Origin of the sequence: Lelliottia wanjuensis (genome assembly GCF_030238365.1) — a bacterium.
Taxonomy (GTDB): domain Bacteria; phylum Pseudomonadota; class Gammaproteobacteria; order Enterobacterales; family Enterobacteriaceae; genus Enterobacter; species Enterobacter wanjuensis.
The window spans coordinates 115,344-160,050 of the sequence record NZ_JASSOT010000067.1 but is presented as its reverse complement, the minus strand read 5'-3'; the positions used below and the strand labels follow the sequence as shown (position 1 = coordinate 160,050).

Genomic DNA, 44,707 nt, shown 5'->3' with positions numbered 1-44,707 from the left:
AGGATGCACCGTTGCTGCACACGGATCAGGGCTGGCAATATCGAATGGCAGGTTATCAGGCAAAGTTAAAGGCGAAGGGTATGACACAAAGCATGTCGCGCAAGGGAAACTGCCTGGATAACGCGGTAATGGAGAACTTCTTCGGCACACTGAAATCGGAGTGTTTTTACCTGAACAGGTTCAGCAATCTGAATGAACTGAGGAAGGCGATAGAGGACTATATCCATTACTATAACAACGAGCGGATCAGTCTGAAATTAAAAGGTCTGAGTCCGGTAGAATACCGAACCCAGACCCCGATAGCCGCTTAACATGAACTGTCCAACTTTATGGGGTCAGTCCACGGCCGGGCATTTTAATTAACGTCGCCACCCATATAAAAATCTCTGAATTCTCCAACCGAACTCCTCAATAAAATAAGTCTGGCTAATCTATAAAATAAACGGAAGTCTCTTCAGAATAAAAATGCTCTGGCTTGAATGTCTTTAATGAATGTGATTTATTCGCCATCGATGTGAACTAATCTTAAATTCTGTATCAAAACGTTAAATTCCACGGTTGATACACATTCATGGAAGATATGTGTGCTCGTAAATTACAGGCTTATTATAAATATCACGCTACTTAATCTGGCAAGCGTTGCGCTGTCTTTAAGCGCAGCTCCGCTTAACCCTGCCGATCGGGATCTGATAAGGCAGAGTCAGGAAGAGCTATTGAAACAAAATCAGCAGCAGCGCGACGAGTTACAACGCACTCTTTCCCCCGTCCCGCGCGCTGAACCTGATGCCGTCAATCTGGCGGGCCCCTGTTTTACGATTCATAAAATATATCTTAATCATGCCACGCTCCTTTCTGAAAGAAAGCAGGCTGAATTCACGCAGCGTTATGCTAATCAGTGCATGAACATGGATAAAATCGCAAAATTAGTTCGCGAGATATCCGACTGGTATATTCAGAAAGGCTATATTACAAGTCGCGCTTTTATTACTGAACAAGATTTGTCTGGAGGAGAATTACGCATCTCTGTGTTAGAGGGGCGTCTGGAGAAAATTCTCCTGGAGGGGGCACCCGTACGGCAGTTGCTTATGGCTTTCCCTGGACTAAAAGGCGAGATCCTTAACCTGCGTGATATTGAACAGGGGATGGAGCAGATTAACCGGTTACGCAGCAATCCGGTGCAAATTGAAATATTACCCAGCGATAAACCCGGTTATTCAATCGTCAACCTGACGGCCACGCCAGAATTTCCGCTGAATGCATCGCTCAGTTTTGACAACAGCGGCCAGAAAAGTACCGGAACCGGGCAAATCAGCGGCTCGCTAACCGGCAACAACCTGCTGGGTATTGCCGATAAATGGTTTGCCAGCGGCGGTCGTAGCAGCGATTTTTCTTCTTCTCACGATGCGCAAAACGTCCAGGCAGGGTTGAGTATTCCCTATGGCTACACGCTGCTGGATTACAGCTATAGCTGGAGCAATTACCTCAGCACCATCAACAACAACGGTTTTAACTGGGCATCTACCGGAGACAGTGTGACCCACCGGCTGAACTTTTCCCACGTGCTGTTTCGCAACGGGGATATAAAAACCGGCGCTTCGCTCGGCTTATCCCATCAAATCAGCAACAACTTCCTGAATGACGCAAAACTCGACAGCAGCAGCCGCAAGCTGACCAGCCTGTTGTTTGGTCTGAATCACACGCAAAAAATCCTCGGCGGGGTGGCGACGTTTAACCCGACGTTCAGTCACGGCGTGTCGTGGCTGGGCGCGGAAAGTGACCATGGCAAAAACGACGATCTGCCGAAGGCCGGTTTTAAAAAATGGAGCGCGAACGCCAGCTTCCAGTTTCCGGTGACTGACGATGTGTGGTGGCTGAGTAGCGTATACGGGCAATGGTCGCCAGACAGACTTTACGGCAGTGAAAGATTGACGATCGGGGGAGAAAGCTCGGTGCGAGGCTACAAAGAGCAGTATCTCTCAGGGGATAACGGCGGCTACTGGCGCAACGAGCTCAGCTATAACTTGTTCACTTTACCCTTTATCGGACAGGTCAGCAGCGTGGCGGCAATCGACGGCGGCTGGCTGCAGAAAGATAAAAAGGATCCGTGGGCCTCCGGCACGTTATGGGGCGCCGCCGTTGGGTTTTCCACGGCGCATCGTTATTACTCCAGCCAGTTTACAGCTGGTCTGCCGGTGAAATACCCGGGCTGGCTGGCACCCGATCGCTTCAGCGTTTATTACCGCATCACATTTGCACTTTAAGGGAACACGATTATGGATAATCACACAAAGCTCGTTCCAGTTTCCCAGCGCCTGCTGAGTTATCTGATTTGCGCCCTGATTGCCGGGCAGCCAGTTTTCCCTGCTATTGCGGCAAGTGTGCCCGCCAGTAACGCCACGCAAATGGATAAAGCTGGAAATGGTGTTCCTGTCGTGAATATTGCGACACCCAATGGTGCGGGGATTTCCCATAACACGTTCATTGATTACCACGTCGGGAAAGAGGGCATCATCCTCAATAACGCCACCGGACAGCTCAATCCGACCCAACTTGGCGGGCTCATCCAGAACAACCCGAACCTGAAAGCAGGGAAAGAAGCGCGCGGAATTATCAACGAAGTCACCGGCGCTAATCGTTCACAACTGCAGGGGTATACGGAAGTCGCAGGCAAAGCCGCGAATGTCATCGTAGCCAACCCGTACGGCATCACCTGTAACGGCTGCGGATTTATCAACACGCCGAATGTCACGCTGACCACCGGCAAACCGTCTTTTGATGTCAACGGCAACCTGCAACAGCTGAATGTCACCAAAGGCACGATCACAATTGAAGGCCAGGGGCTGGATGCCAGCCAGACGGATGCGCTCTCTGTCATCACGCGCGCTACGGAGATCAACGCCGGAATTCATGCAAAAGATCTGAAAGTGGTGGTGGGTGCTAATCGTGTAGCGGCGAACGGCAGTGCAACACCTCTGCAAGGAGAAGGTCAGGCTCCTGTGATTGCGGTTGATACAGGGGCACTTGGCGGAATGTACGCCAACCGTATTCACCTGGTGTCCAGTGAAAAAGGAGTTGGGGTAAACCTCGGAAATCTCAATGCGAAACAGGGTGATATTACCCTCGATACCCAAGGGAAACTGACGGTCAAAAACAGCCTGGCAGGTGGCAGCCTGATGGCGAAAGGGGAAAGCGTGACGCTGAGCGGCGAGCATAAAGCCAGCGGCGCAGTGTCGGTCACCAGCCAGAACAGCCTCGCCATTCATGACGTTCAGCTGGCCAGTGATGGCGATATCTCACTGTCCGGTAAAGGAAAACTGATAGTTACAAACAGCCGCATCACAACGGCGAAAAATCTCAATCTGACCGGAAAAGATCTCTCCGTGGATGCCACCAGCCGTGGCGATGCGGGGCAGGATATCCATGCGGCCATCAGTGGAGCGGCAAATTCTCAAGGTCAGTTCATCGCCGGACGGGACCTGAATGTCAGTGGTGGGGATTTACTCAACGGCGGAACCCTTTCGGCGAAAGGCGACGCCAATGTGATGACCAAAGGGTCATTTAAAAACCAGGGCAGCCTGCTCGGTGAGCGCGATGTGGCGATCAAATCTGGGGAGTTGATACAGAACGGTATTATCTCCGGGAAAAAAAACCTGGCACTGGAGAGCGGTACATTATCGACAGGGACACATTCGCTGACGACCAGCAGCGGAACGCTGGCGATCAAGGCCGATGACGCAGCGCTGGAGGGTAACATTGATGCCTCAGGCAACCTGAGCATCGAGGCTAATAAGCTCACCACGAAGTCCGGAGCTCAGTTACAGACCCAAAGCCAACTGGCGATTACAGGCAAGCAAGTTGCGTTGAACGGCACCCTGGCGGCCAAAGGGGCATTGAAGGTTTCGTCTGATTCGCTCACGCACAGCGGTAAAAGTAACGCGGCATCGATCCTGTTGGACGCTCGCGACATCACGAACTCGGGAACGCTGGTTTCGCCGTCCCTGACTCTCAATACCTCCCGCCTTGTGAACAGCGGGCTGCTTGAAGGCAATCAGGCGCTTAACCTCAACGCCCGTGAGCTGGAAAACGGTGAAAGCGGCACGATCTACAGCGAGCATAACCTGACCCTGGACCTGCCAACGTTCAAAAACGCCGGGCTGGTCACTGTCGATGGTGAGCTGCTTCTCTCAGGCGACTCGCTGCTCAACAACGGTGAAATAAACGCCGCCCGCCTGGTCGCCAGCACTGCTCAAATTGCCAATCAGAAAAACGGGAAACTGTTTGCTGATGGGCTGATGACCTTCACCAGCAACGTCCTTGATAACAGCGGGCAGATTGCTGCGCGCAGCGTGCGAATTAACAGTCATGACGTAACCAATAGCGGAGATATACAGGGGGACGACGCGCTTTCGCTGACGGCCAATTCCATTATCAATAACGGGAAACTGCTCACCGTCGGGCCACTGAACCTGGAGAGCGCGACGTTCAACAACCTGAGCAGCGGTGTGCTGCTCAGCGCCCAAGATCTGACACTCAACGCCGACACACTAACAAATGCCGGGCTGCTGCAAGGCAAAACGCTGAACCTCGCCACCGGGGAGTGGGTCAACACCGGTAACGCGCTGAGCGAAGAAAACGCCACGTTAGCCGTCAGCCACACTCTGGTTAATCAGGGCAAAATTATAGGCCAGCAAGGGCTCTATCTTATCGCGGACGAGCTGGATAACAGCGGCTGGCTGGCGGCGACCGCCGTGACGTTCTACGGTGATTTAGTCAATAGCGGGCTGATTCAGGGCGATGAGAGTCTGTTCATTGATGCCGCCAGCCTGCAAAACCAGGATTCTGGGCAGTTGCTTACCGGGGGCGCGCTGACGCTCGACAGCCAGACGTTGGTAAACCGGGGGGTAATCCAGGGGAACAGGGTAGCGCTCAGTGCTCAGGACTGGATAAACCAGGGCTCGACCCAGGCGATGGATGCGCTGACCGCGCGTATCACCGCTTCTGCGAATAACAGCGGAACCCTGCAAAGCCTGCATAAACTCGACCTGAATGCGGCTGATATCCTTAACTCTGGCAGCCTGGCGGCGGAAGATCTCAGGCTGGTCTCTGCTTCGCTCAACAATGCCGGGCTGCTCCAGGGCAACAACGCCCTCGTGCTGGATGCGGGTAATATCAGCAACCTCAGCACCGGGAAAATCATCAGCGGTGGGGCGCTCAATCTGGTGCCTGGTAGCTTCGATAATGCTGGTTTACTTCAGGTCAACGACGACTTTACGCTGACAGGTAAGAACTTCAATAACGAGGGTATTATCGCTGCCAACAACCTGCTGTTCACACTCAGCGGGGTGCTGACGAACGAGGCGCAGGGGCAACTGCTGGCCCGTGATACGGCCCGTTTCCACACGGAAAGTCTGTTCAACCGGGGCGTTCTGGCAGCCAATTCGCTTGAGCTTACCAACACCCGGTTCACCAATAGCGGTGTGGTGCAGGGCAATTCTGCTTTTCAACTGGAAACTCAGACGCTGGATAACCAGACCAGCGGCCAGCTTTTGAGCGACGGTGAACTAGTGTTACACAGTACCGCGAGCCAAAACGCGGGCGTATGGCAGGGCAAAGCAATCCATTTTGATCTGGCTTCGCTGACCAATACGGGCACCATCAATGGTGCAGACGGTGTTTATGGCCAGGTGAAGGGCGAACTGATTAATGTCGGGCAAATTTATAGCCTGAAAAATAGCGTGCTGAACGCGGATCGCCTGAGCAACAGTGGAAAAATCATCGCGGATAGCCTGTCCCTCAACGCAGGGTCACTCAGCAATAGCGGTCTGTGGCAGGGAACGAGCCGACTGGATGCGACCGCCGGTTCCTTGAGTCTCTCTCAGTCAGGCCGGGTGCTGAGCAACGGCATACTGACTCTGAACGCCAGCGATCTGAACACGGCTGGCACCGTGCAGGGCGCACAAATAAGCGCGCAGGCCAATAGCTGGCAAAACAGCGGCTCATGGCTGGGCATCGACAGCGTGCAGGCAAATATTGCGGGTACGCTTGCCAATACAGGGGATGTACTAAGTCAGGGTAATACGCAGCTCAATGCAAAAACGCTGACTAACTCGGGAGCGATCCTCGGCGAAGGTGACATGCAGTTAAAGAGCGACACGCTCGATAACTATGGCGCCGTTCAGGGGAAAAACCTGTCCCTCAACCAGGGAAAAATCACCAACAAAGGAACGTTGATTGGCCTGAACTCCCTGAGTCTTGAGGCAATGCCAGGGCTGGCGTTGAATAATGCCGGGCAGATGCTGGCGGGCGGCACGCTGGCGATCAATGGTGGGACTGTCACCAACACCGGAACCTGGCAGGGTCAGCGCATTGTATTAAATGCACAGCGTCTGCAAAACGAGGGGGCAATTCAGAGCGCCGATGCACTCAGCCTGGTGCTCTCAGATAAATTAGCCGCGGGCAAGGGGAGTAAAATCACCGCTAACGGCAATGCTGCGATTCAGGCACTGAGCCTGACCAATAGCGGGCAGTGGCTGGCAAAAAATCTCACTCTGCGCGGCAATAATCTGACGAATGAGGGGGATATCAGCGGCGTTGAAGGGCTGACTGTTGCGCTCAACGGCACTTTCGCCCAGCAGCAAGACAAAACGCTGCTGAGCGCGGGCAAGCTCACGCTGAACGCTGTCTCTGTGGAAAATGCCGGGCGCATTCAGGCCACGGATCTGGATATTCACAGCGGCACGCTCACCAATAGCGGACGTCTGCAGGGCGACAATACCCTCGCTTTGAACCTGACGGGGCAGCTGAACAATAGCGCCGCAGGCAGTATTCTTAGCCGTAAAAACCTGACTCTCGCTACTCCAGATTTACTCAACTATGGCCTTATTCAGGGCGGCACCACTACGCGCGTGGATGCACTGCAAACTGCGCGCAACGACGGCACGCTTATTTCAGGAACTCTACTGACCTTTAACGGCGCATCGCTTGTCAACAACGGCTGGCTGCAGGCCAGCGAGCTGGTGCTGAACGCTACCGCGACCACCAATAAAGGTACATTGTTTGCTGAACAGCAGGGCACCTTTAACGGTACCAGCCTGCTAAACAACGGCACCGTGCAGGGGAACAAGCTTGCGCTGAACACCCAGCAGCTCACCAACGGCGGCACCGTTCTTGGTACTTCCGCCCTGAATGTCACGGCAGATCAGGTCAATCTGCAAACAGCAGGGAAGCTCTACAGCGGCGGTAATCTGCTGCTAACCAGCGTCGGGTTTGATCAACTGGGTCAGGTCGTGGCGCTGGGGAATTTGACCCTGAAATTGACCAACGCCTTTACCAGCAAAAATGTGCTGGCGGCGGGAAACTCGCTGGATATCACCAGCAATGGCGCCATCACCAACCAGAAAGTCATGCAGGGCCAGGCCGTCAACCTGAATGCGGGTGGCGTCCTGACCAACAACGGGCAACTGACCACCGGTAATGGGGCGAGCACGCTTTCAGGCAGCAATATTGTGCTGAATGCAGCGGGCTCTTTGCAGGCGGGCGGAGACGTCGCGCTGACCAGCCGAAGCAATATTACGGTAAACGGCTTTACGGGCACTAACGGAACGCTGACGCTGAACGCCGCCGGAAATATTGTGAATACCGCGCTGCTATATGCCGGAAACAATATGTATCTGCTGGCAAAAAGCATCAAAAATAATCGCGGCGATATTCTGGCGGGCAATAGCCTGTGGATGCAGCGCGATATGGCAGGGAATGCCAATAGTGAGGTGGTGAATACGTCGGGGAATATTGAGACGCTGCGCGGGGATATTTCCATTAAGACCGGGCATTTGTTGAATGAACGGGATGGATTCTCGGCGAAGACCTTAAGCATAACTGAGAATCCTGACGGCATTAATGGCCTGGGAAATGCAACCATTGATGTACCGGTAACATTGTTACCGGACAACAGTTATGGTGTTTACAGCAGGATATCATCCATATGGAACGGTGGATCGCCGGGACGCGGTGGCGGGAGCTACGATACAACGGAATCCTGGTACTATGCGCCATGGAAAAATTCCGCTCCGGTTGAATTTATCGCTCGTCAGATCGTAATCCAGGTCACCAGCGACGGACAGGCATCGCGCATAGCTTCAGGTGCCAGTCTGAGTATTAATGCCAGTACACTGGATAACCATGCCAGTAACATTCTGGCAAACGACGACATCCTCCTTTCAGGCACAACACTTAATAACCAGAGCGCACAGGCTGGCACATTTACTGACTATGATATTTACGCCTGGTCGCCAAGTTATCTTGGTTATGCCACTTACACTGTGGATAAAATGCCAGCCAAAGATAGCGATGGCGTCAGTGTGCCGGATGCGGACTCAACACTTGCATTCGAATTAAGCGGCCATCGCTCGGAGGAAGCGGACGGCGAAATATTACGTTCCGTCATCCAGGCGGGCGGCAACGTATTAGCCAATTTCACCAACGACATCAGCAACACCTCCACCACGGCGCATATTGGCGGTAACAGCCCGACTATCCACGCCCCAACGCTCAACACCCTGAGCAACCAGACCATTGGCGACGCCACGCAGAAGCAAAATCTGGCGGGCGCCGGTTCGGTAGAAATCAACTCCCCGCAGTGGAACGACCAGCTGCAGAAAGCCCTGCAGCAAATTAGCGGTGGCAGCGGTCTCGACGCTTCCGGCGGGAGTCTTGGCCTTGCCAACTATGGCGGCCAGGGGCAGGGCAATGCCAGTCTCAGCGGTAATACGGAATTAGAAGATACGACGGCGACTGGAGGAACACTTCAGGATGCCAGCTTAGATCACCTCAACCCACACTCCGGCAACAGCGTCGATACCAGCGCTTATCCGATTCCGACCGGTAAAAATGGCTACTTTGTGGTATCCACCGATTCCACCAGCCCATACCTCATCACCGTTAACCCAAAACTCGACGGTCTTGGCAAGCTCGACCAAAGCCTGTTTGGCGATCTGTACGCAATGATGGGAATACAGCCCGGTAAAGCGCCACAGGAAACCGGCAGCACCTATACCGATCAGAACTCTTTCCTCGGCTCGTCTTACTTCCTGGAGCGGCTGAATCTGCACCCGGAATACGACTACCGCTTCCTGGGTGATGCGGCGTTCGATACCCGCTATGTGTCAAATTACGTGCTCAACCAGACCGGCAGCCGCTACATCAACGGCATCGGATCGGACCTGGCACAGATGCAATATCTGATGGATAACGCCGCCACTGCGCAAAAGGCTCTGGGGCTCCAGTTTGGTATTGCGCTGACCAGCGCGCAGATTGCCGCGCTCGACAGCAGCATCCTGTGGTGGGAAGCCGCAACGGTAAACGGCCAGACGGTGATGATCCCGAAAGTTTATCTTTCGCCAAAAGACGTCGTCGTTAATCAGGGCAGCGTGATCTCCGGCAATAATGTCGTGCTTGCGGGCGGCACGGTGACCAACAGCGGCAGCACCCTCACCGCACAACACGATATGGGGATTTACAGCCAGGACAGCATCAACAACCTGAATGCCGGGCTGATCAGCGCGGGCGGCGACCTGCAATTGAGCGCGCTGGGCGATATCAATAACATCGGTTCGACCATTTCGGGTAAGACCGTTGCCCTCGAAAGCCTCGACGGTAGCATCAACAACATCACTCTCACCGAGCAATGGCAGGCGGGCGGGACCGGAAAATGGGGCAAGTCGGTTAATTTCACTGACACCATTAGTGGGCCAATAGCTGGCATCAGCGCTCAGGATTCCCTGAGCCTGTTTGCCGGAAAGGACATCAATATTACCGGTGCGAATGTCACGGCGGGCGGTGATTTGGTGATGGCGGCGTGGGGTGATATCGCTATCACCGCCAATCAGATAACGGAAAGTGACAAAAGGTCGGGCTATTGGGGCCGGAACGCGGCCAGCCATGAATCTGTGACCAGTAACGGTAGCTCGATTTCGGCGGGAGGCAGTATTGGCATGCAGGCCGGTCATGACCTGACCGTGGAGGCAAGCCAGGTAAACGCGGGAAGCAACGCACTTCTGATTGCCGGTAACGACCTGAACCTGAACGTGGCGCAGACGTCCGAAAACACAACCAAAGGTAAAAGCGAAACCCATAGCACGGATAATGCGCGCACCACCATAACGAGCGGCGGCGACATTACTCTGGTGGCAGGTCAGGACATCAACAGCCACGCGGCGGGCATTGCCGCTGAAGGCGATGTAGGCATGCAAGCCGGGCGGGATGTGAACCTGCTGGCGGCAGAAACCACCGACGGCGACAGCTATCATTCGAAAAAGAAAACCGTCATCAATGAATCGGTGCGTCAGGACAGCACCGAGATCGCCAGCGGCGGCAACACCGTGGTCATCGCCGGTCGTGATGTTAATTCGGAAGCCACCAGCGTGCTGGCCACTAAGGATGTCGGCATTGCCGCCGGGCGGGACATCAATCTCTCTACGGCAACAGAAAGTGATTATGCCTATCAGGAATCCCTGAAAACGAGCAGCGGATTCCTCAGCAAAACAACCACTCACAAAGTCCACGAAGAGAGTAGCACCACCGAAAAAGGCACACTGCTGAGTGGCGATAACGTCACCCTGCAGGCAGGGAATGACCTGACTATTCGTGGCTCGGCGGTGGCGGCTGATGGCGATATCGCCCTGAATGCGGGCAACAATGTCACCGTTGAAGCGGCAGAAAACACGGCCAGCTACTACGACAAGAAAAGCACGAAAAAAAGCGGCGTCTTCGGCGGTGGCGGCCTCGGGATCACCATCGGTTCTCAGTCCAGCAAATCCGAGCGCAAAGGGGCGGAAGTCACCGAAAGCGACTCCCGCAGCGTGATTGGCACGACGGGTGGCAATGTCGTTATCAACGCCGGGAAACAGGTCACCCTCAGCGCAACCGACGTGGTGGCAGGTCGCGAAGCGGGCGATACTGACCGTAAAACCGGGCACATCGACATTACCGGAAGCGACATCGCCATTCTGCCGGGGCGTGACCGTATTACTCAGGACACGAAGCAATCAAGTCACAGCAGCGGCCTGACCGTGTCGGTTGCTGACCCGATCATCAATGGTATTCGCAACATCCGTGACATCGCTAATTCAGACAGCGACAGCATCACCAAAGCCAAACAGCTGAGTAACGAGATTGGGGCCACGGGTGCGGATATGGGGATGGGCACCTCGCTGCCGATGACCTATGGCAAATCGTCATCAAACAGTGAAAGCCATTACGAAGGTGTCTTTAACTCCGGCAGTTCACTTAATGCCGCGGGGAACGTTCAGCTCAACGCCACCGGGAAAAACGGTCATGGCGATATCCTGATTAGCGGCAGCCAGGTCAGCGCCGGTGAAGCGGTGATTATGGATGCGAAACGTGATGTGGCGATTGTCACGTCAACCGACTCTGAACACCTGAGCAGTAAAGCCAGCAGCAAGGGCTGGAGCGTGACTGATGGCATCGCTGGACCGGGTGCTGCGTCCCGCGCTGTCAATGGCTCACCGGACAATGGCAACAGCATTTTGCCTTATGCCATGGACAACTCGAACAGTAAAACTGAGCGCAACAGTACCCGGGAAAACGCCTCCCTGATCACGGGGTCGGATATTTACATCAACAGCCATGAAGGCAATGTCGATATCGCCGGAAGCTCGCTGAATGCCATCAACGATCTGCTGATTGCTGCCGACAAGGGCAACATCAACATCACCACCGGTAATAACGCCACTCAGCAGAGCCAGTCGGGTAGCCACTCGATGGTGGGTAATCTGGGCGGGGATGGCTACAGCGGCATGGTCGGGTGGCGTAAGGATGAGTACAGTTCAAATAGCGAGAGTAATCAGCAAAGTACTCTGCGCAGCGACATCACCAGCCAGAAAGGCAATGTCTCCCTGCAGGCCGGGAATGATGTCTCCGTTCACGGAGCCGACATCAGCGCCGGGAAATCACTGGTCGTCAGCGGCAACAACGTGCTGTTCGACGTCAGTGAAGACAGCCTGAACAGCCACAGTGAATCCTCCTCAACGCAGTATGGCCTGCAGGGTCAGGTCTCCGGCTGGGCAGCCAGTGCGGCGCAGAACATTGAGCGGACTGCGCGCTCGGCGCAGGATGATCGTGATCCGCGTCTGACCGGGATCTATGCCACCCAGGCCGGGCTGGATGCGGCCACTCAGACCATGCAGGGCAACATGGACCCGTCCGCCTTTAAGGTGAGTGTGACCGCCACGGCGGGCACAACCTCTCAGGAGCAGGACCAGTCCAGCCGCCAGCAACAGGGCAGCACCCTGCACGCCGGGGACTCCGTCATCATCAAAGCGCGCAATGATATAGCCGGGAATGGCGTTGATATCTCAGGTAAAAACGTCACGCTGAATGCCGGACGCGACATCGTGCTGACTGCGTCAACGGACACCGACACCCTGAAAAACCGCGCCAGCGGGAATTCGATAAGCGCAGGCGTGGGCTTCTCGATGGGCGGGAGCCAGAACGGCTTTACCGGTGAGTTTGGCTACAGCCAGAACCAGAGCCGCGCCGACGGCGACAGTAAGACGACTCAAAACAGCAACGTTCATGCTGACAATATCCTGAACATTATCAGTGGCCGTGATACCACCCTGACCGGGGCGGAACTCAGCGCCGATAAGGTCATCGTCGATATTGGACGGGATCTGATTATTGCCAGCGTGCAGGACAGCGCGAATTACGACAGCAAATCCACCTCGTCAGGCGTCAATCTGAGCGTCTGCGTGCCGCCGGTGTGTGTCGGCAACGTGGTCCAGGGCAGCGCGAGCATGGACTCGCAAAAACTGAATAATAATTATGATTCAGTGAAGGATCAGAGCGGGATTTACGCCGGGAAAGGCGGGTTTGATATCACCGTTGGTAACCACACCCAGCTTGACGGGGCGGTTATCGCCTCGACGGCCACGGCGGATAAAAACCATCTTGATACGGGCACGCTGGGCTGGAACGACATTCACAATCAGTCGGAGTGGAGCGGGAAGCAGACCGGATTTACGGTCTCAGGCGGCACGGCGTTCAACAGTGAAACCGGGAAGTATGAGCCGGTCTCGCAGGGAATGCCGTCCACGGGGCTGGCGTATGCGTCCGGCAGCGACAGCGGGACCACGCACAGCGCCATCGCCGACGGCACCATCACCATCCGCGACAGGGATAATCAGAAGCAGGATGTGGCTGACCTGAGCCGGGATACGGCGAATGCGAACCACAGTGTGAAAGACGGCTTTGATGCGGATAAGGTCAAGGACAAGCTGGACATCCAGTCCGCAGCGACCGCCCTGGGTATCCAGGCCGCCGACGCTTACAAAACGGCCATGGAACAGCAGGCCGCGGGTAAAAATGCGGAGCTGAAAGCCGAGCTGAGCAGGGAAAATCCACAGGCCACCCCGGCGGAACTGGATGCTGCGCTGAAAAGCGACAGCCGTTATATCGATGCCACGAAAGAGTATGGCCCGGGGAGTGATTTCTGGCGGGCGACATCGGGTGCGACGGGGCTGATAGCGGGTATACTGGGCGGGAATGTTGAAGCCGGCGTCGCAGCCGGAGCCGCGCCGTATGTGGCGAAGCTGGTGAAAGATGCCTCAGGCGACAACGAGGCGGCCCGCATTGCGCTGCATGGTATCGTCTCGGCTGCGCTGGCGGAAGTTCAGGGCGGCAACACCCTGGGCGCCGCGGCAGGCGGGATGGCGTCAGCAGCCCTGGTGGGAGATACTCTGTCGAAGGCGTTTTACGGAAAAGACGTTAAAGACCTGGATGCCGACCAGCGCGCGTTTATCAGCAACCTTGCGACGGCAGTGGGGGCCGCGGCAGGCGGTAGCGTGGGCGGAGATACGTTCTCAGCGTCGAGCGGGGCGAATGCAGCGCGGGTGGAGGTTGAGAATAATGCTTTGGCAATACCGGTGCCACCACCGCCAGTGGCTGGAACGAATACCGGAGATGCTGTAACCGAAGCGAACCAGACAATGGCTTCGGCGCTGGACAAGAAGCTGAAGGAGATCGGAGAATCTTTAGACGCAGCGACCCAATGCTCATTCGGTCGTGCATGTACGTCAGAGGACGGCGAGAAACAAAACCAGCCGAATATAGGCAAAGATCTGTCGGACGCCGATAAAGCTGAGCTGGGTGGTACGGGTTCAGGAACTCCGGGAGGCTGGGGGCCGGAGGATGAGGAGAGCGGCCGCGATGCAGATCAAAAAACGACAACAGAAGAGCAAGTTGGAAAATGGTCTGTTGATGAATTGTCTGATGGTGCAAAGCATATTGACCCAGCCTCGAAAAATGGTGACTTAACACTCGCGGGACGTGCTCTCCAAAAACATGGGAGCCGTGAGGGCAGCGCATTCCCTTCAGCTAAAGGCAATCCATCAGCGATTAATGAACAAGGCCAGAAAATTGTAGATAGCATTTTGAATGATCCAAATAAATCGGTCATCCAAAGCAATACGGGACGTTATGGACAAGTGACAGATGTTATCTCCTCTAGTGGGCGGGGGCTGCGTTACGATGCCCAAGGTAAACTTATAGGTTTCTTGGAGCCACCAAAATGACAAATAAACTAACGGCACAAATTGCTAGTCTTCCAGATCGGGAAAATGTTGTTTATGAGATCTATTGCGGAGCTGATCAGGTAGCAGAAATATCAAATGAGCCAGAAGAGGGTTTTCGTATAGAGATATTCAGCTGTCCTAGTGGAGGGGGGTGGGTATTTGATTTTGATGATTTTCAAAAGATTATAGATCAAGCAAAAAGGAATATTATCTAATAAATATCCCGGTGACTTGGCCGGGAATATGTTTATCTGCCATGATCCGCCGTGACATACAACGTCCGTCTCCGCGCTTATACACCGGCATATCACCGGTGTCTTTCAGCGTTCCCGGAAACGTCTCCAGCCACTGGTCAGTAATCTGGGCGGGGATGGTTACAGCGGCATGGTCGGGTGGCGTAAGGATGAATACAGTTCAAATACCGAGAGTAATCAGCAAAGCACCCTGCGCAGCGACATCACCAGCCAGAAAGGCAATGTCTCCCTGCAGGCCGGGAATGATGTCTCCGTTCACGGAGCCGGTATCAGCGCCGGGAAATCACTGGTCGTCAGCGGCAACAACGTGCTGTTCGACGTCAGTGAAGACAGCCTGAAAAGCCACAGTGAATCCTCTTCAACGCAGTATGGGCTGCAGGGGCAGGTCTCCGGCTGGGCAGCCAGTGCGGCGCAGAACATTGAACGGACTGCGCGCTCGGCGCAGGATGATCGCGACCCGCGACTGACCGGGATCTATGCCACCCAGGCCGGGCTGGATGCGGCCACTCAGACCATGCAGGGCAACATGGACCCGTCCGCCTTTAAGGTGAGTGTGACCGCCACGGGGGGCACATCCTCTCAGGAGCAGGACCAGTCCAGCCGACAGCAACAGGGCACACCCTGCACGCCGGGGACTCCGTCATCATCAAAAGACGTTAAAGACCTGGATGCCAACCAGCGCACGTTTATCAGCAACCTTGCGACGGCAGGCGGTAGCGTGGGCGGAGATACATTCTCAGCGTCGAGTGGGGCAAATGCGGCGCGGGTGGAAGTAGAGAATAACTATCTGAGCAATACAGATATCACCGCTTTCACCGAAAAATATGCGGCTGCAAAGACTGATGCTGAAAAAGAGCAGCTTCTGGCCTAACTGAAAAAGCTGGACGTTGTGCAGCATACGAAGGCGCTGGCGACAGGTATCCCGGTTAACGAACAGAAAGCTGAACTTGAGAAATTAAAGATCTTAGGTGCTTCGCTAGACTGCAATACACAGTGTCAACAGCTGGTTGCCTACTCAATTTCTGAACTGGAACCTGTGGCAAATAATACGGAATTACACAAGAACAATCTGAATAAGGCAATACTGGCAGGTGTTATTTTGGTCTAACAGTTGATAAGCCAACTGCAAACAGCCCTATATCTCGGCTGACAAAAGAACAACAACAGTTAATCAGAAGTGCTGAAACTATTACAACGGCGAAAGGGATACAGAATCCGTTCCCGCGGGATTTAAATGAGAAAATCGTATGGAACCAGGTTCGGGCTAATCCGGCGGCGGTTGGGGAGCCACTCAAAGGAATGAATAGCGATCCACGCTTCCCAACATCTGCGGAATTCCAGAAGATGGAAGCAAACAAAAACTATCTGATGGCTCAACAATAACAGTGCATTATCAATATAATTCATATACTGTTAAGCTTATGATATGAAAATTACCACGCATCAGAGAAATGTTAGCGATCCAGTTAAGGTAATTAATTCTATTAAGGATGTAACCAAATGAAAATAAAAGAAAATGATGGTGCGATAATAGATGTCTATGCTATTTATTGGATAAAAGGTAAAACCTATTTTTATGGTCTAATTAAGGAATATGGTTTGTCTGTGTTTAGCGCAGATAAAGTAGAAGTTATTGACCCTACAATATCAGGCGATTTTATTTTTTTTGAGGATGGTATCTTTTTTAAGCCCCTCATAGCAGAGAGAATATTGGATGATTTGGTTGAGGGTGATCCAGAAACATACAATTGTTTTATTGAAATCCTGAAGATGGAAGGTCGGACAGATTCAAGCTGTCATTAACTGTCAGAGATCCCTGCCAAAACGCCGGGATCGTTTTATCAGCCATTACATACAGCGCCCGTTCCCACGCTTATACACCGGCACATCGGCGGTATCGTTCAGCGCTCCCAGGGACGTATCCAGCCACTGCATCATTTTCTTGCGATTGAACGGGGCGACGCTTAAGTCCTCAGCACAGCCCCACAGGTCGCGGGTGATGACGATGCAATCAGGCGTCACTCCGATCTTGCGGCCGCAGTGGGTGCCACAGCAGGCGGGGATACATTCTCAGCGTCGAGTGGGGCGAATGCGGCGCTGGTGGAGGTGGAGAATAATGCGCTGAGTGTGGCGGGTAACAAATCCCGTGCTCAGGAAATGTCTCAATGTCAGTGCGAAGTCGCCTGCGAAAAAGATGTCATTGATAAGTACAAAAAAATCAATGCTGAGCAGCATGAAAGCGTAGTTGAATGTAAAGGCGCTAAGGACTGCGTTAACAAAGCTAATGAAGTTAGCTAGTTACAAGCTGATTACTCCAGCCGTACCAATGAGCTGCTTGCTATAAACTCACTGGCGCAGGTAGCAGGAACCAGTGCGGCGGGAATAGCAGCAGGTATTGGGAAAGGAGGAAAAGGTAGTTCGTTACCTACTCCTACAATCACTTCGGCAGCGAATGGTCTGAACTATCAGTCCAACCCGAAACATACCCCAGGACAGCAAGGTTATAGCTTCAATGCTGGGACAGAACCTGTAAACTCTATCGATCTATTTAGCACGTCAGTAGCTAGTGGCAAAAAAAGGTATTCAATTGATAGTGAAGGAAATGTTCATCAATTTACAAATACAAATGATGGAACATGGCACTGGTCAGGAAGTACAGGAGATAAAACAGTTCCATTGAAAAAAAACGATATTCCAAATAATGTTAAAAAAGAGTTTGGATTGCCTGGAAAGTGGAGATAATGATGATATTTGGTAACCCGTATCATTTTGCTATTTGGACAGAGCTTGTCCCTCAGTGGAGTGAGTCATATAAGAATGGCCTTTTCCATTTAGTTATAAATGGAAATCTGTATCCGGATGATATCAGGACATCAACATTATCCAGTGATCTCTATGAGATCACTGATAGCGATTGTGCTTTAATGTCACAACCTCGAAATGATGAGCTTTTTTATTTATCTACAGAAATTGCTTTTAAGCGGATGTTTGAACTGACTTACCCTGAACCTTCTGAACAAGATGAGTATCCTGAGCAAATATTCGATTATTGCATTACGTCTTCGAATATTAGTAGTTGTGGTGGATGTTTTTTTGCCGTTTCGAACGATACCTCATTGAGAATTATTGGTGGGATAATACAACATTTAGTGAAAGATGAATGTGAAGAGATAAATTCATGGGAATATATTAAGAAACCATTTTTGCAAGATATCACTATATTAAAGAGTGATCTCAATAAAATCATGAGCAATGTAAGAGAGTATGCAGACTCTTTTTTAAAATAAATACTGAGATAGTTAAAGCTGTCGCTAGGGTCTGAAAGAGGTGAGAATGATTAGCGAAATTAGCAGCCATGTGGCGGGCATAGCGCGGACGCATGGGGTTCTGAACGCACTGAAGAAAGTCCAGAGCGAGCCGAAGGCCGTGCTGCCAGCTAATACGACAAAGAGCGGCTGGATTATCTTGCGGCTCTGCGTAACTAGCAGGCCTAAAAAGAGGAAATGCAGAAGTACGGCACCGGCAGCGATATCCAGCGCGGGTGGAGGTTGAGAATACACTCGGCGACAAACTGACTGGTAACGATGAGATCACCCGTAAGTATCTTGGACTGTTGCAGGATAAGTATGTACCGGAGACTTCATCCAACCCGAATTTGGGTAAAGACCTGGACAATGACCAGAAAGCTGAGTTAGGTGGTGTGGGTTCCGGAACGCCAGGAGGCTGGGGACCGGAAGATGAAGAGAATGGTCGAAATAATGAGGGTAATAATCCCTCACAAAAGGGAAGTAATTTTACTAACTCGGAGATTGATGATCGGATCGCATCGGCGAACAAACCGATCAATAATCAAGGAATGTCTGATGCGGCCAGGGCATGGGAAAAGCATCCTGGTAGGCCTGGAGGAACAGTCGAGCTTCTGAAGAGTAACCAAGCCCAGAAAAATGCAGCCGCGGAAAATTTTATACGGGATCTTCTAAATGACCCTAGCACGGTACGAAATGAACTATCTCGAGGTGGGATTGAATATCGTGCGTCTAATGGGTAAGGGGTTAGATTTAATCCTGATGGTTCATTCAATACCTTACTAGATCCACCGGTGAAAAAATGACTCAGAAAAAATTAGAACTTTTTTTTTCCAGCCCAATGGAATATGAGGAATTAACTCTTGAAGTTCAGTTAGATCGAGAAAGAGTGATTGAGATCAATCAAGAACAAGGGGTGGATAACCTTGAAGTTGAGCTGTTTGGAACAGACAAAGAGCATGGATTTATCGCAAAAATGCCTCTTGATGACCTGATTAATATTTTGATTGAAGCAAAAAAAACGCTTCAGAATAAGTAAGTAACTCAAATCCCGGCCACTGAGCCGGGATCTTGCTTTAACCGTCAGGCTTATCCAAACAAACGCTGGCATGACTTCGTGACAAATCCACCGGAAGGTATGTTGACCAAAACGCGCCCAAATGGTGAGACGTTGTATTAAAATCCGCAAACAAACACTTTTGCGTCCAAAGACGTTAATAGTGTCCCGAGGACAATGTTCAGGCCTGGAAGGGAATGGAGTATTGGAACAAGCAATGACAAAAAGCAAATTTTATCCTTGCCCGCGCTGCGGCAATAAGACGATAGGTGAGATTGGGAATTATGAGATTTGCCCTGTTTGCGATTGGGAAGACGATCCAGTTCAGTCGTCAGATCCGGACTTTCCAGGCGGAGCGAACACGTTGAGTCTCCTGGAAGCTCGAAAGGAATTTTTACTCAAATCCAAATAAAGTGTAAATCCCGCCCTTTTCCGGCGTGATTTCTTTCCTCTTGCTTTCTCTTCCACCGAGTGGACGCCAGTTTTGCGTACCGCTTCGCGATTTTTGGAAATATTAGTCAAAGTTTCAGAATCTGTTTTGGCAATAGCGACTTCTGGCTTAATATTTGTGGCAGCCATTTTCAACTCCTGTAAGTTGCTTGTGGTTAGCGGCGTAGAAGTGTTGGTAGTACTTCTACGCCGCGCTCTTTAATAAATTAAATTATCTTGTACGTTACTTAACTGTTACGGGCTTTCAGCTATTTTTCTGTTCCCATTATACATCGCTGAATAAAAACATAGCACCTGATAAGTAGGCAATGTTAAAAGTAGCGAGAACGCATCAGGAAATAATACAACTTCATGTAACGTTTTATTATAAAAATATTAGCTCAAACGCTAACCCGTAATTTGGCTTCCGGCGAGTTTGGGCCCAAAACCCGCATTCCGGACTACAGCTTGTTCATAACTCACCCCCGAAAGCAACAGCCTGTACCTGGTGGAGACCTATCCGTGCTTCACCAACAAGAAGCAGTGGTTAAGCTCCGATTACATGATACGGGACCAGGTCATACAGGTGGGGATCAAACTGTAGATCAATTGCCTAGTAATACGGGTAATAACAGAAGGTGCTCTCGAACTGCCAAATCATATGACAAGTGATGGGCATGATAATGAGGCAGACAAACCATCTAATATCAAAATGGCAGATGATAATTTTTTGAAAAATAATGGTGTAGATGCTCATGCTTTGAAAGATGATTTTTTAGGCAATGGTAAAAATTCTAATTATGATATCTATGTAGATAGAGACTCTGGACAACTTTGGATCTTTAAGAAAGGTAGAAAGGGGGATGGTATACCAACAGGTGAGTACATTAAGTAGGGTTTAATTATGAATAAAACAACAGTAATGGCATATTTTTCTATTTATGGTGACTGCTTTGATACTGATTATGTTACGCAAGAAATGTCCCTGACGCCCACAGAAGTAAGGCTGAAAGGGAACATTCCGAATGGAAAAAAAAGGCCAAGTGTTGAGACTAGTTGGAAATTGTCTACGTTTGATGAAGAATCAAATGATGTTAATATACAGTTAGATAAAATAATAAATCTGCTTGAGGGTAAAGAGAGTCAATTAAAATGTATAAAGAATAAATATGAAGTTAGTTTCACTTTTACGTTAGTGATTAAGATAGAGAATGGTGAAAAACAAGGCATGCATTTTAATGCAAAAAAAATAGATTTTATAAATGAAGTTGGCGCCGAAATAGATATTGATTTATATATCTATAGTTAAGATTTATTTAAAGTGACTAAGAAACAACTCCAGCCTTTTTGTTGTGGTTGTTTTTTTGCCACTTGACCAATATTAGCATCACCAGTGGTTTTTCAGGTGTCGAATGGGCATGAGAGAGCAGATCACCTCTTACGGCAGTGCGAGCTCAGGTACACGCAGGTGACTGGGCACCGGAGGATGAGGAAAAGGCACGAGGCGAGCAAAGTCAACTGTTGATGATTTAATGTCTTCATCATCAAAGGGTCAAGAAACAAAGTGACAAATCAAAGCTTTTGAAAGAACAGTCGGGAATAATGCTGCTAACAAAGTGTTTGATTCATTAGCATTTCGAGATATTAAAGAGATTCCAGGTGGTCAGGCGGGAAAATTCCTGATAGTCGAGCTGTTATTGTTCGCTAACTCAGCACTGACGGAAGATCAACATTAGAAATCCCGTCGGGCAATAACAGGAGCAAATTTGAATATAATGAGTGATGGTATATGACTGAGACATTGGTACATATTTCCTACGGCATAAATCATTCCCAGATAAATCAATTAGTTGATTTTAGGTATTTATCTGGAATCCTGGAGCTGTTTTTAGCTTCTGGCAGTGCTGATGAAATGAACGAAATCCGTGTTGTATTTGATTGGGTGCATTCTTTCCGCGTTACTGACGAAGGTGATCTGTTAAAAATGCAAGATGACTTGAATGGTCAGATGGTTACAGGAATCTACAAAGTGGAAGGATCTCACTATTTAGCATGGTTTAACGAACAAAGTGCTAATACCCATGACGGAGATAACATAACTCATTATTTAATAGTGACAGATGATGATGTGATTGATGTTCTGTCTTCCGTTAGTCCAACAATATCATGTTACTGAAAATAATTTGACCTGCGATCCCCCACTTACCGTAATGACAAAGGGCGCGAAGGTATATGGATTTTATCCATCGTCAACTGGTGTTGGGATCTCTGGTGCTGAATCTGGTGTACCGTCTACCTCTGTGTCAGTAAATGGTAAAATCATTTCTAAGCTTGATTGTCAATCCTCTGCTGCTATCGGCATTAGCGTTACTCGCGGCTCAACAAGTGCTGTACTTGCAACATATGCCAGAATCATCATTTGAAGAGATGCTTCAATGCCTGGCGGCTATAAAATTATTACAGGATGCCCAACACAATGAATATTCGCGAAAAATACCCATATCTAACATATTTCTTAAGATGTTATTTTAACCAAGATTTTGAGGTGCTCTTTGGGAATGCAGATGAAACATTGACTGCTTACAAAACTACTGAAACTGTTGAAGAGCAGTTGCAGTTGAAAGTTGAAATAGATTATTTGCTGGATCTTTCTCTATCAGATAATGAATTACAGGACTTGCTGCTTAACGAAATTGATTGTGGCTATTACTACCCTAACGAATGGCCTTCGTCTGAAGAATGGCTGAAACATATAAGTAAGCAAATAAAATGATCAATCCCGGCCATCGCGCCGGGATTTTCTTGTCTGCAGAATAAGCCAAATGTACGCATCCAATATTCTTGTATCGGCTGCACATTTAGATTGGGATTTGTTGTAGTTGCTCTTTAATATTATCTGGAAAATATCATAACGATCTGAAAATAAATGAATTTATTGATGCCCTAATTAGTTATGATAAAGATGGTATGAAAATATCAGAATGGAATGCTGACACTGAAAAGTGTTATTTATTTTTTACAAGAGAATCAAATAAATAGAAGAATCCCAACCCTTATGGCGTAGTCGAGATTCTTTACCCCATTCAACTAACAATCTCGAGCCTAATACTGTTTATGGTGTTTATGATGGAGTCGCTCAGAAAATCGGTGGTTATTGTACGACGAAAAAACCATCAGATTCTGTCCAATCAATTATTGATAGCGCTCTTAACCCTCAATGGGGAAATACAGCGACAAAAGTAATAAAAATTGAGGTGCCTGCAGGGCCTAAATATTATGAAAGCATTTCACCACCTCCAGAGGATTAGTTGGTAGGGGAATTCAAGTTCTCTTCCCGAAAGATGGTAAAATTGAATTTTCTTGGATAAAAAAATGAATGAGTGTGGTTGGGAAGTCATCGACGCATTTTCATCTCCATATGAATATGAACGCTTTGAAATATGGATTGATGATCAAGGTAAAAATGGAAGGGTAATCCAGGTCCCCGTTCAGGAAAAATATGCCGGCTGGGGTTTTGAAGAGAAGTGGTTCATCTGTTTGAAGTCATGTGATACCTGGAGACTGGTTGCCCCTCAAACTCCCTTTCTCCGCTACTGGGGGCCGATATAGGGTTTCAATTTCCTGAAATCGATTCTTGACGGGGCGTAGGTCAATGGCGGATAAAGGCAGCCTCGATACCGGGACGCCGGGCTTTAGCAACCTGCACAACGAAGCCGATCTCAAAACCCAGCACTAGGGCATCAGCCTGAGCGGCAGTGGCAACACGGAAAGTACTACTGCTAGTGGCGGGAACACAACCTCAACACCGAAAGGTGAGCAGAATAAACTGAGTACAATAAAATGATTAAAGGAAAATAGTAATGAATAAGCTACGTATATCTTTAATCGAAGGTTCGTTACTAGATGATTTTCAGCTGATTGATATTTCAGTTATAAGTAATAGGGGAAGGGAGGCTATTTTTCAAGGGGAAATAGATCTGTCTGAACTAATCAGCTGGCTCATAGAAAATGAACATGAAATTAAGTCGATGGATATACCAATCAACAGAAAAGGTAGTGGGTCATTAGCTAGAAAAATACGACATTTTTATGAAAATATGGATAAGACACATGATGTCGTTGTTGATGCAATGTTTGAATATCGTTCTAATCATTGTCTCCGATTTGCAAGTCGTGGCACTAATTTTCCTGAGATCTATATTGGGAAGTCAAAACATAATTATGAAATATCCCTTTCGGATAATGATAGCGAATGGATGTACTTTATTGATATAGAAGATTTTTTTAATCATCTAAATAACTAGATTCGGCCCCTCCTTAAGAGGTTAGGATTATTTCCTCGGTCATTCGGCAAGTTGTCGGAATTTGATGGAGGAAAGATATGCAAAATGCTGTGAAAGGAAAGTAATGACAAGGTTACTAAATGATTATATAGGCGTTTTTACTCAGCGATCAGAGCATATAAAAAATGCAGTAAATCGGTGTGTCGAATATTGGGCCCCTGAACAAGTGCCGCTAATTTTACTGTTATCAACTGTAGGTAAGGCACTTATAAAACAGTTAGATGTACTTAGCGAGAATGAGAAAACTGTACTATTCCAGCATATAGAAGATGGCATGCGATCTGATGAAGATGAGTTAGCCACCGCCGTAGCAACTGGTTTAGTTGAGTCTCTAGTAACTGCATCAGATGGAAATGATGAGCTATGGAGAGCTATCGAGAGGTATCTTGGTAGGGAATCGAATAAACATGCCGTTGCCTGGAAAAATTTCGGACAATAAATCAAGATCCCGGCCAATTCGTCGGGATCTTTTTATCTGTCCTGATTTGCCGTTACATACAGCGCCCGTCCCTGCGCTTATACACCGGCACATCGGCAGTGTCATTCAGCGCTCCCAGAAACGTCTCCAGCCACTGCACCATTTTCTTGCGGTTGACGGAGGCGACGCTTAATCCCTCGGCGCAGCCCAGAGTTCGCGGATGTTCTGGGCGGTGATAACGATGCAGTCTGGCATCACCCGGATCTTAACGGGCATTCCGTCAGTAAACCCCGCCAGAGCCAGCCACTCACCAAGTAAAAACAGCGCGTAATGGACGGCCCGGCGATAGAATTCACGGTGTGTTGCTGGAACGAATCCTGGAGATGCAGTCAACGACGCGAACCAGACAATGGCTTCGGCCTAGGACAAGAAGCTGAAGGAAATAGGCGGATCTTTAGGCGTAGCCACCCAATGCTCCTTCGGTCGTGCATGTACGTCAGAGGACGATGAGAAACAAAACCAGGCGAATATTGGCAAGGATATGTCTGATGCCGATAAAGCTGAGCTGGGTGGTACGGGTTCAGGAACTCCGGGAGGCTGGGGCCGGAAGATGAGGAAAATGCGAGGAATAATGATCCTCATAGTTCTACTAGTGCAAGAGATCTAAATTCCGAGTTGGTCGGTGAGGAAATAGCCAATGGGCACGCATTCGATAAACATGTTATCGAGCAAAGCGAGTTCAAAGAGTTAGGGATCTCAACTAAAGAGCAGTTTGCTGCTCATATAGAAAAAGTAGTAAAAAATCCAACCTCAAGTAAAAACTTCAGTGGCGGTCGTACAGCATATTGGGATGAACCATCAGGCACTGTTGTCATCCGCAATCCTAAATCGGCAGATGGTGGGACTGCGTTCAGGCCCACTAATGGCAGAGCTTACTATGATAATTTAAGGTGATTTTATGGAATTAGTGAATCTGGAAGGGCGTAGTGCTCTCGTGGCATTAAATGAATCTGAATTGTTGATATTAAATTCGGCTCTTAACGAAATCTGTAATGGCATCGATGTTCAGGAATTTGATACCCGAATAGGTTCTTCTAAAGAGACTGTTGCAGAGCTATTAGGGAAAATCGGCAATGTGTTAGACCAAATAGAATCATCTAACTAAATTATGATCCCGGCCAAGTCACCGGGATCTTTTTATCTGTCACGATCCGTCGCTACTTACAGCGCCCGTCCCCGCGCTTATACACTGGCACATCGGCGGTATCGTTCAGCGTCCCCGGAAACGTCTCTAGCCACTGCACCATCTTATTGCGGTTGTCCGGGCGACGCTTAATTCCTCGGTGCAGCCCCACAGTTCGCGGGTGGAGGTTGAGAATAATGATCTTACCCAGTATTAGTGGACACACGACTAAGTGAGTAAACTCTCAACCAGAGGTGACTCATGACAAAACCAGTATCAACCAGCAAAAAGCCCCGTAAGCAACACACACCTGAATTCCGCCAGGAAGCCCTGAAACTCGCGGAACGTATTGGCGTTGCCGCCGCAGCCCGTGAGCTCAGCCTGTATGAATCTCAACTGTATGCCTGGCGTAGCAAACAGAAACAGCAGCTGACTTCCACCGAACGCGAGAGCGAACTTGCCGCAGAAAATGCCCGCCTTAAACGCCAACTGGCTGAACGTGACGAGGAGCTGGCCATTCTCCAAAAGGCCGCGACATACTTCGCGAAGCGCCTGAAATGAAGTATGTCTTCATCGAAAAGTATCAGGCTGAATTCAGCATTAAAGCCATGTGTCGTGTGCTTCGGGTTGCCCGCAGCGGCTGGTATGCCTGGCGTCTGCGCCGCCATCAGCCCGGTCCGCGCCAGCAGTTCCGGCTCATCTGTGATGCTGCTGTCCGTCAGGCATTCACTGAGGCAAAACAGCGTTATGGTGCGCCTCGTCTCGCTGACGAACTACCGGAGTACAACATCAAAACCATTGCTGCCAGCCTGCGTCGTCAGGGACTGCGGGCGAAAGCCACCCGGAAGTTCAGCCCGGTCAGCTATCGTGCACATGGTCTGCAGGTATCGGAGAATCTGCTGAAGCAGGACTTCAGTGCCGACGGTCCGAACCGGAAGTGGGCAGGTGACATCACGTATCTGCGCACGGACGAAGGCTGGCTCTATCTGGCAGTAGCCATCGACCTGTGGTCACGCGCCGTTATTGGCTGGTCGATGTCGCCACGTATGACGGCGCAACTGGCCTGCGATGCGCTTCAGATGGCGCTGTGGCGGCGTAAACGGCCGCAAAATGTCATCGTTCACACCGACCGTGGCGGCCAGTACTGTTCAGCGGATTATCAGACATTACTGAAACGCCATAATCTACAGGGGAGCATGAGCGCAAAAGGTTGCTGTTATGACAATGCTTGTGTGGAAAACTTCTTTCACTCATTGAAAGTGGAATGTATCCACGGAGAACGTTTTGCCAGCCGGGAAATAATGCGGACGACGGTGTTTAATTATATCGAGTGTGATTACAATCGCTGGCGTCGCCACAGTGCGTGCGGCGGTCTCAGCCCTGAACAATTTGAAAACCAGAATCTCGCTTAGGACTGTGTCCACTTTACGTGGGTAAGATCAAAGGTAAGAAAAGAGATTGAAAAGGAAACGAGGAAACTAGCAGCCATTCAGAAGAAAGAAGATAAAAGGATTGAAAAGAGGAATAAACAGCTTGCTAGATTGAAGAAGGTTGAAGAACGACGATTAGAGAAAGAAAAGATTAAACTAGCTAATGCTCAAAAAAGAGCGATAACAAGAGATGAAAACATTAAAAGAAAAATAGAGGAAGATAAAAATAGAAAGCTTGCATGGGAAATCAAGCTAGCTGAAATTGCTGCTTATGAAGAAGATGCTAAAAGGGAGAAAATTAAAAGCTACACCCCTTTCTATCCTACTGGAGAGAAGAAGATTAAATTCTTAACGTGGGATAAGGTGCATAAATCCTATAGAGTTCAGCGTAAAATAGAACAGAAGCTTTGTAAGTATGGAAAGTTTCGAAACTATGAAGATGCCGTAGCCCGAATAGAAGAATGTGAAACTAACAATTGGTATCAGTGAGAAGAAGCCCCGCTAGGGGCTTTGCTCTATTATAATTTCTTCTGTTTTCTTATCTCTACTAATTCTCTGTGCATTGCTTCCATAAGCCTACGATTTTCTTTCATCCTCTCAAATGGGAAACGGATTATCCTGTATACAATTAAAACGGCTATGATAGCTATTACTAGCAGAACAATGAATAGAATAATACCTCCTATCCACTTTCCTATAGTCCACCACACACTTGCATCTACATCACCACCAAAAACAATCATCACTGCTCTGATAGCAGCATAGAACATTTCAGCCATTTATAATCCCTTACATCCCATCCATTATGAATTGTTATTTCTTCTCTTCCTTCTTCATCCATGAATCCCCGTATTTAATTACCCCTTCTATATAATGCCATTCAATACCCCTAGATCTTAATGAAACAGTTTCAAGCATATTAGGGCTGTTAGAGCCTGGAATGTATGTGTGATTAGCAGAGACGCCCATCACTACAACACTCTCAAGAGTAATTCTATATACTTCACGCTCTATACCAGCTTCATTAATGTCATAATACCTAATCTCTGCTTTCTGTAATCTTCTGCTTTCACAGACACACACAGCTAGATAAGGGCTTGCTTTGTCTATCTGCTTATGAATTACAAAGGGGCTATGCTGTCTTGTTCCTGTCATGCTTCCTGTGTGGCTGTCTACGTTCTGATATACACCATAGCTGCTACTCATTACTTCTATAGCGCCCTCTCTACCTAATGCTTTACACCCTCCATCTACTAACATTCCATTTTCATCGTATAAAAACATATAAGCCGGTAATGACATTTTAATTACTCCCAAAATCTAATAAATGACCATCATTATCAATGATGAAAGAATATTGATAGTTTTCATTATTCAGTGAATAAGTAGCGGAATACAGCACACCCTTTTCTAATTTCACTATGAAGCAGGTGTGAGGATATGAAAGGTTAACATGTTCATCAGCTATTAGCCTCTGATAGGCTTTACCATTGTTTGCAAGTGAGTAGCGTGTTAACACTTCTTCTTTCTTAACAGTGAAGCAGACAGTATCACCATCTATATAGATAGGTTTCCATTCACCAGCCCCTAACTTTTCCCCTCTAGGGCAACCAGCAAGGAGAAGAACAAAGGGAATTAAGATCCTCTTCATTGTGGGAAACTCCCTAACACCCTTTGATATTGGTTCATTAATTCCAATTCAGAAATAGAAGGGTCGTAGTCTCTAAGCTTTATCAGATAGCTATTCCTGAAAAAGCCGTAGGTTTTTAATAGCCAGTAATCACTAACTATACAAGCTTGCTGCTCCATTGAATAATCGCTGAGAGTAGCCTTGTCTAGGCTATAGCTATAATCAGCAGCCCATGAGAAAGCGCCTCTAGTCTTTACCCACATTCCCCTTTGCTTTTGCCATACGTGCATCATTTCGTGAAGAAAGATGTGCTGCTGTCCTATCCTGTCCCTTTTCGGCATTGAAAAATCATCTTCATAGACACCTTCTTGAAACCAGATTTCCCCGTTAGGAGTCATAGCCGTATTGTTATTTTGAAGATTAAAGGGTAGGTAGCTCCCTCTGTGAATCCATACCTGATTGTAATGAATGCTGAAGCCATAGAGAGAACTGGCTAGATTGATTTCACCTAGCTTCATAAGGCGTAGGCCGCCCGTCCCTATGCCTGTATCTTTCACTGTCCAGTCATACATAAACCCTCCTTAGTGAAGGGGCAATGTTAGCATTATCAGCAACAGGATCAATTATTTAGATGATGAATGAATTAGAGGGATTGATAAAGAAAAGCCCCTACAGAGAGGGGCAATTATTACAGAAGAGGAGGAGCGAAAGAGCGCTCTAATTCTGCTGAACGGGAAGTAAAGCAGAGCGCACATTCTACAGGAAAACACGGTCAATACACCTATAAAGAAACAATAATACATACTTCTAATTATGTGAATTATAAGGATATTTTCATCAGAGTATTTTTACGCAAAGACACGATTAATACACAAAGAGTACACTGAGTGCTCACCACATTTTGTAAACCACTGTTTTTAAGCGAAAAAAAAGCCCTTCGTGGGAGAAGGGCAAAGACTACACACAGCAATTCGTTGTTTCACTCAGGGGATTTCCATGCTTATAAATCAATGTGTTGATTCATAACCGTGACTTAATAGTAGGTCATGCGACGTTTTTGCGTCGATCAGATTCGTCTCAATAGTTTAAGAACCATGAAGATTTTGCGAGGTGAATGGCGCAGCGAAGCGGGGTGGGGCTGAGAAAAGTCTTAATACAGATTAGGCGTGCTTAAGTATCAGGCGGGTTACCCCGCCTGTGGTTCAATTACTGCTTATTCTTATCTTCGAGTTCGTGAAGCACCACATCCGGGTCTGTTGCTGGCGGCGGGATCTCATGCACCCACGCGGAGAACAGACGCCAGGTCACGGCGAGTAGCACAGGGCCAATAAACAGCCCGATCATGCCAAAGGCAATCAATCCGCCGATCACGCCGGAGAGAATCAGAATCAGCGGTAAGTCTGCGCCCATGCGGATCAGCATCGGGCGAATCACGTTATCCATGGTGCCCACCACGCAGCTCCACACCAGCAGCACCGTGCCCCAGGTGGTATCGCCGCTCCAGTAGAGCCAGATAATGCAGGGGATTAACACCAGCAACGGCCCGAGTTGCACCAGACAGGTGAGGATCATGATGACGGTGAGAATGGTCGCGTACGGCACGCCGGTAATCGCAAGCCCTAGCCCGCCGAGCACCGCCTGCACCAGCGCGGTCACCACCACACCCAGTGCCACCGCGCGCACGGCTTGTGCCGCCAGCAGCACTGCCGCATCACCGCGACTCCCCGCGAGGCGCGTCGCAAAATGACGCACGCCATGCGCAACTTGTTCACCGCGCCAGTAAAGCAGGGCGCTGAAGAGCAGCATCAGAGTACAGTGCATCATAAAGTGGCCGATATTGGCCGCCTGGGCGATAAACCAGGTGGTCGTCGTGCCGACGTACGGACGCACTTTCGCCATGATTGCGCTGCCGCCCATCTCCAGCAGACTGTGCCAGCCGCTGTAAAGCTTCGCGCCGACCAGCGGAATGCTGTTCAGCCACGCCAGATCCGGCACGGTCATCTCACCGCTGGTGATCCCGCGGATCACCGGTCCGCTGGTGTCGACAAGGCTGTTAATCAGCAGCGCGATGGGAATGATAAAGACCAGGAACAGCAGCAACGTCATGACCAGCACCGCCAGGGTGCGGCGGCCGAACAACAGCTTCTGCAAACGTAAGAGCAGCGGCCAGGTGGCGACAACCACCGTGCCCGCCCATGCAAATCCGAGGATGAACGGACGAACTATCCACAGACACGCAATAATCATGATGGCTAAGAACAGCACCGACAGCAGTATTTGCGCAACGTCCCTGGGCTGACGAGAAGTGACCATAAATGAAATTTACCTTAAATGAAGACCAGACTGTCTGGTCGAAACAGAAAACCGCATCCCTTAATCATTAGTGATTTCAGCGGTTTTTGACAGGCGAATTCTGCCCGTAATTCTGCTGGGCGTATAAGAAAAAAATGTGATACAACAATTCAAAGGCAAGCACAACGCAAACGATAAACAACTCTAATTAGGGTCTTCCGTAATGATCCCATTGATTTCTCAGGCACCCGGCGTCGTTCAGCTGGTGCTGACTTATTTGCAAGCACTGGAGCAGCAGGGTTTTACAGGTGATACCGCCACCAACTATGCCGACAGGCTGACGATGGCGACAGACAACAGTATCTATCAGTTACTTCCCGATGCCGTCGTATTTCCTCGCTCGACCGCCGATGTGGCCCTGCTTTCCCGGCTGGCGGCGCAGGAGCGTTTCGCCTCGCTGGTCTTCACCCCGCGCGGTGGCGGAACCGGCACCAATGGTCAGGCCCTGAATCAGGGCATCATCATTGATATGTCGCGTTACATGAATCGTATCATTGAGATCAACCCGGAAGAGGGCTGGGTACGCGTCGAAGCGGGGGTGATCAAAGATCAGCTCAACCAGTTCCTGAAACCTTACGGCTACTTCTTCGCCCCGGAATTATCCACCAGTAACCGCGCCACCCTGGGCGGGATGATTAACACCGATGCCTCCGGCCAGGGTTCGCTGGTGTACGGCAAAACCTCCGATCACGTGCTCGGCGTGCGTGCGGTACTGCTCGGCGGCGACATTCTCGATACCCAGGCGGTGCCGGTGCAACTGGCCGAAACCCTTGGACAAGATAACACGGCGGTCGGGCGCATCTATCGCAGCGTGCTCGACAGCTGTCGTGACAACCGCCAGCTGATTCTGGATAAATTCCCGAAACTGAACCGCTTCCTGACGGGCTACGATCTGCGCCACGTCTTTAATGACGACCTCAGTGAGTTCGACCTGACCCGCATTCTGACCGGCTCCGAAGGGACGCTGGCCTTTATCACCGAGGCGCGTCTGGATATCACCCGGCTGCCAAAAGTGCGCCGTCTGGTGAACGTCAAATACAACTCCTTCGATGCCGCCCTGCGCAACGCGCCTTTTATGGTCGAGGCGCGCGCCCTGTCGGTGGAAACCGTCGACTCGAAAGTGCTTAATCTGGCGCGAGAAGATATCGTCTGGCACTCAGTCAGCGAGCTGATCACCGACGTGCCGGATAAAGAGATGCTCGGCCTGAACATCGTGGAATTTGCTGGCGATGATGCGGAACTTATCGACTCACAGGTGCAGACGCTCTGCGCCCGTCTCGACGAACTGATCGCGCAGGGCGAGGGCGGCGTGATTGGCTGGCAGCTGTGTAACGATCTCTCAGGCATTGAGCGCATCTACGCGATGCGTAAAAAAGCGGTCGGCCTGCTGGGGAACGCCAAAGGGGCAGCCAAACCGATCCCGTTTGCGGAAGACACCTGCGTGCCGCCGGAACATCTGGCGGATTACATCGTCGAGTTTCGCGCATTACTCGACAGCCACGGCCTGAGCTACGGCATGTTTGGCCACGTCGATGCGGGCGTGCTGCACGTGCGTCCGGCGCTGGATATGTGCGACCCGCAGCAGGAGATGCTGATGAAGCAGATCTCCGACGACGTAGTGGCGCTGACGGCAAAATACGGCGGCCTGCTGTGGGGCGAGCACGGGAAGGGCTTTCGCGCGGAGTACAGCCCGGCGTTCTTCGGCGAGCAGCTGTACGGCGAACTGCGCAAAATCAAAGCCGCGTTTGACCCTAATAACCGTCTTAACCCCGGCAAAATCTGCCCGCCTGCGGGCGTGGACGATCCGATGATGCAGGTCGACGCGATAAAACGCGGCACTTATGACCGACAAATTCCGATTGCCGTGCGCTCATCCTGGCGCGGGGCGATGGAGTGTAACGGCAACGGCCTGTGCTTTAACTTCGACGTGAAAAGCCCGATGTGCCCGTCGATGAAAATCACCAGCAACCGCATCCATTCCCCAAAAGGGCGAGCGACGCTGGTGCGCGAGTGGCTGCGTCTGCTGGCCGATCGCGGCGTCGATCCGCTGAAGCTGGAAAACGATCTGCCGGAAAAACGCGCCAGCCTGCGCACGCTGATCGAACGTTCCAGGAATAGCTGGCATGCCAGTAAAGGCGAGTACGATTTTTCCCACGAAGTGAAAGAGGCGATGTCCGGCTGTCTGGCCTGTAAAGCCTGCTCGACGCAATGCCCGATCAAAATCGACGTGCCGGAGTTCCGCTCGCGCTTCCTGCAGCTGTATCACTCCCGCTATCTGCGCCCGGTGCGCGATCATCTGGTGGCGACGGTCGAAAGCTACGCCCCGCTGATGGCGCGCGCGCCGAAGACCTTCAACTTTTTCATCAACCAGCCGCTGGTGCGCAAGCTTTCCGAAAAACATATCGGGATGGTCGATCTGCCGCTGCTCTCCACGCCGTCACTGCAGCGTCAGCTGGTCGGCCACCGTTCGGCCAATATGACCCTGGAACAGCTCGAGTCCCTGAGCGACGAGCAAAAAGCCAAAACCGTGCTGGTGGTGCAGGACCCGTTCACCAGCTATTACGACGCGCAGGTGGTGGCCGATTTTGTCCGTCTGGTGGAGCGCGTCGGCTATCAGCCGGTGGTCCTGCCATTCTCGCCGAACGGCAAGGCGCAGCACATCAAAGGCTTCCTGAATCGCTTTGCGAAAACGGCGCAGAAAACGTCGGACTTTTTGAACCGCATCGCGCAGCTGGGCATGCCGATGGTGGGCGTCGATCCGGCGCTGGTGCTCTGTTATCGCGATGAGTACAAACAGACGCTGGGCGACAAGCGCGGGGATTTCAGCGTGATGCTGGTGCATGAATGGCTGCCAGCCGCGCTGCAATCTGCGGCGGCGAAAGAGGTGAGCGGCGAAGCCTGGTATCTGTTCGGACACTGTACGGAAGTGACGGCGCTGCCGGGTGCACCGGCGCAATGGGCGTCTATTTTTGCGCGCTTTGGCGCGAAGCTGGAAAACGTCAGCGTCGGCTGCTGCGGGATGGCCGGGACCTACGGCCACGAAGTGAAAAACCACGCTAACTCGCTGGGGATCTACGAATTGTCATGGCATCAGGCGATGCAACGTCTGCCGCGCAACCGCTGTCTGGCAACAGGCTATTCCTGTCGCAGCCAGGTGAAACGCGTGGAAGGCAGCGGCGTTCGCCATCCACTGCAGGCATTACTGGAGATTATGGGATGATCTGGAAACGTACCGCATCGCTTGAGGCGCTCAACGCCATGGGCGAGGGGAATATGGTCGGTTTGCTCGATATTCAGTTTACGCGCATCGGTGAAAACGACCTCGAAGCCACTATGCCGGTGGACAGCCGCACGCATCAGCCGTTTGGCCTGCTGCACGGCGGTGCCTCGGTGGTGCTGGCGGAAACGCTGGGCTCGGTGGCGGGCTATCTCTGTACCGAGGGCGAGCAAAAAGTGGTGGGGCTGGAGGTCAATGCCAACCACATTCGTTCCGTGCGCAGCGGGCGCGTGCGCGGAGTGTGTCGTGCGCTGCACGCAGGCAGTCGCCATCAGGTGTGGCAGATCGACATTTTCGACGAGCAGGAACGACTGTGCTGCTCGTCGCGACTCACCACGGCGGTGGTTTAAATAAAGGTAAACATCTGAGAGGAATTGTCTTTGGTCAAAAATTGGTCAGTCAGACGTGCTATACTGGTCAGGTTTTGTACATAGAGAGGATGTTATGGATACCGAAATGAGCCCCACCCAACTGGCAGTAGAGTTTTTACGTCGCGATAAGAGCAATTTGTCCCCGGCGCAGTACCTGAAAAAGCTGAAACAGCTTGAACTGGAGTTTGCCGACCTGCTCGCGCTCTCTTCCAACGAACTGAAAGAAGAGATCTACTTTGCCTGGCGGTTAGGCGTTCACGTCCATTAATCTCCCGCTTGTTGAAAAGGCCGCTAATGCGGCCTTTTTTGTTTTTGTCCTTTGTGAGTTCATGGTCTTATAACCACAAATGGATAATGGTTTCTGAATTCTAATAACCCTATAATCTCCATCCCTTTTCGAGTCTTAAGTTTAAGCTGGAGGATAAATGGAGCTTAGCCGGAGGCAGTTCTTTAAGATCTGCGCGGGCGGTATGGCAGGAACCACTGTTGCATCTCTCGGATTTTTATCATCATTTTCTGCGCACGCAGAAGCCCGTCAATACAAACTCTTAAAAGCAAAAGAGACGCGTAATAACTGTACGTACTGCTCAGTTGGCTGCGGCATGCTGATGTACAGCCTCGGCGACACCGCCAAAAACGTCACAGAAAGTATCTATCACGTCGAAGGCGATCCGGATCATCCGGTCAGCCGCGGTTCCCTGTGTCCGAAAGGGGCCGGAGTGCTGGATTATATCCACAGCGACAACCGTCTGCTCTATCCCGAATACCGCGCGCCCGGCTCTGACAAGTGGCAGCGCATCTCCTGGGATGACGCCATCGAACGCATCGCCCGGCTGATGAAAGCGGATCGCGACGCCAACTTTATCGAGAAAAACGCCCAGGGTCTGACGGTCAACCGCTGGACCACCACCGGCATGCTCTGCTCTTCGGCGGCCAGCAATGAAACCGGGATTCTCGACGGCAAATTTGCCCGCGCGCTGGGGATGGTGGCCATCGACTGCCAGGCGCGTCTGTGCCATGGCCCGACCGTCGCCGCGCTGGCCCCGACCTTCGGACGCGGGGCAATGACCAACAACTGGGTCGATATTAAAAATGCCAACGTGGTGCTGATCATGGGTGGCAACGCCGCCGAAGCGCACCCGGTCGGCTTCAAATGGGTGATCGAAGCGCAGACCAAAAACGATGCGACCGTAGTTGTGGTGGATCCGCGCTTTAACCGCAGCGCTGCCGTGGCGGATCTGTATGCCCCGATCCGCGCCGGATCTGACACCGCCTTCTTGCTCGGTGCCATCCGCTATCTGATCGAACATGACGCCATCCAGCACGAATACGTGCGCGCCTACACCAACGCCAGCCTGATTATTCGCGACGACTATGCTTTCGATGACGGGCTGTTCAGCGGGTACGACGCCGAAAAACGTCAGTACGACAAATCGAGCTGGTTCTATCAGCTGGACGAGCAGGGGCATGCCCTGCGTGACGATACCCTGAGCCATCCGCGCTGCGTCTGGAACTTACTCAAAGCGCACGTCGATCGCTACACGCCGGAGATGGTCAACCGTCTCTGCGGCACCTCGCTGGAAGATTTCAACCGCATCTGCGAGATCCTCGCCAGCACCAGCGTGCCGAATCGCACGGCGACCATTTTGTACGCTCTCGGCTGGACGCACCACTCGGCCGGGGCGCAGATCATCCGCGCGGCGGGGATGCTGCAACTCCTGCTCGGGAATATCGGGATGGCGGGCGGCGGGGTGAATGCCCTGCGCGGTCACTCCAATATTCAGGGCTATACGGATCTCGGCCTGCTCTCCACCAATCTGCCCGGCTACATGCCGCTGCCGTCGGAAAAACAGCAGGATTATCAGACCTATATCTCGCAAATCACGCCGCCATCCCTGGGCCTCAATGAGGTCAACTACTGGCAAAACACGCCGAAATTCTTTGTCAGCATGATGAAAAGTTTCTGGGGCGATCGCGCCACGGCGGAGAACAACTGGGGCTACGACTGGCTGCCGAAGTGGGATCGTCTGTATGACGTGATGACCCAGGCGAAGCTGATGCTCGACGGCAAAATCAACGGTTACATCGTGCAGGGCTTCAACCCGCTGGCGGCGTTCCCGGACAAGAACAAATCGGCGCGCGCGCTGGCGAAACTCAAGTACATGGTGGTGATCGACCCGCTGGTGACCGAGTCCTCGACCTTCTGGCAGCACCACGGCGAGATGAACGACGTCGATCCGAAAGAGATCCAGACCGAAGTGTTCCGCCTGCCATCGTCCTGCTTTGCAGAAGAGGACGGCTCGATCGCCAACTCGGGCCGCTGGCTGCAGTGGCACTGGGCGGCGGCAGAACCACCGGGCGAGGCGATGCACGACGGCAAAATCCTCGGGCGTCTGTTTACGCGTCTGCGTGAACTTTATCAGCAGGAGGGCGGCGCAAACCCTGAGCCGGTGCTGAACATGTCGTGGAATTACAAAAATCCGCGCGACCCGCACCCGGAGGAGATCGCCCGCGAAGCCAACGGCATGGCGCTCGCCGATCTGTATGACGACAAAGGCCAGCTGGTTGCTAAAAAAGGGCAGCAGCTCAGCAGCTTTGCGCAGCTGCGCGACGACGGCTCGACCAGCAGCTTCTGCTGGGTCTACTGCGGAAGCTGGACCGAGCAGGGCAACCAGATGGCGAATCGCGACAACAGCGATCCTTACGGCCTGGGCTGTACGCCGGGCTGGGCGTGGTCGTGGCCTGCGAACCGTCGCATTCTCTATAACCGCGCGTCGGCGGATGTCGCCGGAAAACCATGGGACCCGGAACGTGCCCTGCTGCACTGGGACGGGAAAAAATGGGCGGGTATGGACGTGGCGGATTACAACGCCTCGGCGCCGGGCACGAACGTTGGGCCGTTTATCATGAACCCGGAAGGGGTGGCGCGTCTGTTCTCCATCGACAAGATGAACGACGGCCCGTTCCCGGAGCATTACGAACCGCTTGAATCACCGATTGGCACTAACCCGCTGCATCCGAATGTGATCTCCAGCCCGGTGGCGCGCGTGTTCAGGGAAGATGTCGCCAATATGGGCAAAGCGGCTGACTTCCCGTATGTCGCCACGACTTACTCGATCACAGAACTGTTCCGCCACTGGACCAAACATGCGCGGCTCAACGCCATCGCCCAGCCGGATCAGTTTATCGAGATGGGGGAAGCGCTGGCGCTGCAGAAGGGCATTGTCGCCGGGGACGTGGTGAAAGTGACCTCGAAACGCGGGTATATCAAAGCCAAAGCGGTGGTCACCAAACGCCTGCAAACCCTGACCATTGATGGGCGTCAGATCGACACCATTGGCATCCCGTGTCACTGGGGTTTTGAAGGGACCACGCGCAAAGGGTTCCTTGCCAATACGCTGACACCGTCCGTTGGTGACGCCAACTCGCAAACGCCGGAATACAAAGCGTTTTTAGCCAATATCGAGAAGGCGTAAGGGAGGCCGCGTATGTCTATGCAATCACAAGATATTATCAAACGTTCGGCCACCAACGTCATGACCCCCCCGCCGCAGGCGCGGGATTTTAAAGCGGAAGTGGCGAAGCTTATCGACGTTTCAACCTGCATCGGCTGCAAAGGCTGTCAGGTGGCGTGCTCGGAGTGGAATGATATTCGCGACGAGGTCGGCGTGTGCGAGGGCGTCTATGACAACCCGATGGATTTGAGTGCCAAATCCTGGACGGTGATGCGCTTTAGCGAAACCACGCAGAACAACAAACTGGAGTGGCTGATCCGCAAGGACGGCTGCATGCACTGCGCGGAGCCGGGCTGCCTGAAAGCGTGCCCGTCCGCCGGGGCAATCATCCAGTACGCCAACGGGATTGTCGATTTTCAGTCTGAACACTGCATCGGCTGCGGATACTGCATTGCCGGGTGTCCGTTCAATATTCCGCGTCTCAATCCTGACGACAACCGGGTCTACAAATGCACCCTGTGCGTGGATCGCGTCAGCGTCGGCCAGGAGCCGGCCTGCGTCAAAACCTGCCCGACCGGCGCGATTCATTTCGGCACCAAAAAAGAGATGCTGGAGCTGGGCGAATCGCGCGTGATGCAGCTGAAAAAACGCGGCTACGCGCAGGCGGGGGTCTATAACCCGCAGGGCGTGGGCGGGACGCACGTGATGTACGTCCTGCATCACGCCGACCAGCCGGCGCTGTACCACAACCTGCCGACGGATCCGAAGATCGATCTGCCGGTGAATCTGTGGAAGGGGATCCTCAAGCCGCTCTCCGCCGCCGGGTTTATCGCCACCTTCGCGGGGCTGATTTACCACTACATCGGCGTAGGGCCAAACAAGGAGACGGACGACGACGAAGAGGAGAATCCGCATGAGTAAGAGCAAAATGATCCTGCGCACGAAGTTTATCGACCGCGCCTGTCACTGGACGGTGGTGATCTGCTTCTTCCTGGTGTCGTTATCCGGTATTGCGCTCTTTTTCCCGACCCTCCAGTGGCTGACGGAAACCTTCGGCACACCGCAGATGGGGCGTATCCTGCACCCGTTTTTCGGCGTGCTGATCTTTTTTGCGCTGATGTTTATGTTTGTCCGTTTTGTGCATCACAATATCCCGGATAAACAGGATCTGCCGTGGATCAAGGGTATCGTGGAGGTGCTGAAAGGCAACGAGCATAAGGTGGCGGACGTCGGGAAATACAACGCCGGGCAGAAGATGATGTTCTGGTCGATCATGAGCCTGATTTTCGTCCTGCTGGCGACGGGAGTGATCATCTGGCGGCCTTACTTTACCCACTACTTCCCGATCTGGCTGGTGCGCTGGAGCCTGCTCATTCACGCCACGGCGGCGATTGTGCTGATCCACGCCATCCTGATTCATATCTATATGGCGTTCTGGGTGAAGGGATCGATAACCGGCATGATCGAAGGGAAGGTGAGCCGTCGCTGGGCGAAGAAACATCACCCGCGCTGGTATCGTGAGGTCGAGGCGAAAGAGGACGAGTAAACGGGGTTGCCGGGTGGCGGCTGCGCCTTACCCGGCCTACGGTTGAGGTGTTTGTAGGCCCGATAAGCGTAGCGCCATCGGGCTTTTTTCGTTACACGTTCACCGCATCAATCAACCGGGTTTTCATCGACTGATACGCCGATGCGGCATAATCTTCCGCCCAGCGCTGATCGTCGATCGCCTCCAGCTGCACCGCGCAATATTTAGTTTCCGGCGTTTTTGACGTCGGGTCGAGATTGTCCTGCGTCAGCTCGTTACAGGCTCCAATCCACCACTGATACGTCATATACACCGCGCCCTCGTTAATGCGCTCGCTGATGTTCGCCCGGGTGATCACCTTCCCGCGACGCGAACGCACCCACACCAGCTGTCCGTCCGATACGCCAAGCGCCGCAGCGTCCGCCGGATTCATCTGCACGCGACCCGGTTCATCCGCCAGGCTTTGCAGCGCGGCGCAGTTACCGGTCATCGAACGACACGAATAGTGGCCGACTTCGCGCACCGTACACAGCACCAGCGGATACTCCGCGTCCGGCACTTCCGCAGGCGCGCGCCACGGGGCGGCAAACAGCTGGCCTTTGCAATTCGGCGTGTCGAACTGATTGTCTTTGTACAGGTAGGGCGTACCGGGATGATCCAGCGTCGGACACGGCCACTGAACGTGACCCATTTCGCCCATTTTTTCGTATGTTACGCCGAAGAACAGCGGGCACAGCTCGCGCATTTCATCCCAGATTTGCTGGTTAGAGTCGTAATGCATCGGATAGCCCATCGCGCTGGCGAGCAGGCTGATGATCTCCCAGTCGCGCTTCACGTTCCCGCTGGCCTCGATCGCTTTGCCGAAGCGCTGGAAGCCGCGATCCGCGCAGGTGAACACACCGCCGTGCTCGCCCCAGGAGGTGGCTGGCAGCAACACATCCGCCACTTCGGCGGTTTTGGTCATAAAGATGTCCTGCACCACCACGAAGTCGAGCGCCTCAAAGCCGCGGCGCACCAGGCCCAGGTCCGCTTCGGTCTGGAGCGGATCTTCCCCCATGATGTAATAAGCTTTGATTTTGCCTTCCAGCGCCAGGTGTGGCACTTCGGTGATCCGCGTCCCGACCTGGTCATCCATGTCGTTGACGTTAATGCCCCAGGCCTCGGCGAACTTCGCGCGCACGGCGGCGTCGGTCACCTCCTGGTAGCCCGGGAACATGTTCGGCAGCACGCCCATATCGCACGCGCCCTGGACGTTATTTTGTCCGCGAACCGGGCCGACGCCGACGGCAGGACGGCCAAGATTGCCGGTCAGCAGCGCCAGGCTGGAAAGGCCTTTCACCACGTCGACGGCCTGACCAAACTGCGTCACGCCCATACCCCACATCACCGTCGCGGACGGCGCGGCGGCGAAAGTGCGCATCGCCTGACGCACATCGCGCGCCGGAATGCCGGTCAGATGCTCGACCTTCTCAGGCGCGTAATCCTTGACGATCTGGCGATAGGTCTCGAGGCCGTCGGTGAAGCGCGCGACGTAGTTTTTGTCGTACAGCTCCTCCTCCAGCAGCACGTAGCCAAAGGCATTGATCAACGCCATGTTGCTGCCGTTATTGAGCTGTAGATGCTGATCGGCGATGCGGGCGGTTTCGATGCGACGCGGATCGCAAACGATGATCTTCGCGCCGTTCTGCCTGGCCTTGATCACTCGACGGGCGACGATCGGGTGAGAATCCGCGCAGTTGTAGCCAAACACCAGCAGGCACTTTGAGTTCTCGATATCGTTAATCGAATTACTCATCGCCCCGTTGCCGAGTGTCTCCTGCAAACCGGCCACCGACGGGCCGTGGCAGACGCGGGCGCAGCAGTCCACGTTATTGGTGTTGAGCACGCCGCGGGCGAATTTCTGCATCACGTAGTTGGTTTCGTTACCCGTACCGCGTGACGAGCCGGTGGTCATAATCGAGCGCGGACCATACTGCTCTTTGATGGCTTTCAGCTTGCTGGCGGTGTAGCGGATCGCTTCGTCCCAGGTGACAGGGGTGAATTTGTCGCCTTTGTTGTAGCGGATCATCGGTTGGGTGAGGCGAGGGGTGAGCAGACGGGTATCGTTGAGGAAGTCCCAGCCGTAAAAGCCTTTCAGACACAGGGTGCCCTGGTTGGTGACGCCGCCGGCGGCTTCGGCACGAATGATGCGGTTGTTCTCAACCACGAGATTTAATTTACAGCCTGCGCCACAGTAGGGGCAGACGCTTGGGATTTTTTTCATCAATAACAGACCTGTTAAGAGTTGAACGAGCGTCATCTGACAGACCGTTAAAGCAGGTTCTGTGCCAGAATTTCATTTCGTTGATTTAACAGGGATTACTGATTTTTAAGGACCGGGCTCGACATGACATTCGACATTAGTGTCGACAAAATGAGAAGGCCAGTGAGAAAACCGCAGCAAGGGCGATACTCTCTTCTGGCCTCCTGTATAGCAAAAATCGCGTCTTAAATATCGTCCATGGTATAGCCGACGACGATTTCGAGGGTTTTGCGGATCACATCGCCCATCACCACGTCGTCGGTGGATTCGAGGGCATTAATCAGCCACAGGATAATGGCTTTATTGGTCAGATGCCCTTCGGAGGCCATGATACAGCTCACCGCAGAAGCAAAAAGGGCAGACTCTTCAGCCAGTCTATCGCCCGCATTACGGAAATACTCAGACAGAGGATTATCACTAAAACCAGCGTACATAGCGGGTTGAACTTGAATATTTTGTCTCATTTATTCTCACCGTAAGGGTTATTGATCGGTTGCTGTTAATGAATGTTTTTTGAACCGCCGGGCTTACCATCGCCAAACAGCGGGAAAACATTATCGTTTTGCTCACTTTTTAGACCGTTCAGATCCCTCTGAGGACGGGCTCTCTTACGTTGGGCAAACGGCGTACCGCTGGCGTTGATTTCGCCGATCACCGCCGCGAGGGCTTCGCGACGGCGAGGGTCGGCCTCACTCGCCTCCATGTCCCGCAATCGCCGCAAAAGCGATTGCTTGCTGACAGGGCCGTGCTCTTTCAAAAGAGATAAAACCGCCTCTCCAATTAATTCATCTATTAGTTGCTCTGTTTCACTTCTCATAACTGCATCTCTGATTGCCGCTGGGTGATGTTACACCGTGCGGCATTAAGTCAGATCCCCTCGCGAGGGGGTCTGCTGAAGATTGCCAGGTCTTTCAGTGCCTGCAACGTTCCTTCGTCAGAATTGCCTTAAAAACCAGGTGATCTGCTCAATGGGTTTGCTATTGGATCTTAGCGATCAAATAGCAAACCAATCAGGGTGTGGTAGTGGCTCTCTTCTTCCGGGCCAGACGCCGTGTCGAGGCGGCTAAGCAGCTTGGTGCACAGGGTCTTGCGATTCAGATTACGGCCATCGCTCAGGATCTCCACCACGATCTGACCGAGGGTTTCCTGCTGCGTCGGTAGCGCGGCTTTCTCAAAATACTGGACAATCGCATTGGCGCTGTCGGGAATGTAGCTGTTCTGACGCATGTATCACTCCTGTAAAATTAAGTAGTCAGCTAAGTTACAATTTAAGTTATACGTTTTTTAAAAAGTTGTACATTTCTGATGTACAGTTTTTTAGGTTAATTTTGATCAAAAAGTGCTATTCGTTGTTTATCAGTGGGTTATTGGCGATGGCTGTTGATATCAGTACAGAATATATTGTACAAGATGTTTCATTCTGAAAATCTGTCCGATCGAAGAGGACGGATAGCCGATAGCGGCTAAACTGATTGTGATGTGAATTATTTGTTAATCAATTAATGTGATATAACAAAGACCTGGGCGTCCTGAGCCCAACGGCAAACACTCCATTAACTCCCGGAATCACTATGCTCACAACAATTATCTACCGCAGTCATCTCTGCGAAACCGTTCCGGTGAAAGCGCTGGAAGAGATGGTCGCGGCGGCCAATATCAAAAACGGGGAATCCGATGTCACCGGGATTTTACTGTTTAACGGAACCCACTTCTTTCAGCTGCTCGAAGGCCCCGAGGAGAGCGTTTTCCGCATTTACGCCGACATCTGCAAGGACCCGCGTCATTACAATCTCGTTGAACTTTTGTGCGATTACGCCCCGTCGCGCCGCTTCGGCAAAGCCGGGATGGAGCTGTTCGATTTAAGAACCTATGAACGCGAAGAGGTGCTCCAGCAGGTTCTGGATAAAGGGACGACCAAGTATCAGCTGACCTACAACGACCGCGCATTGCAGTTCTTCCGCACCTTTGTCGAAGCCACGGAAAAAGCTAACTATTACGAAATTCCCGCCGGAGATACGTGGGACTTTATCCCGGACGAAGACGATCTCCCCTCCGGGCCGCTGGCGGTGGATGAAACCGCAGACTGCGGTTTTGCGTTTCAGCCGATTGTCGATCCGTTTGCCCGGGAAGTGGTCTCGTTCGAGGCGCTGATCCGCACCCATACTGGTGATTCTCCGCAGGCGTATTTCAAGGCTTTTACCGGGAACGATATTTACCAGGCGGACCTCGACAGCAAGAAAGTGGCGTTCGCCATGGCGGGTAAACTGGGCCTGAAAGAGCAGGCGTTATCCGTCAACCTGCTGCCGATGACGCTGGTGAATGTGCCCGGCGCGGTAGGCTTTTTGTTGAATGAAATTGAAGCCAACGGCCTGGTGCCGGAGCAGATTGTGGTCGAGTTTACCGAGAGCGAGGTAATCTCGCGCTTTGATGAATTTAAAGACGCAGTCAGGCAGCTGAAAAGTGCCGGTATCAGCGTGGCGATCGATCACTTTGGCGCCGGATTCGCCGGACTGTTACTGCTGGCGCAGTTCCAGCCAGACCGAATCAAAATTAATCGCGATCTGGTGGCGGATGTCCATCGCAGCGGACCGCGCCAGGCGATTATTCAGGCCATCATCAAATGCTGTACATCGCTGGAAATTCTGGTCTGCGCTGTGGGTGTCGAAAAAGCGGAAGAGTGGATGTGGCTTGAGTCGGCGGGGATCTCCCAGTTCCAGGGGCATCTGTTTGCCAGCCCACGTTTTGGCGGTATTCCAGCGGTGGCGTGGCCGGAGAAAAAAGCCGGGCT

The 44,707-nt window shown here is 51.8% G+C and carries 39 protein-coding genes, 1 other RNA gene and 2 pseudogenes (1 of these 42 running past the window's edge); 29 read left to right on the top strand and 13 right to left on the bottom strand.

The annotated features are described in order from the left end of the window. The 6 genes from QQF33_RS20530 to QQF33_RS20505 form a co-directional block, all read left to right on the top strand. On the top strand, nucleotides 1-311 hold a 311-nt coding region (locus QQF33_RS20530; RefSeq protein ID WP_285150787.1), incomplete at its 5' end, for an IS3 family transposase. A 303-nt stretch (nucleotides 312-614) separates the two neighbouring features. Continuing rightward, nucleotides 615-2,261 carry a ShlB/FhaC/HecB family hemolysin secretion/activation protein gene (locus QQF33_RS20525; protein ID WP_285150294.1) on the top strand — a complete coding sequence of 549 codons (1,647 nt, stop codon included), beginning with the start codon at nucleotides 615-617 and terminating at the stop codon, nucleotides 2,259-2,261. Nucleotides 2,262-2,273: 12 nt separating this feature from the next. Further along, entirely contained in the window at nucleotides 2,274-14,588 is a 12,315-nt protein-coding gene (locus tag QQF33_RS20520) for a hemagglutinin repeat-containing protein (RefSeq protein ID WP_285158492.1), read from the top strand. After that, complete coding sequence (locus QQF33_RS20515) at nucleotides 14,585-14,803, top strand: hypothetical protein (RefSeq protein ID WP_285150185.1); 219 nt, start codon at nucleotides 14,585-14,587, stop codon at nucleotides 14,801-14,803. The genes QQF33_RS20520 and QQF33_RS20515 overlap by 4 nt, the downstream gene beginning before the upstream one ends. 169 nt (nucleotides 14,804-14,972) lie before the next feature. Continuing rightward, a complete protein-coding gene (locus tag QQF33_RS20510; protein ID WP_285150186.1) occupies nucleotides 14,973-15,713 on the top strand; it encodes a VENN motif pre-toxin domain-containing protein in 741 nt (246 codons plus the stop codon). Between the two features lie 629 nt (nucleotides 15,714-16,342). After that, nucleotides 16,343-16,645, top strand: a complete 303-nt coding sequence (locus QQF33_RS20505) for a hypothetical protein (RefSeq protein ID WP_285144737.1) — start codon at nucleotides 16,343-16,345, stop codon at nucleotides 16,643-16,645. 45 nt (nucleotides 16,646-16,690) lie between these two features. On the opposite strand, the gene QQF33_RS20500 is transcribed toward QQF33_RS20505, so the two are convergent. After that, complete coding sequence (locus tag QQF33_RS20500; RefSeq protein ID WP_285144825.1) at nucleotides 16,691-16,864, bottom strand: hypothetical protein; 174 nt, start codon at nucleotides 16,862-16,864, stop codon at nucleotides 16,691-16,693. An 18-nt stretch (nucleotides 16,865-16,882) separates the two neighbouring features. On the opposite strand from QQF33_RS20500, the gene QQF33_RS25815 reads away from it, so the two are divergent. The 6 genes and pseudogenes from QQF33_RS25815 (at nucleotide 16,883) to QQF33_RS20480 (ending at nucleotide 19,616) form a co-directional block, all read left to right on the top strand. Further along, on the top strand, nucleotides 16,883-17,140 hold the full coding sequence (locus QQF33_RS25815; RefSeq protein WP_285150187.1) for a VENN motif pre-toxin domain-containing protein: 258 nt from the start codon (nucleotides 16,883-16,885) through the stop codon (nucleotides 17,138-17,140). Between the two features lie 446 nt (nucleotides 17,141-17,586). Further along, nucleotides 17,587-18,129, top strand: a complete 543-nt coding sequence (locus QQF33_RS20495) for an immunity 42 family protein (protein WP_285150188.1) — start codon at nucleotides 17,587-17,589, stop codon at nucleotides 18,127-18,129. 413 nt (nucleotides 18,130-18,542) lie between these two features. After that, nucleotides 18,543-18,779 (top strand): annotated as a pseudogene (locus tag QQF33_RS20490) (hypothetical protein); the annotation flags it as partial. A 170-nt stretch (nucleotides 18,780-18,949) separates the two neighbouring features. Beyond that, nucleotides 18,950-19,186, top strand: coding sequence for a hypothetical protein (locus tag QQF33_RS20485; protein ID WP_154929036.1), 237 nt, complete (start codon nucleotides 18,950-18,952; stop codon nucleotides 19,184-19,186). A 69-nt stretch (nucleotides 19,187-19,255) separates the two neighbouring features. Then, nucleotides 19,256-19,425: pseudogene (locus QQF33_RS25810) on the top strand (VENN motif pre-toxin domain-containing protein); the annotation flags it as partial. Next, nucleotides 19,422-19,616 (top strand): CPCC family cysteine-rich protein, encoded by a 195-nt coding sequence (locus QQF33_RS20480; protein ID WP_285144735.1) that lies wholly within the window; start codon nucleotides 19,422-19,424, stop codon nucleotides 19,614-19,616. The pseudogene QQF33_RS25810 and the gene QQF33_RS20480, both read left to right, overlap by 4 nt. On the opposite strand, the gene QQF33_RS20475 is transcribed toward QQF33_RS20480, so the two are convergent. Further along, nucleotides 19,529-19,783, bottom strand: coding sequence for a hypothetical protein (locus QQF33_RS20475; RefSeq protein WP_285144824.1), 255 nt, complete (start codon nucleotides 19,781-19,783; stop codon nucleotides 19,529-19,531). The genes QQF33_RS20480 and QQF33_RS20475 overlap by 88 nt on opposite strands. Nucleotides 19,784-20,294: 511 nt before the next feature. Between QQF33_RS20475 and QQF33_RS20470 the strand changes: the two genes are divergently transcribed. The 6 genes from QQF33_RS20470 to QQF33_RS20445 all read left to right on the top strand — a co-directional run bounded on the left by QQF33_RS20470 (nucleotide 20,295) and on the right by QQF33_RS20445 (nucleotide 24,415). Next, nucleotides 20,295-20,528 (top strand): polymorphic toxin type 33 domain-containing protein, encoded by a 234-nt coding sequence (locus QQF33_RS20470; RefSeq protein ID WP_285144734.1) that lies wholly within the window; start codon nucleotides 20,295-20,297, stop codon nucleotides 20,526-20,528. A gap of 9 nt (nucleotides 20,529-20,537) precedes the next feature. Then, complete coding sequence (locus QQF33_RS20465; RefSeq protein WP_285144733.1) at nucleotides 20,538-20,942, top strand: DUF4279 domain-containing protein; 405 nt, start codon at nucleotides 20,538-20,540, stop codon at nucleotides 20,940-20,942. Nucleotides 20,943-21,422: 480 nt separating this feature from the next. Next, the gene (locus tag QQF33_RS20460; RefSeq protein WP_285144732.1) at nucleotides 21,423-21,809 is read left to right on the top strand and encodes a hypothetical protein; all 387 of its coding nucleotides are present in this window, start codon (nucleotides 21,423-21,425) and stop codon (nucleotides 21,807-21,809) included. Between the two features lie 300 nt (nucleotides 21,810-22,109). Then, entirely contained in the window at nucleotides 22,110-22,406 is a 297-nt protein-coding gene (locus QQF33_RS20455; protein ID WP_285144731.1) for a contact-dependent growth inhibition system immunity protein, read from the top strand. Between the two features lie 1,087 nt (nucleotides 22,407-23,493). Continuing rightward, nucleotides 23,494-23,937 carry a hypothetical protein gene (locus QQF33_RS20450; protein WP_285144730.1) on the top strand — a complete coding sequence of 148 codons (444 nt, stop codon included), beginning with the start codon at nucleotides 23,494-23,496 and terminating at the stop codon, nucleotides 23,935-23,937. Between the two features lie 103 nt (nucleotides 23,938-24,040). After that, the gene (locus QQF33_RS20445) at nucleotides 24,041-24,415 is read left to right on the top strand and encodes a hypothetical protein (RefSeq protein ID WP_285144729.1); all 375 of its coding nucleotides are present in this window, start codon (nucleotides 24,041-24,043) and stop codon (nucleotides 24,413-24,415) included. Nucleotides 24,416-24,583: 168 nt separating this feature from the next. On the opposite strand, the gene QQF33_RS25890 is transcribed toward QQF33_RS20445, so the two are convergent. Next, nucleotides 24,584-24,787: a SymE family type I addiction module toxin gene (locus tag QQF33_RS25890; RefSeq protein WP_390888433.1), complete on the bottom strand. Its 204-nt coding sequence runs from the start codon at nucleotides 24,785-24,787 to the stop codon at nucleotides 24,584-24,586. 282 nt (nucleotides 24,788-25,069) lie between these two features. On the opposite strand from QQF33_RS25890, the gene QQF33_RS20435 reads away from it, so the two are divergent. The 4 genes from QQF33_RS20435 to QQF33_RS20420 all read left to right on the top strand — a co-directional run bounded on the left by QQF33_RS20435 (nucleotide 25,070) and on the right by QQF33_RS20420 (nucleotide 27,496). Beyond that, entirely contained in the window at nucleotides 25,070-25,348 is a 279-nt protein-coding gene (locus tag QQF33_RS20435) for an mAFB alternative (RefSeq protein ID WP_285144728.1), read from the top strand. A 4-nt stretch (nucleotides 25,349-25,352) separates the two neighbouring features. Then, complete coding sequence (locus QQF33_RS20430) at nucleotides 25,353-25,559, top strand: hypothetical protein (protein WP_285144727.1); 207 nt, start codon at nucleotides 25,353-25,355, stop codon at nucleotides 25,557-25,559. 279 nt (nucleotides 25,560-25,838) lie between these two features. Beyond that, nucleotides 25,839-26,989 (top strand): IS3 family transposase gene (locus tag QQF33_RS20425; RefSeq protein WP_285144726.1). Its coding sequence is split into 2 segments (ribosomal slippage): nucleotides 25,839-26,097 and nucleotides 26,097-26,989, totalling 1,152 coding nucleotides; the frame shifts between segments, so codons are not numbered across the junction. Between the two features lie 129 nt (nucleotides 26,990-27,118). Next, entirely contained in the window at nucleotides 27,119-27,496 is a 378-nt protein-coding gene (locus QQF33_RS20420; protein ID WP_285144725.1) for a hypothetical protein, read from the top strand. Nucleotides 27,497-27,525: 29 nt separating this feature from the next. Here QQF33_RS20420 and QQF33_RS20415 read toward each other — a convergent pair whose 3' ends face one another. The 6 genes from QQF33_RS20415 to ydiK all read right to left on the bottom strand — a co-directional run bounded on the left by QQF33_RS20415 (nucleotide 27,526) and on the right by ydiK (nucleotide 30,950). Beyond that, on the bottom strand, nucleotides 27,526-27,786 hold the full coding sequence (locus QQF33_RS20415; RefSeq protein ID WP_285144724.1) for a hypothetical protein: 261 nt from the start codon (nucleotides 27,784-27,786) through the stop codon (nucleotides 27,526-27,528). Between the two features lie 34 nt (nucleotides 27,787-27,820). Then, entirely contained in the window at nucleotides 27,821-28,309 is a 489-nt protein-coding gene (locus QQF33_RS20410; RefSeq protein ID WP_285144723.1) for an Hcp family type VI secretion system effector, read from the bottom strand. A gap of 1 nt (nucleotide 28,310) precedes the next feature. Continuing rightward, the gene (locus tag QQF33_RS20405) at nucleotides 28,311-28,658 is read right to left on the bottom strand and encodes a putative T6SS immunity periplasmic lipoprotein (protein WP_285144722.1); all 348 of its coding nucleotides are present in this window, start codon (nucleotides 28,656-28,658) and stop codon (nucleotides 28,311-28,313) included. Then, a complete protein-coding gene (locus tag QQF33_RS20400; protein WP_285144721.1) occupies nucleotides 28,655-29,209 on the bottom strand; it encodes a type IV secretion protein Rhs in 555 nt (184 codons plus the stop codon). Before QQF33_RS20400 ends, QQF33_RS20405 begins: the two co-directional genes overlap by 4 nt. A gap of 350 nt (nucleotides 29,210-29,559) precedes the next feature. Next, an RNA gene (rprA, locus tag QQF33_RS20395) (antisense sRNA RprA) lies at nucleotides 29,560-29,667 on the bottom strand. Nucleotides 29,668-29,843: 176 nt separating this feature from the next. Further along, a complete protein-coding gene (gene ydiK / locus QQF33_RS20390) occupies nucleotides 29,844-30,950 on the bottom strand; it encodes an AI-2E family transporter YdiK (RefSeq protein WP_282491972.1) in 1,107 nt (368 codons plus the stop codon). A gap of 202 nt (nucleotides 30,951-31,152) precedes the next feature. Between ydiK and ydiJ the strand changes: the two genes are divergently transcribed. The 6 genes from ydiJ to fdnI all read left to right on the top strand — a co-directional run bounded on the left by ydiJ (nucleotide 31,153) and on the right by fdnI (nucleotide 39,638). Continuing rightward, entirely contained in the window at nucleotides 31,153-34,209 is a 3,057-nt protein-coding gene (gene ydiJ / locus QQF33_RS20385; protein ID WP_285158491.1) for a D-2-hydroxyglutarate dehydrogenase YdiJ, read from the top strand. Further along, nucleotides 34,206-34,616, top strand: a complete 411-nt coding sequence (menI, locus tag QQF33_RS20380; RefSeq protein WP_285150190.1) for a 1,4-dihydroxy-2-naphthoyl-CoA hydrolase — start codon at nucleotides 34,206-34,208, stop codon at nucleotides 34,614-34,616. The genes ydiJ and menI overlap by 4 nt, the downstream gene beginning before the upstream one ends. Before the next feature lie 94 nt (nucleotides 34,617-34,710). After that, nucleotides 34,711-34,905: a YdiH family protein gene (locus QQF33_RS20375; RefSeq protein ID WP_100780454.1), complete on the top strand. Its 195-nt coding sequence runs from the start codon at nucleotides 34,711-34,713 to the stop codon at nucleotides 34,903-34,905. Nucleotides 34,906-35,062: 157 nt separating this feature from the next. Next, nucleotides 35,063-38,113: a formate dehydrogenase-N subunit alpha gene (gene fdnG, locus QQF33_RS20370; protein ID WP_285158490.1), complete on the top strand. Its 3,051-nt coding sequence runs from the start codon at nucleotides 35,063-35,065 to the stop codon at nucleotides 38,111-38,113. 12 nt (nucleotides 38,114-38,125) lie between these two features. After that, nucleotides 38,126-39,013 carry a formate dehydrogenase subunit beta gene (gene fdxH / locus QQF33_RS20365; RefSeq protein WP_285144717.1) on the top strand — a complete coding sequence of 296 codons (888 nt, stop codon included), beginning with the start codon at nucleotides 38,126-38,128 and terminating at the stop codon, nucleotides 39,011-39,013. After that, the gene (gene fdnI / locus QQF33_RS20360; RefSeq protein ID WP_285144716.1) at nucleotides 39,006-39,638 is read left to right on the top strand and encodes a formate dehydrogenase-N subunit gamma; all 633 of its coding nucleotides are present in this window, start codon (nucleotides 39,006-39,008) and stop codon (nucleotides 39,636-39,638) included. Before fdxH ends, fdnI begins: the two co-directional genes overlap by 8 nt. A 91-nt stretch (nucleotides 39,639-39,729) precedes the next feature. On the opposite strand, the gene fdhF is transcribed toward fdnI, so the two are convergent. From fdhF to ycgZ, 4 genes are all read right to left on the bottom strand, one after another. Continuing rightward, nucleotides 39,730-41,880 carry a formate dehydrogenase subunit alpha gene (gene fdhF / locus QQF33_RS20355; RefSeq protein WP_285158489.1) on the bottom strand — a complete coding sequence of 717 codons (2,151 nt, stop codon included), beginning with the start codon at nucleotides 41,878-41,880 and terminating at the stop codon, nucleotides 39,730-39,732. Between the two features lie 224 nt (nucleotides 41,881-42,104). Then, nucleotides 42,105-42,383 (bottom strand): biofilm development regulator YmgB/AriR family protein, encoded by a 279-nt coding sequence (locus tag QQF33_RS20350; protein ID WP_282491965.1) that lies wholly within the window; start codon nucleotides 42,381-42,383, stop codon nucleotides 42,105-42,107. Between the two features lie 35 nt (nucleotides 42,384-42,418). Then, nucleotides 42,419-42,736: a hypothetical protein gene (locus QQF33_RS20345; protein WP_285144713.1), complete on the bottom strand. Its 318-nt coding sequence runs from the start codon at nucleotides 42,734-42,736 to the stop codon at nucleotides 42,419-42,421. A gap of 170 nt (nucleotides 42,737-42,906) precedes the next feature. Further along, a complete protein-coding gene (gene ycgZ, locus QQF33_RS20340) occupies nucleotides 42,907-43,146 on the bottom strand; it encodes a regulatory protein YcgZ (RefSeq protein WP_282491963.1) in 240 nt (79 codons plus the stop codon). Nucleotides 43,147-43,490: 344 nt separating this feature from the next. Between ycgZ and QQF33_RS20335 the strand changes: the two genes are divergently transcribed. Then, nucleotides 43,491-44,707 carry the 5' portion of a diguanylate phosphodiesterase gene (locus QQF33_RS20335; RefSeq protein ID WP_285158488.1) on the top strand. Its footprint extends 4 nt past the window's final position, so 1,217 of the gene's 1,221 nt are visible here — the first part of the coding sequence; the start codon lies at nucleotides 43,491-43,493; the stop codon falls past the right edge of the window.

Excerpts from the sequence above, each read along its gene's own strand:
- QQF33_RS20510 (WP_285150186.1), top strand. The coding sequence starts at position 14,973 with ATGGTCGGGTGGCGTAAGGATGAATACAGTTCAAATACCGAGAGTAAT.
- QQF33_RS20430 (WP_285144727.1), top strand. The coding sequence starts at position 25,353 with ATGGAATTAGTGAATCTGGAAGGGCGTAGTGCTCTCGTGGCATTAAAT.
- QQF33_RS20415 (WP_285144724.1), bottom strand. The coding sequence starts at position 27,786 with ATGGCTGAAATGTTCTATGCTGCTATCAGAGCAGTGATGATTGTTTTT.
- fdxH (WP_285144717.1), top strand. The coding sequence starts at position 38,126 with ATGTCTATGCAATCACAAGATATTATCAAACGTTCGGCCACCAACGTC.
- QQF33_RS20450 (WP_285144730.1), top strand. The coding sequence starts at position 23,494 with ATGAATAAGCTACGTATATCTTTAATCGAAGGTTCGTTACTAGATGAT.
- QQF33_RS20455 (WP_285144731.1), top strand. The coding sequence starts at position 22,110 with ATGAATATTCGCGAAAAATACCCATATCTAACATATTTCTTAAGATGT.
- QQF33_RS20495 (WP_285150188.1), top strand. The coding sequence starts at position 17,587 with ATGATATTTGGTAACCCGTATCATTTTGCTATTTGGACAGAGCTTGTC.
- QQF33_RS20465 (WP_285144733.1), top strand. The coding sequence starts at position 20,538 with ATGAATAAAACAACAGTAATGGCATATTTTTCTATTTATGGTGACTGC.
- QQF33_RS20475 (WP_285144824.1), bottom strand. The coding sequence starts at position 19,783 with ATGGCTGCCACAAATATTAAGCCAGAAGTCGCTATTGCCAAAACAGAT.
- QQF33_RS20345 (WP_285144713.1), bottom strand. The coding sequence starts at position 42,736 with ATGAGAAGTGAAACAGAGCAACTAATAGATGAATTAATTGGAGAGGCG.
- QQF33_RS20470 (WP_285144734.1), top strand. The coding sequence starts at position 20,295 with ATGACAAGTGATGGGCATGATAATGAGGCAGACAAACCATCTAATATC.
- QQF33_RS20350 (WP_282491965.1), bottom strand. The coding sequence starts at position 42,383 with ATGAGACAAAATATTCAAGTTCAACCCGCTATGTACGCTGGTTTTAGT.
- QQF33_RS20460 (WP_285144732.1), top strand. The coding sequence starts at position 21,423 with ATGACTGAGACATTGGTACATATTTCCTACGGCATAAATCATTCCCAG.
- QQF33_RS20375 (WP_100780454.1), top strand. The coding sequence starts at position 34,711 with ATGGATACCGAAATGAGCCCCACCCAACTGGCAGTAGAGTTTTTACGT.
- QQF33_RS20405 (WP_285144722.1), bottom strand. The coding sequence starts at position 28,658 with ATGAAGAGGATCTTAATTCCCTTTGTTCTTCTCCTTGCTGGTTGCCCT.
- QQF33_RS20445 (WP_285144729.1), top strand. The coding sequence starts at position 24,041 with ATGACAAGGTTACTAAATGATTATATAGGCGTTTTTACTCAGCGATCA.
- fdnI (WP_285144716.1), top strand. The coding sequence starts at position 39,006 with ATGAGTAAGAGCAAAATGATCCTGCGCACGAAGTTTATCGACCGCGCC.
- QQF33_RS20480 (WP_285144735.1), top strand. The coding sequence starts at position 19,422 with ATGACAAAAAGCAAATTTTATCCTTGCCCGCGCTGCGGCAATAAGACG.
- ydiK (WP_282491972.1), bottom strand. The coding sequence starts at position 30,950 with ATGGTCACTTCTCGTCAGCCCAGGGACGTTGCGCAAATACTGCTGTCG.
- QQF33_RS20505 (WP_285144737.1), top strand. The coding sequence starts at position 16,343 with ATGAAAATAAAAGAAAATGATGGTGCGATAATAGATGTCTATGCTATT.
- QQF33_RS20485 (WP_154929036.1), top strand. The coding sequence starts at position 18,950 with ATGACTCAGAAAAAATTAGAACTTTTTTTTTCCAGCCCAATGGAATAT.
- fdnG (WP_285158490.1), top strand. The coding sequence starts at position 35,063 with ATGGAGCTTAGCCGGAGGCAGTTCTTTAAGATCTGCGCGGGCGGTATG.
- QQF33_RS20400 (WP_285144721.1), bottom strand. The coding sequence starts at position 29,209 with ATGTATGACTGGACAGTGAAAGATACAGGCATAGGGACGGGCGGCCTA.
- fdhF (WP_285158489.1), bottom strand. The coding sequence starts at position 41,880 with ATGAAAAAAATCCCAAGCGTCTGCCCCTACTGTGGCGCAGGCTGTAAA.
- QQF33_RS20520 (WP_285158492.1), top strand. The coding sequence starts at position 2,274 with ATGGATAATCACACAAAGCTCGTTCCAGTTTCCCAGCGCCTGCTGAGT.
- ycgZ (WP_282491963.1), bottom strand. The coding sequence starts at position 43,146 with ATGCGTCAGAACAGCTACATTCCCGACAGCGCCAATGCGATTGTCCAG.
- QQF33_RS20515 (WP_285150185.1), top strand. The coding sequence starts at position 14,585 with ATGACAAATAAACTAACGGCACAAATTGCTAGTCTTCCAGATCGGGAA.
- ydiJ (WP_285158491.1), top strand. The coding sequence starts at position 31,153 with ATGATCCCATTGATTTCTCAGGCACCCGGCGTCGTTCAGCTGGTGCTG.
- menI (WP_285150190.1), top strand. The coding sequence starts at position 34,206 with ATGATCTGGAAACGTACCGCATCGCTTGAGGCGCTCAACGCCATGGGC.
- QQF33_RS20410 (WP_285144723.1), bottom strand. The coding sequence starts at position 28,309 with ATGTCATTACCGGCTTATATGTTTTTATACGATGAAAATGGAATGTTA.